Genomic DNA, 57,671 nt, shown 5'->3' on the forward strand with positions numbered 1-57,671 from the left:
AATTATTGGTTAGCGGAATTGTTAATATTATTATAGTTTTGAGCCGCCCTCTTTTGCAATGCGGCAATATTTTTATCGTTCATTTCTGAACCACCATTAGAAGCTTGTTTGAAGCTATCAACGTCACGAAGAAAAACTTTTTTTCCATTTTCTAGTGTGAAAATTGTTTCTCCATTATCAAAATCAACAGCGTTAACAACACCTGTCGACTTTGTTTCACCCTTAAATTTATTCATGTCCTTATCAAAGGCCCAAACCTCAAGAGTGTAATCACCTTTTGCAGCTCTGGTATTATCAAGTTGACGTCCATTCCAAGTAAGAGTGTGTTGTCCTCTTCCTAGGTTTTCAGCTTCAACCTTACCAATTAGTTGGCGATTTTTATCATAGATATTAACCATAACATTCTTAGCTTCTTTATCTAAGAAGAATGGAACATCTTTTCTGAAAGATTGACCATCATAAGTAACTGATGAACCTTTCGTTAAAATTTCTTTTCCTAAGAAACTTGCACCAAAAAACTTTAATTCTTGTGGGTCATTCTTCCCCATATTTTCAAGTTTTTGATTCATATTTGTCATCTGCTCTAATTGAGAAAATTGAGCTAGATCTGCAGAAAGTTGCTTTTGATCCATTGGCTTCATTGGATCTTGATGTGTAAGTTGGTGAGAAAGAAGTTTTAGGAAACCTTCTTGTCCCATTTTATTATGATCTTTAGCATCAACGAATTTTTGATCAGCGATATTATTACCAGCAATACGGTTTAGTTCTTCACCAACTGAACCTTTTCCATTCCCCTTCGTCTGGCGAGGGGCCATACCGATTTGTGAAAATGAATTTCTCTGTTGTGGTTTTCCGATTCCTGGCATTATGCACCTATGCGTTCGCTATATTCTTGCCATCTTCTTTGACGGCCCTCTCTTGCATCTTGAAAACTATCAAATGCAAAAGAATCTTCATTATCTAATTGTCTCGCATAATCAGAATCATTTCCAGTCATTTTTGAAGTGGAGATTTTGTCCGATTGTCTTTCACTATTACGCTTTTCATTTTTGAAGCTCTCAGACTGAGATGCCGTATCACTCATTTGACCAGATGTTGCCGTATGAATTTTAAAGTCAGCAACTCTAACACCTTTCATATCAAGGTTCTTTAATAACTTAACTTCGTTTTCTTTAAAGAACTCTTTTGCTTCAATCGTTGTCGCTTCGATATTTAGTGCGATCATACCATTAGCATCTTTATTGGCAGTAACATTAAAATGTCCTAGCTCATTATGCTTAACTAGTACTTGTAAAGACTTACCGTTTTCAATACGATTCATCTCAATATAGTTAGTTACTTCTTTGATCATTTGATCTGCATTAGATACATTTGAAAGATCGAGAACTTCTGGAGCTTTGCCTAAATTGATTTCTGCTTTGAAGTCATTTGTTGCATTAGTATTTCCAAGAGCACCAATTAAATTATTTTGAACTTGCGGAGCTCTTCTATCGCCTTTTGTCGCAATATCAGATGAGAAGTCCTCAACTTTTGGTTCACTCTTCATACGAATAATTGAGTTATTCTTATGAGATGCTTCCTTGGCAAACTTATTCATATGAAGACTATTTGAAGTTTTCATATCATTTGCAACTTGGTTATTTAAAACTTGGCGATTTGCCAAGAAGTCTGCACCACTTGCAAGATTTTTATTATTTGTAGCAACTGACTTCTTACCTTTAAACAGGTTTGTCGAGGCCATTCTTAAAAGATTATTATCCTTCGTCCCCTCAACAGTTTTTTCAGGTGTCGCCTGTGCTGAATCAATAATAGCTTGAGTATTCTTTCCTAAAAGAGCATTTGTCTTAACACCCTCTGCAGCAAGTTTTGGAGCTTGTTTACTCTCAAAAGTTGACTCAAGTTTAGAATTAGCAAGCGATGTCTTCGCTTTTTGTAATTCAACAATATTCTTAGTCCCAAGAATATTATCAATATCACTATGCTTACCTACTGGAGTTTTTTCTGCTGAACTTAGAGTTGATATTAAAGAAGTCGGCGCTGTGTGCTTGGCCATGGCCTTTGCCATCTTTGGACTATGTGATTCTTTAATAAGGGTATTTGTATTTGCTTTTCCCTCTTTAAGAAGATCTCTAACTTCTTGATGAGAGATCTTTTCGTTAACTGGGTTTTTAAGGTTTTGCTTATCTTGCTTAAGTAACTTTGAATTTGACTTTGACAATAATCCCTCGGCCACATTCGTAGTCTGAAGTGATTTTTGTCCTTTGGACTCCCCACCTAGAAGTAGTTTACTAAACTCTTCCTTTTGTCCTTTTGAAAGCTTCTTATTGGCATGACTTGTAAGTAGGTTATCAACAGAGCTAGCTTTGGCCTGCTCTTTTGTCCCCTTTGCTTTTAAGTTATGTCCAATTAAGTTTTTAAGCATTACTCTTTGTCCCTTTCTTTAACGCCTTGCAGTATCTTTACATAAATTTACAAAAAAATTAACCATGGAAAAGTTTACCTCTACTTCTTCATCGTCATATATTGCTTTTGTAAGCGTGCTGAGATCTCTTTATCCATCATATTAAAGATCTTTGAAACCTTTACTGGATCGAGCTCTCCAAGAATCTTAATCGAGATTGATGGGTCCTGTTGAGATAATAAGTTTGCTGCTGTTTGTGGCCTCATATTGGAAACGACGTCAACCATATGAATGACGCGTTTTTGTTCATCAGAGTCTTTCTTATCAAGACATGATAGAAAATTCGTTTGATAGGCCTTAAATTCTTTAATTCGCCCCTCAAGTTCCTGTTGGTTAACAACAACTTGTTCTTGTTGATTCTTTAAGGCCTTTTCACGAGTGGCCAGCTCCTCTTCTTTTTTAAGAAGTTCTTTTGAGAACTCAATCAACTTTGAGCGGCCTACTTTCTTCATCTTCTTTTCAAGGGCCACTTCAAGTGCCTTATCAAATTCTTCTTGCGAATAAATCTTCTTCTCTTCTGCTGTGGCAGTTAGTGAAGATGATAATATTAATACTAAAAGAAATAACCTTTTCATTTTAAGCTTCCCCGGCCAATTTTCGAGCATGCCTCTTTGCCATCATTAATTCATCAATAGCTTCCTGGCGCTTCTTTTCAATGACCCTATTTTGTTCTGTTTCAAATTCATTTTTTAAATTATCAATTACTTTCACTTCACCTTTAGCAACAGAAAGTTCTTTGACCTTCTCTTGATATTGTCTCTCAACTGCATGTAATTGATTTTCTAAGACCTTAATTTCGTCTCTTTTAGATTGAATAAACATTGGAAAGAATTGAGCATTTCTTCCTGACGTATATGTATCAAAGAAGGCTTCTTGTGCCTTATATGTTTCTTCAATATCTTGGTGACACTTGGCAATTGCTTCGTTCAAACGGCCTTTTTCGATATTAATCTGCCCGAGTTCAAGTTTCACTTTTTGTTCTTTGAACTCTCTTAACTTTAATAGGCCTTGTAGTTTAAACTTTTCTCTACGCAATTATATTACTCCTCATATGAGTTATATGCTTCTTCTGCATACTTTGCGAGGCCAACCATTGAATCATATAGTTCATCAATCGTTTGGTAATGGTCCTCACCTTGCATTTGCTTTAATAAGTCGTTTAGTTGATCGATAATGATCATGGCCTTATCAACCTTAGGGTTCGAACCTTTAGAGTAAGCACCGACATTAATAAGATCTTCGTTATCACGATAAGCAGACATAAGATCACGCATATGTCCTGCAACAACTCGATGTTCGCTAGAAACAACTTTATTCATTACCCTCGATAGTGATTGTAGAACATCAATCGCAGGGAATTGGTTCTTTGAAGCAAGAGCACGAGATAAAATAATGTGTCCATCACTAATCCCCCTTACGGCATCAGCAATCGGCTCATCCATATCTCCCCCTTCAACAAGAACAGTATAAATACCTGTAATGGAACCAGCGTCAGCCTTTGTTCCCGCGCGCTCCATTAATTTTGGAAGCTGTGCAAATACAGTTGGTGTATAACCTTTTTGGCCTGGAGGATCTCCAGCACTTAATGAGATCTCACGAGATGCCATGGCAAAACGTGTAATTGAATCCATCATTAAGAGTACATCATTATTCTGATCTCTAAAGTATTCAGCAAATGTTGTGGCCACATAAGCGGCCTTCATACGAATAAGGGCGGAAGTATCGGAAGTTGCAACCACAACTATTGATTTCTTTAAACCTTCCTCACCAAGGTCGTGTTCAATAAATTCACGAACCTCACGTCCACGCTCTCCAATTAGAGCAATAATATTAACGTCAGCAGATGACTTCTGTGCAACCATCCCAAGCGTTACAGACTTACCAACACCAGAACCGGCCATAATAGCAAGACGCTGTCCCTTTCCTGCTGTCATAAAGGCATTAATAGCATTAACACCAGTATCAAGCATTTCACAAATCGGTGGACGCTCTAGTGGGTTGATTGGTTCTCCAAAGATTGATCGAACTTCATTTGATCTTTTAATTGGCCCCTTGCCATCAATTGGATTTCCTTGGAAATCGATAACACGTCCAAGGTATTGCTCACCAACATTGACTTTTGTGACAAGCTCTTTTAGAAATACTTTTGTTTCTGAATTGATTCCCGCTATCTCTGAATAAGGCATTGTTAAACACTTTGGCCCATCAATAGCAACAACTTCACCTAGACAACGATCACCAAACTCCGTTAAGAATTCAACATTAGAACCAATAACTGCGCGAGAAAGGTTTACTTCATAAAGCATCCCTTTTGAGGCACATACCTTCCCTACTTTTTGGTAAGGAGTGGCGTATTCATATGCCTTATGAATTGCTTCTAGATCTAATGTAGAGAAATTATTGTGATTCATCCGAGTCGTCCTCTGAACTTGCTAATCCTACTGCTTCAAATAACTTATCAAGACTATCGAGTTGCGTCTTTAAGCTACCATTGACAATACCGTTTTGAGATTCAACGACAATACCTGGTGCTTCTATATCATAGTCAATTTCAACACGAGTGTTAGTAAGTTCCCCAAGTTTACCTTGAACAACTTCTAAGACTTCAGGCATTTGTTCAAAATGCTTCTCATTGACACGAATTAGAAGGTTTTCTTTTGTTTGCGCTTCCACAATAAGCTTTTCAAGAAGACGAATAATATATTCACCATCATCTTTAAGCTCTTTAAGAACAATCCATTTTGCAATTGTTCTAAGCAGTGTATATGTTTGCATTTTTTGAGCAGAAAGAAGTCCTACTTGAGTACTTAAAACTTCTGAAACCATATCGTTTAAAAGAAGTATCTTCTCTTCCGCAGCTCCAGCAAGCTCAACCTTTACTTCTTCTCTTCCCTGCTCGCGTCCTAACTCAAGTCCTTCACGGTATGCATCTTCTTTGATTGCTTCAATTTGACGTGCAACCTCTTCATGGACAGCTTGAGTAAAGTCGCTCTCTTCTTGTGCACGTACACCTCTGTGTTCGTGTACGATAGGGTTTAGATCAAAACCAGTATCTTTGGCCATTTCTCTTTCAACGCGAATAATCTTCTGCTTCTCTTCAATTTCACGAATCGACATACCTTCGAAATCTTGAAACTCAAATTCCTCAACACTAGAGTTAAGTGGTTTTTGAGAGAAAGAGTGAAATTCATATTCTTTTACATCACGAGTCATACTACGGCCATCAACCTATTATTAAATATTAAACAAGGGCATCGCCATCTCCACCACGAGAGATAAACGCCTTACCTTGTTGTTCAAGTTCTTTACACTTATGCACAATTTCAGCTTGAGCTTTTTCAACATCAGAAAGTTTTGTTGGCCCAAGAGCATCAAGGTCTTCCTGTAGAAGAGTTGCTGCACGATTTGACATATTTCTAAATAGCTTCGCTTTAATCTCTTCAGGTGCTGTCTTAAGAGCAATAACAAGCTTCTGTTGATCAACTTCCTTAAGAAGTGCCTGGATACCACGATCATCAACATAAACAAGGTCTTCGAAAACGAACATAAGCTTACGAATTTCTTCTGCAAGTTCAGGATCTTTTTCCTCAACTCGCCCCATAATATTCTTCTCAGAATTCTTATCCATAAGGTTAAGCATATCTGCGATTGGCTCAACACCACCAAGTTGGTTTGTATCGATAGTTCCAAGAGTTGAAAGCTCAGTCTTAAGAACATCATCAAGTTGCGCGATAAGCTCAGGAGATACGAAGTCAAGGTTTGCTACCCTTAGAACAACTTCGGCCTGAAGACCTTCCGGAAGACGTCTAAGAACATCAACCTTACGCTCTGCTGATAAGTGCGCAATGATAAGCGCGATTGTTTGAGGGTGCTCGTTAATTAGGAAGTTTGCAAGTGTTCTGGTATCAACTAGCTCCAGTGACTCTAGTGTCTGGTTGGCACCAACATCAATAATTTGACCAAGAAGTTGCTTAGCTCGATCTTCCCCTAGAGCGTTTACAATAAAGTCTCTTGATGAGTTATCAGAGAAAAGTAGATCATTTTCTTCGTTAAGTTCAGAATAGAATTCTTCAAGAACACGCTTGATCATCCAAATTGGCGCTTTCTTAACATTAGACATCGCATTGATAAGACGCTTTACGTCGTTATCGCGCATATGTGCGAATATAAGTTGTGTCGTACTCACACCAAGAGAACTAAGCAGAAGTGCTGCTTTGTCTTGTCCTGATAGTAGCGAGTATTCTACATCTGGGTCTAATGATTGATCGGCCACTTTTCTCTCCTCTTCCTTAAAGGGCTCTATTACTTATTATCATTACGCAATCTGCTTATCAGATTCCGTACTATGAATCATATCATGCACAATCTGTGCCGCTTTTGCAGGGTTTCCTTCAACCAGTGAGATGATCTTCTCACGTAGCATATTCCCTTCAATTTTCTCTGGATTAAGTTTCTCTTCAATCTGTGGAAGAGCATCCTCAAGTCCAGGTAGCTTTTGATTTGCTTGTACTTTTTCAAGTTCTTCAAGAGTTCTAGGTAAGAAGTCTTCTACTGTCTCTACCGCGTTGTCTGTTACCCATTGAATAAACGGACGAACAACAACGAAGAAGAATAGAGAAATCGTTAAACCAATTGCAAGATACTTAAAGATATTCTTGATCAGCTCTCTATTTTCACGCTCACGCATAAGAGCATCAATAGCTTCAAGATCTTCTTGTTGGAACTCCATATTCTTAATTGTGATAACATCACCACGACGGTTATCAATTCCAAGAGTTGAAGCAACGATCGCTTGAAAATTAGCGATATCAGCTTCTGACCATGGCTCATACTTAGTTACCGTCTTACCATCTACAGTCTGAGTCACATGCTTACCATCGACCATAACTGCTGCTGAAATCTTTCTCACTGATGCAGTCGGAGACTTTGAGCGAGTCACTTTCTTTGGTACGTTATAGTTTCGAGTTGCTAGCTCTTTCTTAACATCATTTCTTGTTTCAGGTACACCTGGTTGAGGTTGCTCTCCAGGTAAATTTGAACGTGCCCCAGGAATTCCTTGCGGAGAAGGACGTGATCCCTGTAGGTTTTGAGTATTTGTTACTTCAGAAAGAACAGCTTTGTTTTCAGAATCATAAGTTGTTTGAGTTGATACACTTTCAGTAAAGTCCATATCAACCGAAACCTTGGCGATAACTTTTCCTGCCCCAACTACTCTCGTTAAGATATCTTCGATTTGCTTTTCATACTTTCTATTAAGCTTTGACTCAAGAGCAAGACGATTTGCCGTATTGGCTGTCATTGCATCACCAATATTCTCAGAAAGTTTCTTCCCTCTGTGATCAAGGATAACAACACCCTCACCTCTCATTCCTTCAACAGATGAAGCAACAAGTGAAGAGATCCCTTTAATTTCTTGCTCAGTAAGAGTTACACCACGGTTAAGCTCAAGAACAACTGATGCTGTTGGTGGTTTCTTTTCAGAAACAAATGGTGAAGACTCAGGGATATTTAAGTGAACTCGAGCTCTTTTAACACCTCTTAGGTGCTTAATTGTTTTAATGAGCTCGCCTTCGAGTGCTCTTTGCTTATTTACCTTTTGAACAAAAGAAGTTGTTCCAAAAGATTGATTATCAAAAACTTCATAACCTACAGTTCCAGAAAATGAGAAACCTGAAGTCATCATTTTAAGACGTACAGTTTCAATCATATCCTCAGGGATACTAATTGTTTTCCCATCTGCAGAAGTTTTCTTCTCGACGTTATTCTGACTTAAGAAGACCTCAACCTTTGTCATATCTTCTTTATTAAGATCAGAATAAAGAACTTTATAATTAGTGTGAGTGGCCCAAAGGACAACACCTAGTAGGAAGACTAGAATAACCCCAGTAACAGCAAAGAGAGAAATCTTCTTTCCTGCATCAAGTTCTCCATAGAACTCTTTGAAGTTTCTAAGCATTTTATCGAAAAAATCTTTCACGTATCCTCCTGACACCTGAAACTCTTAATTCATCCTAAATTAAGAGATCATTAACAACTAGTTATTAACTAGACTTGCATTCTCATTACTTCTTTATAAGCGTCAATTACTTTGTTACGAACTTGGTTCATTGTCTTAAAAGCAATTTCAGCTCTTTCAACAGCTAACATAGTTTCGTGGATATTCTTACTCTCACCACTAACTAACTTCTCAATAGCTGTGTTAGCTTCTTTTTGTAAATTGTTAACATCCATAATCTGATTTGCTAAAAGTTCAGAAAACGACTGACTCTTCTCAGATGGTGCTACTTTAGAGAGCTCATCAAAGCCTTCTAACTTAAATTCTTCCGCGCCACCAGTTGGACTAGTCCACTCGCGCATTTTATGTGAGTTAAAGACGTCATTCATTGTAGTAATATTATTGATCGCCATGATTTAACCCCTTTCCTTTATTCTTAGTTTCCACTTCCAATTTCAAGCGCTTTCATCGCCATACTCTTAGTTGTATTCATTACGTTAATATTCGCTTCATAACTTCTTGAAGCTGAAATCATATCTGCCATCTCTTCCATTACATTGATATTTGGATAGGCAACATACCCTTGCTCATTTGCATCAGGGTGATTTGGTTCATACTTTAGGATTGGTGGTTTATCGCTTGATACAACTTCTGTTGCATGAACAGATTGAGCAACCTCACCCATCTCACCTTCTAAAATATCCGAAAAGCTTTCACGAGCAGGCTCGCTTCCAAAAGCAACTTCTTTCTTACGATATGGACCACCTTCGGCCGTTCTTGTCGTCTGAGCATTTGCAATATTTGAAGAAATCGCTGCCATGCGCTTCTTATTTGCTGCAACACCTGATGAACTAATTTTTAAACTCGTTAGTAAATCCATTATCTCCCCCTACTCTATTTTTCAGAGTTAATTGTATATTTAAGCATCCCTAGTTTCTTATTTAGTAACTTTACCGATGCATCATACAAAATTTTATTTTCTGCCATTTTGGCCATTTCAGCGTCTCTGTCGACAGTATTCCCATCTTCAGAGACGATGCCATTTGGATCATCATAAATTTCAGGTTGAAGATTTTCAAAACCACCATTGCCAACGTCAAAGTGTTTCTCTTCAGAGGTCAACATTTCAAGATTCCCATCGACGTCTAAAGCTCTTGCAAGTGCTTCTTCAAAGTCAACTCGCTTGGCCTTATAACCAGGTGTATCTGCATTAGCGATATTTGAAGTTAAGACCTCATGTCGGATCTGTCTTAAATTCAAAGATGCAGCTAGTGCTTTTAATGTCTTATCCTCAACCCTCATGATGAAACCTTATCTTAAGTTAACAAAGTATGAGTTTCCGTCTCCACGGTACTCATTGATTTTGTTTCTTAGTGTTCTAATTGATACACCAAGAATCTTTGCTGCTTGAGTTCTATTTTCAGAAGTATGGATAAGTGCCTTCTTGATAAGTAGCTTCTCAGCTTCTTTAAGAGACATTAATCTAATTCCTTCTGAATCATCTTCAGAGATAACATTTACTGCTTTCTTCTCACCGATCTCAAGGTGCTCAGCTGAAACTTCATTTCCTTCAAAGTTAGCTAGTGCATTTTCGATAACTGCCTTAAGTTCTTTTACATTGTGAGTCCAGTAGTGAGAAAGAATCTTATTCATTGCTTCTTCTTGAACAGAAACTTCAGCACCACCAAGAGTTGTCTTGATAATATTTTTTGCGATGTACTCTAGGTCACCAACTCTTTCTCTTAGTGGAGTTAGAGTGATTGAGTTAGATGAAATGAAAGTATATAGGCCACGGTAAAAACGACCAGCTCCAACAAGCTTAGAAAGGTTCTTAGTTGTTGTTGCAACCATTCTTACATCAATTTCATAGTCAGTTAGTTCACCAAGGATTTTGTGAAGCTTTTTTTGAAAAGTATCTTCTAGTCCATCTACGTTTACTAGAACAACAGTACCACCATTTGCGTTTTCGAATGCACCTTTAATGAAACGTCCTGTTTCTGGGTCTCTATAACCTAAGATCTCATTCTCAACTTGGTTTGCGTCTGCTGCACAGTCTACAGTTACAAATGGTTTTCCCTGTCTTGTTGAATTTTCATGGATAAAACCAGCTAGTGTCTTCTTACCAACACCTGCTTCACCAACAATAAGAACTGGTGCTTTTGTAACAGCAACGTTGTTTGCAACTTTAAGTGCCTTAACTATTTTAGGATCCTGTCCAAAAATTTCCGCTGTAAACGTATTCATCTGACCTCCTGTCTGTCGTTTGCCCGATCCGTGGGCTAAATTATAGTGTACGTTTTTTTAAGTTAACTAGTGTTAGCTCTGTCCTGGCCAACTCTTTCAGATAATCCTTTGCTTCGCTATCTGAAAGTATTTCATTTAATAACTTTTCACCTGTTGTGAAATCGTTTTGTCTTAGGCTTTCCTTTCCTAATAAAAACTTCACGCGGTTCTTATAAAGTGATTTTTCATAATCGTTTAAGAATGCTCTTGCTTCATCTGATGCAATTTTATTTGCTTTCTTAAATAAGATTTCAATTCTTTGGTAGTTAACTCTTTCTCTTAATCCTTCAACAACAGTATCAGCGATTTGGAATGAGCTTGCGTCTTTTAGAAGAGCTGTTGATACTTTTAAGTACTTATCAAATTTCTTACTCTCATAAATTGACTCAAGGTAAAATTGGATTGAATCAACAAGATCTTTAGCATCAATTGAGTTCGCATTTGCATCACTTGCATAGAATTTTTCGTACTCTTTTTCGGCCTTTGTAAACTCTCCTCTCTTATAGTGAGCAAGAGCTTTGTAAAATGTGATTTTTTCAAATCCTGGGTAGTCTTTTTTTGTACTCGCGATGATGCGATCTACTGAAGTGTAATTTTTTAGCTTTAGATTTCTTAGAATTTGTAGCTCGTTCTTATACAAGTCCAACTTCTTAACTTCCTTGCGAGAAACCCATAAAGGGAAAGTATGAGCAGTTTCCTTTTTGCTCGCTATCATTTTCTCATACATTTTCTGAAATCCGTCCCACAGTGTAAGATTTATATACGATTTCGCGATAATAAACTGAATTTCAGGATCAGCACCGATCTTTGCAAAATAAGTATCTTTGTAAATTTCCCAAGCGCGGATAGCACGGGCAAACTTACCTTCTTCAAAGTTTGTCTTGATAATTCCGTAAACAATTTCGGCTCCATCAGCTTCAAAAACCTTCTTTTCACTAATTTTCATGGCCGCAATTGGTAGTGCAGTCAAGAATGTTAGGGCCTCTTCATATTGCCCATCAACAATGAATGTTCTTAAACGAGTTTGCCACAGAAGCATTTCAAGATCTTTGTTTAGCTTCTTATCAGTTCCCTTATCAAGGAAAACTCTTGTTTCAATATCTTTTGTATCTGGCTTAATCTTTCTAATAGTACGAACACCAACATAACGGATACGTGCCTCTAGACTCACCTCTTGATTCTGAGCTCTGTTGATTGCATTCTTATAAAGCTCTAACACTTCATTCTTTGGACGATCCTGAAGATCAGCAATTAGCGCCATACGTAGTCTTGCCTGAGCAGATTCACTTACGTAAGAGTACTTAGAAATAAAAGTATCATAAATTCTGAATGCTTTCTCATATTGTGATGTTCTAAAGTATGCTTCTGCAGCATTGTAGTAGATCGATGGAAGGTACTCACCTTTAGTCGTTTTAGCGAATGCCTCGTAAGCACCGATCACTTTTTCTTCATCATTTTGTCTTAGATAAGTATACATTTCATAGGCCTTAAGCTTTTGCTTAGAAATGATCTTAACTAAAGTCTTATCTTTGATTAGGTTTTCAACCTTCTCTACTTGATTTAAGTTTGCAAGAGATGAAAGGATATACTCACCCATATACTCTAGTTCTTCGTAATCAAAATTCTCTTTTGCATCACTAAAAAATCTCTTGGCATATTTAAGGGCCTTAACAAAGTCTTTCTTTTCACGGTAGAACTGAACGAGGTATTTGTAGATACCTTTTCTTAGGTCATAAATATCAGTTCTCTCAAGGATATTCGTATACATTGAAACGGCCGTATCAACTGGCTTGATATCACCTTTTTCAAGAGTTTCTCTTAAAAGAGCATTGGCCTTCATGTAGTCATTGTAAGGATTGTAAGACTGTGAAAATTTCTTCTCATAAAGCTTAATCGACTTATACATAAGTCCCCACTTACCTTTTCTATAAAGATTAAGAGTAAGTTGCATATGAGCTTCTTTTTCATTCTTATTGTAATCAAAATTCTTAATTGGAAAGAAGTACTCTGCTGTCTTTCTATTCGTTAGAATTTGTGTTTTTAACTCTGGTGCAAGTGCTTGGTAGTCCCAGATAAAAGAGGCTCCATATCTAAAATCACGATATGGATTCGCTTTCTTAGCAGGAGCCTTTTTAACAACATTTTTTCTAACTATCTTTGGAGCTGGTTTAACAGCTTTAGACTTTTTTACAAACTTTGGTGTCGACTGTTGCGCTGATGCTTCATTCTTCTTTACCAGAGTTGAAATATCTTTGATCGCTGCTTGCTTATTTGTTACTGCACCATCTTTCCAGAAGTCGACAAAGTAAGCACGGTCACGATTCTTATAGAATGAGAAAACTTCTACATTCTTTTTAAGCATTAAAGAGATTGTGAAAACATTATTTCCAGACGTTGGCTCAGTATAAGAGATTCTCTTAATATACTTTGATGAAGAGAAATTCTTCAGCCCATCTTTTACCTTTGAGTAAATATCACCATCTAAAGTCGAGAATGATACCTCTGAGTTAGATTTTGTTACATTAACTAGTTTCTTATCAATAAAGAACTTAACACGTAAGAAGTCATTGTGAGCTTCGGGTGTAACAATTGATGCTGATGCAATATTTAGGAAGGCAGTACTAAAAATAAGTACGATAAAAGATAATAAATTTTTTGAATTAAAATCTATCTTCATTTGGTAGAAACTTCCTGTTTCAAATTTAATAACGTCAATTATTTGGCAATTTCTTCGTCCTAAAGCATGCCGTGAATCTATTTTACAATATTTTGAAATATTTCAAAGGAAAATTTTTCTCATGGGACGTTTTTTCCATGTCAAAGTTTTTACACAACAGGATATTAGGCATTTAAAAAGCCGACTGTGAAAGTCGGCTTAAGTATTGGTGTCATATTGGCTATGTTAAGAAGAAATTTATTGTTGAATATTAACGTCTAAATTTCTCTTCTTCATTTTTTCAATAAGCGTTGTACGATTCATCTGTAGCAGCTTTGAAGCTTGGTTCTTATTACCATTCGTTTTAATAAGGGCCTGCTTAATTAAAGACTCTTCTACTTCATTCATAAAATCTTTTAAATTGATACCATTATCTGGAAGACTGACAAGATCATCAGTATCAATTGTCGAGCGATTAGTAAGAGCTAAAATCTTTGGTGGCAGATCCTGAGGTCTAATTTTATTTCCACCTCTTAAGATAACAAGTCTTTCAATTAAATTTTCTAGTTCACGAACGTTACCAGGCCATTCATAAGACATAAGAATTTCAAAAGTCTCATCATCTAATTCAATATCATTTCTTCCATCGGCACTTACAAAGCGCGATAGGAAGTATGAAATTAAAAGTGGTATATCCTCTCTGCGATCTTTTAATGCAGGAATCTTTATCGGAATAACATTAAGTCTATAGTAAAGGTCTTCTCTGAAGTTACCTTGCTGAACAGAGTCTTCAAGATTTCTGTGTGTTGCTGTAATGATACGTACATCAACTGGAGTTGTTGTTGAAGAACCAACGCGCTCAATTTCTCTTTGTTGGAGAACTCTAAGAAGTTTAACTTGTAAAAGTAGTGGCATATCACCAATTTCATCTAAGAAGATTGATCCACCATCAGCAGCTTCAAAACGTCCCATTCGACTTGATACAGCGCCAGTAAAGGCTCCCTTCTCATGTCCAAAGAGTTCACTTTCTAGAAGCTCACCAGGGATGGCACCACAATTTACATTAACAATTTTATTATGATTACGATTTGAAGATAAGTGAATTGCCTTTGCTACAAGCTCCTTCCCCGTTCCAGAAGGGCCTCCAATTAAGATCGTTGAACTCGAAGCTGCAACTTTCTTTATGCGCTCAAAGATTTTTCTCATTGGCTTAGAGCGGCCGATCATCCCACAAAACATATCATCTTCAGTAGGCATCTCTAGCTTATACTTAGTTCCAAACGAGCGCTTATCACTGGCAGAACTTGTTCCAGCATTAATCTCAAGGCTTTCTCGATATTCAAGCTTATGAACAAGGGCCCTAACCACAAGGTCTTTAAGAGCTTCAAGTTCGAAAGGCTTAGTTAGATAGTGAAAAACACCTTTCTTAGTTGCCGCAATTGCTGTTTCAATAGAGGCAAAGCCTGTCATAGCAATAGAGCTAAAAGTTAGGCCACGCTCTTTTAATAAGTCGATTAGATAGAGTCCATCAGACGAGTTATCTTCAAAGCTAATGTCTGTAATTAAACAAAAGCGATCAACTTGATTCTTAGTAATATGCTCGATTGCAGGTGTTGGAGAAGAGAAACTAATAACTTCTAGATTTATCTTCTTACTTAGATACTTCGTTATCATTGCGGAAAGAGTTTGATCATCTTCCACGACAATAATCACTGGTTTTCTTCCTTGATCGATTTTTACTTCATTTTCTGATTCATCATTTGAGAATGTATCAGTTAGAAAATTAAAATCATTCTTCATGTGTTGTTGCCTCTCATCGTGTGAGGTTAAAAATTGTCCCACTAAAATGGTATCGAATAAATCGTGGACGTGTCAATTTTTTAACACCATGATAAAACTTCCGAAACTAGCATAAATAGCTAATATCACAGGTTTATATATAAATATTAGTGTCTAAAAGTTTCTTACAATATCTAAGAAATAATGAACAACTTTGTCTGGCCCACCGGCCATTATCCAAATAAAGAGGAAGAAGCTTGAGATAGCTGAGCAAAGAGCAAAGAAGATTGGAGGAAGAGTGTAGCCTCTTAACCAATAGTAGTACGCAAAGCGGCCACCAATGATCATAATTGGAATTGACCAGAATGGTGTGTAGCGTAATGTGAACATGAGGAATTCATTCATAGGATAAGTATAGTCGCATTTGAAAAAAAAGAAAGGCTCCTATTACTTTCAATGACTTTCCCATTGGCCTTGAAACAACAAAGCCGGGCTTGAACCCGGCTTGTTGAATATATTCTTTAATTTCATTGCGAAGTGGCCTAGCACCGCAAACAATAGCCCGCCTTAGGGCGGCCAATTTCGCGGATGCTTATAAGCAAAGAGCTTTTAACTTCTCTACGTAAGAAAGCTCTTCCCAAGGGAAGAAACCATCTTTAGTTCTACCAAAGTGCCCGTAAGCAGCAGTTGGAGAATAGATTGGTCTAAGTAGATCAAGTCTTTCGATGATAGCCGCTGGCTTCATATCAAAGATTTGGTTAACAGCATTGTTAATCTTAGCAACGTCTACTTTCTCTGTACCAAAAGTATCAACAAGAAGTGACATTGGCTCAGCAACACCAATTGCATATGCAACTTGTACTAGAGCTTTATCAGCAAGACCTGCAGCAACGATGTGCTTAGCAATTTGTCTTGTTGCATAAGCTGCTGAACGGTCTACCTTAGTTGGATCTTTACCAGAGAATGCTCCACCACCGTGAGCACCGTGACCACCGTAAGTATCAACGATAATCTTTCTACCAGTTAGACCACAGTCCCCCATTGGTCCACCGATAACAAATTTACCAGTTGGGTTAATGAAGTATTTCGTGTTGTTATCAACAAGTGATGCTGGAACAACTTTATTAACAACTTCTTCTCTCACTGCTTCTTGAACTTGTGAAAGAGTCATATTGTCAGAGTGTTGAGTAGAAACAACAATTGCATCGATACGAGATAGCTTACCATCTTCGTACTGTGCAGAAACTTGTGTTTTACCGTCAGCTCTAAGCTCACCTAGAGTTCCATTCTTTCTAACTTCTGAAAGTCTTTCAGCAAGTCTGTGTGAAAGATCAATTGTCATTGGCATGTAGTTATCAGTTTCGTTACAAGCGTAACCAAACATTAGACCCTGGTCACCAGCACCTAATTCTGTATATGTACCTTCACCAACGTTTACACCTTGAGCAATATCTGGTGATTGCTTATCAAGAGCAACCATCACACCACAAGTATTAGCATCAAAACCTTTATCAGAGTGATCGTATCCAATCTCTCTAATTTTATTTCTTACTGTTTCTTGGAAATCGATATTAGCTGTAGAAGTAATCTCACCTGCAAGAACAACTAGACCTGTTGTGATCATAGTTTCACAAGCAACACGAGATTTTGGATCTTGTTCTAACATCGCATCAAGTACCGCATCACTGATTTGATCCGCAATTTTATCAGGGTGCCCTTCTGTTACTGATTCAGAAGTGAATGTAAAATCTTTTAGCACTGCCTCATCTCCTAGCTATAAATAATTAATACACTAATAATTGTATGAATATACTGCTATTAGCGCGTTTTAACAACTAGTTTCAACTACTATTTTCAATAGCTTATACTCAATAAAAATTAGTAATCATCGTTCTTTACGAAGTATTTGAAATAATGAGGATTACGGTATTGATAGAACTTACCGCTTTTGGCCGAATGTACATAAACTTTATTTTTATAGCGATATACATCGTAATTATGTTCACCACTATCTTTAAAAGAATATAAGTAGTTCAAGTTCTTTCGAGTAAGCAATGTTTTTAATCGCTTCGTATTGTGAATCAAAGGCCCCGGACGCTCTTCCATACTAGAGTACTCATCCCACAAAGAAGACATATCCATTCTTCCAAGCATTGAAGCTCTTGAGAAGTAACGTGTTGCCTTGAAGTCTTTATCTGGATTATGTAATTCATCCAAAATCATTTTTAAGTTCTTACGCATTAACTTTCGTGCAGACTTTGATTGGTCAGGACAAAAGATTCCCTTCGAAGCAGGAATAAAAAAGTATGTAAATGAAAACTGGCCTCTTTTAAAGAGTACATTAAGCCACGGATACTTTTCAGTATTCTTTACACCTGCTTTAACAAGAGATTGATAGAATGGTTCATCACTTTCAATCGTATTATAGCCAGGATTTGTCACTCGATTAATTACAACCTTGGCCACATCTCTTCTTTCACTTCCATAGTTATCATCGAGGCGTCCAACTTCATGAATCAAAATCGTTTCAAGTGCATATAGCTTGCGATAAATCTCTTTTTGTCTTTTCCAAAATTTATAAACCAAGGCCTCTTTGTCATAGATATACTGGCTTAAGGCGTAGCGGGCCTGATTCTTATCTTCGAAGATTTTCTTTAAGATATCATCTTTTGTTTTACTCTTATTAAGTAGGTCAACGTAATAGTCTTCACGTTCAATGATCTTTTTTTGCCAGTACTTTGTTCTTGCATAAGTCTTCTTATGACCTTTCCTTAAGACCCCATCAAGACGAGAAATTAAATCAGAAATATCATAACGAAGATCTTCAGTTAAGAATGGTTGGTCAAAGCCAACAATACGTAAGTAGACAGAGTCAATCAGAGAGCGAAGACTTAAATCAGAGCGGCCTTTTTTTGGATCAACACTTCCGTCTTCAACAATTTTTCTCAGTAAGTATGCAGAGTTTGACTTCTGTTTTCCTTCTGCTGTTTCTAGGTCCTTAACCTTGTCGTACTCACTTCTTAAATGTAGGTGATCAACAGGGAAGTTAAAAGACTGTAAGAAAAAAAGGCTATTTAGATATCTTTCAAGATCTTTGAGAAATTGTTTGATCTCTTTTTTTGATTCAAGGGCCACGTGAGACTTAGCCTTTAGATCCTTGATATAGCGATACTTATAATTGTGACGCATGGCCTTTTCAAATTGACTTTGGATCTGACGATTGCGGGCCAGGACATTTCTAAAAGAGCGCATTTTAGAAAGGCGTTCATTAACACCTTTAATCCACTCTCTCTTCTTTTTCATTAAAGGAACGTATTCTTTGATTGTTCCTTCATCGAGATCTCCACTTAATTGAAAAGGAATAAAGATTCCATTCCCTAAGAAATTCTTATAAAGCTTTTGAGACTCGTTATAAATTTTCATCGAGCACGTCGTTTTATACTGCTTGCGATGAAGCTTCATATACTCATTGATCACTTGTGCATCTGATAAGTTCTTTGCGTGAGCAAACTGCCCAGAGAAACTTGTAAAAGCGATGAAGAATGGAAGAGTTGTCTTAAAGTGTTTTAACAAACTCGCTACTCCATAAACCTAGACAAGAACTATTACTCATAACAAGCTGAACACTCTGCTCACTGCTATTTTCTTTTATTAACGTAATCAAAGGTTCTAACTCTGTTACAATATTAGTTCTTATTCCACTTTTTTCTAAGTCAGACTTTAGTTTATCAACATCAAGATCACCTTGGCCCTTTGCCGTTGTAGGACGTGATGGTTTGATAATTGTTGCACTGGCCGCGCCTTTTAAAGAGTCCGCAAATCTTTCTTGGAAAAGATCACTTCGTGCAGTTGCTGAGCCTGGTTCAAGATAAGCATGTATTTTCTTTCCTGGATATTTCAAAGAAATTGCATGCAAAGTTTCTTGGACGGCAGTTGGATGGTGAGCAAAGTCATCAATAATAGGCGAAGAATTGAACTCACCTTTTACTTCCTGCCTTCTTTGCACCATTCTAAGATCTAAGATGCCGGCCTGAATTTCTTCTGGAGTCTTTCCAGCTTTTAAAGCGACAATAATAACTGACGCTAAATTAAGAATATTATGATGGCCCATTAGGTTTGTTTTAAACTCATGCTCACCAACTGAACATTTCATTGAAAACGAAGTCAGGCCATTATCGACATTAATGATTTTTACATTTTCACGATCATACTCTGACCAAGACTTATCCGTGACCTTTAGATCATTGATACTTTGCCACTCTGAGCAAGCTATCACTTCGTCGACACTTGGAAGAATTGCTTTAAACTCATTTTTAATATCTTCAATTGACTCAAAAATATCAGCATGGTCAAACTCAAGTGATGTGATAATTAATTTATTGATATAGTAAGAGCGAAACTTTGAGAATTTTTCAAAGTATGCAGAATCGTATTCGTCAGATTCAATAAAGAAGTAATCACCTTTTCCCACTCTAGCAGGTGGACGCTCATCCATTACCCCACCAATTAGATAACCAGGTTCCATTCCTAGTTTTTCAAAAAGTTGAACACCAAAGTATGTTGTTGTTGTCTTTCCATGAGTTCCAGAAATACCAACAACGGTTTTATCTTTTAAAACTAAGGCTCCTATTGCCGCCGGAAATGAACAAAATGGAAGGCCACTTTCTTCAATAAATTTTGCATCATCAGAATTTCTTGCGACGACATTTCCTACAACGATTAAATCGTAGTCTTTAATAATCTCTTCAATATTGTGTTCTTCAAATTTATAAACATCAATACCCGAGTTATCTAGATAGGTACTCATTGGTGGATAGAACATGCGATCCGCACCAGCGACCTCAAACCCAGCTTCCTTAAGAAGGCATGCAGCCGCTCCCATTCCCGTCCCGCAAATACGGTAAAAGAACACCTTTTTAAATTTATTTGATTCTTTCAATGCAGATAGTGCATTTATATCTTTGTAATTTTCTAAATTCATAACTTACCCTTTATCCGTCAATTTTAACCGTTTTTCGGACAAAGGGTAAGGGTAAATATTATGATCAACTAATTACTGTTGAGATAAGAACATCTTAATTACATCCTTACAAGTCTTGGTAGAATTTGTTGGCGTGATACCGGTTGGATCAATTTGTTTCCACCACTCAAGCGTTGCTCTAACTTTGTAATCACTATCGGCCTGCACCGCTGATCTTTCAAGCTCTGTTTCTTTAAGAAGACGTCCTATTTTTTCTTCTACTGAATCCTGAATTGCTTCAATATCTCCTGCTGGTTCAATTGAAATAATCTCATCAGGGAAGACGATCAGTGGGATCATTTCTTCTAGTTCATTATAATTTGAAACAAGATTTAATAAGCTTCTATTTTGAGACATCTTTAATGCCGCTATTTTTTGGCCGTGGTATTCACTAGCAAAATTATCCGCAACAGAAAGAACTGATCCCGATAAATAAGGAGAACCTAATGGCTCAACACTATGCCCTTTGAAAACACCAGCAAGAGACTGAAACTCAACTGGCATATGTACACCTGCTTTCTTGCTAATTTTCTTATCAAAGTAGGTTTTTAACGAACGCAGTCTTCTCGTGTAACTCCCCTGGTTCTTTGTTAGAAGCTTGGCCATTAAGAAGTGGCCACCATCATTGGACTCACGAACAAGGTCATCTCCTAAGCCTCTAAAGCTCACAAAGAAGTCATCACTAGGATTTTCAATTTCCTTTACCCATCTTTGCCATGCTGCAATCTCAGTTGGCTCCATTTGTTCCCATGGCATATACGCTTCAATTAACTCGGCCACTTTTTTGCGATTATTAGAAGCAATATAATCATCTAGTTTGAGATCTTGCGCCTCAAGCGCCTTATGAAGAGCTTTCCATTGTTTAGCTAAACCATTACGAATCGTTTTTTCAGCACGTACCTTCTTCTTAAGATTATTTGCAATCTTTGCTGCATGTGCCTTTCTAATTTCTGCATATTGTTCAATTTTACTAAGTGCTGCATCTGCATTTCCGGCAAATTTACTTCTCATTAGATTAGATAATTTATCCATTGCATCCACTTCTGCTCGTGCTAAGAACTCACGAGAACGCATTGATCCATGTTTTGCATTTAAAGCGGCTTCGGCCCAAAAAACGGGATGCTTTAAAAAGTCATCTCCACGTGTAATTTGATTCACGTGAATGGCCTCTTCTAAGAGGACAAGTGGATTATTATACCCTTCTTCCGTAAGGCGCACCTTTACAAGAAGTCCCTTCTCAGGATCAATATCTGGAACAATTTCAGCAAGCTTTCCATCTTCAAGAGTCGCATTCTTTTCAACAACAACTTCAAAGCTATAATTTGTTTGTGTAATTTGATTTGCCCTTTTAATCATTTCATTGAACATCTCAACTGGATCTTTATTAAATTGTGCTTTGAATTTTGTGTGTGAGTCAAAATCAACTAATAAGTCTTTTGTCGCCTGATCCGGTTTAAAGAATGAAAGATGGCAGAATTTTTCATCAACACAAACATCTGAGTTATTAACAGTTGGTAAGAAATTAAATTTTAAATTACCGTTATAAGTAACTTGGGCATCAAGACCAGCTTGTTTAAATGCTGATTGTGAATAAAGATTTACAAGGAAGTCACTATCAAGACCTACGTATTTTGGAATTGTAACATATTCCTCAGAAGGAGGTCCTCTTATGAAATTGATTTCACAAAATTTAGAAACCTTTGCAATTTCATTTTCAAAATCTTTAGCAGCTTCTTTATACTGATCCACTAATTCTTGTGTGTCAGCATGAATATTAATAATAATCTTATCAGTTTTTGGGTGCCACTTTCCGTCGACAAATTCTTTATCAACAGAAATCTTAGGCATATGCCCAAATTCTTCTAATTTCCTTAGAACATAACTCGAGACCTCAGAAGACTCTGTAATTCTCTTTGTAAAATAGTTGTCGCTAAAATTATCAACAGAATCTACTGCCGCTTGAATCTCCGCCTCAGAGACATTCTTACTATCCTTTAGCATAGAGAAAATATAGTATTTTAGAGTGTTGGCCTTATTTCCAAGTACTTTATCGATTGTACTTCTTAGAATTCCAATATGGTTATCAGCAGTATTTACACCTTGTGGAATCCCAACCTTATCTCTATCAAGCATTGCATAGAGAAGTTTATTAAGAGAGTTTCTTCTTTTAGCTCCAGTTGCAGAAGCAAGAGTCTCACCTTCAGACTTAAGAACATCTGATATTAGTAGATAGGCTTGAAGATCGTCATCTTGGCCATTTAATATTTTTCTTAAGTGACTTACTTCAACTTCGACAAAATCAGAATGACTTGAACTTTCTTCTAACCACTCATTTGTTTCAATAAATGGAGAATATACATGATCAACAGTACCACCAACTTTGGCACCATCAATATCCATAATTGTTCCACGAAGCTTCTTACTCTCACCATCTAAACGCGTATGTGAAGGGATAACAAGATCACCTACACTATACCCTTTCTCTGGGAATGCTCCAGCTGTTCCAATATATGTAATATTCTTATGACCTGTATTTTTCAGTGCCTTTGCAAGTGGCGAAATTTCATCTCCCCAACTATTTGCAACAACACGCCATACAACGTCTTCTCCTTCAGAGTTTTTAAAGACAATGTCTGACATCGAAATAACATAATTATCATAGTCATATTTCTTAAACTCAAAGGGCTCAATTCCTTTGCCCTTGATTGTCTTTTCTAGCTTCGTAAAGGCCGTTTCAATATCTTTTTTATTTTTGAAAATATCGTATTTCTTGATATCTCCATCGGCCATGAGATCTTTAAAAGAATCTTTTAACTTATCTGAGATGTGAGATAGAACCAAGTCTGGCTCGTCATCGTATAGGTTTTTAAGAGCACGAACTTTCCACAGCGTTTCAAAAGTTCTCTCAATAGCACCTTTCTGTCCGATAATGACTCTTTCAGACTTTGGTAGGTGTCTAAAAATTCCAGAGAGCTCATCTTCCATCATCTTATGAGTGTCATCAAGATCACCAAAGATACGAACCTTATTTGTTACTGTATGTCCTCTCTTAGATAGACCAAATTGTAGCATTAGGTGATTTAGTCGATCTTTTCCACCGATTGCTGTAATCGCATAACGATAAGTAGACTCACCAGGGTATTGAACGGCATAGATTTTATTGTAATTATTTGCAAATGGACGAATTTCTTTAAGTATCTGACCACCATTGGCCTGTAGATTCTTTAAGAACTCTCTAGAGTTTTCAAGGTGAAATTCAACATCACGATTACTTTCAACTGCTTCCCAGAAAACAGCACGTGTCGTACGATTTGAAATATAGTGATCAGCATCTAATGTCAGCTCACCATTTTTAATTCCTTGATCAGGAAGAGTAAACTCAGACCTTGGTTCTACTTTAGTAATAGCAGAGTCATCTTTTGGTTTTATTTTAGAATCAAGAAGAGTAAAACCTTCATTTAATTTATTTTTAAAGAAGTTATAACCCCACTCATAACTAGCCTTTGTCCCAGAAGGCTTCTTACCTAGACGATCTTTTAAGATATCATAAATAATTGCATCGTATTTCTTTGCATCAAAAATTCGAGAGTCAGTTGAGTACTTATCAATAATATAATCAAGCTCAACTTTCTTAAGTTCTCCTAGTGCTTCATCATCAATCTTCTTACCAAAATTATTGATATATTCACCGATATAGTAATCGAGTTTATCAACAGCTAGTAACGTCTCTAAACGTTCCATATCAGCAACGGAAGCAGGTGCTCGAGTGCTGAAGTATGAATACTCAGAACGATCTACTTGCGAATACTGTGTAAGAACAGTAAGTGTTAGAAGTAAGACGGAAAGTAAACCAAATGCTTTCTTATGCATGAATTCCTCTTTTATTGCCTCTTTTACTGTAAGAAGCTCTTAATAGCGTATAAACAATTATTAATTTTAGGCATTTCATCGATCACTTTAACTTTCCCCTTACTAGAAGAAGAAAACTTATTCTTTAAATTACTAAAGAAGTTACTAATCTTCTTTGCAATTCCGACATTCTCATTAGTTGCCCCAGTTAAGTTTGTTTTTAATTTTGGAACAAGATATGCCTTTTCATAATCATTAAATTCACTTGAACGAGAAAGGATTTCATCAGCGATTCCCGGACCTTGTGCATCTCCATAAATCCTAACCATTTCTTTCTTAAGGCCATCATGAAGTGCATCTTTGATTGCTGAACGATTAACCTTTTCCATATAGTCTTCATCATAGAAGCCGACCATTTCATCAGGAAACGTAATTAATGGTGCTAAGTATTCCATCTCAGATTTAAACCCAGACATTTGATTAAACATCAGAAGTTCTGGATCAATTAAGAATGCCCCCATGGCCCCTTTAGCGTCGGCAACTGTTTTGTCATCCGCTATTGAAAATCCAAAGGTATAACCTGTATCAAAGTTTGAAGTGAACGAAAGGAATGGACTTCCCTGCGCTTCAATAGAGTGTTGCCTAAGCATTGTTGTTAGGCGTGCAGTTTCAACAAATTTAGAATCTGTATTACTTGGATTAGAAGCAATTTTCTTTCCATACATTGTTTGAAGAGAGCGAAGTCTACGATTATAAGTTCCTTGATTTCGAGTTAAGATAGTAGACATCGAACCAAGGTTTGCTTTCTTTACAGCATCTTCATACTCAAGCTCTTGGCCATCAACAATCTGAGGAAATAAGCGGTCACCGTATGTTCCACGGTAAACCAGAACCTTATCTTTTGCAGGAATTGGGTTTCTCATGCGCTTAAGAATATGATTCCAATATGAATCTTCAATTGGAGTCATCTGTTCCCAAGGAAGATATTTCTCTAAAAGATCTGCAACACCTTTGCGATCATTATTTTGAATTAATACCTTTAACTGATGATTCTCAGCAGCTTTATCAAGTGTGGCCATTGCACTCTTACGAGCTGTTTCTTTGGCCTTCATTTCTTTTTTTACAACCTTAAAATCGCTTTCTAGTTCAGAGATACCTTCTTCAATAATTTTGCGATCTTCATCATAAATTGCAGAATCACCTAATGCCTTCATCTTTAAATTTTCTAAGGCAATCTTTGCACGAAGATCACCTGCTTTAGCATTGTGAGCAATTTCAAAGAATGAATAGATATTTACAATATTCTTCCTTTCATTAATTTCAGAAAGAAAGTTGAAGAGTAAACTTTTAGATGACTTAGTCATGGCCTCATCATTTGTCGAACGAATAACTTTTAAGACATGAACACCATTACCTTCAATTGTTGTATCAATTGCAAAAGCCTGTCCCTCTGGAAGCTCCATTGACTCTAGCGAGATCATAACTGCCCTCGTTTCACTCGAGTCATAAGCTCGTTTTTGAAGATTAACATTATAATGTGCAACTAACTCTTCGAGATTTCGGTCAAATAGATCAGGTGCTTCTGTAATCGTATTCAAATAAAGCGCCGGTTGATTATCAACCTGGTCTTCGATACTAGAAATTGATCTTTTCGTTTGCTGGCAAGAAACCAGTAAGAACGAAAGTACTAAAAATAATAATTGAAATCGCTTAAGGACGAGTCCCATTTTTCATCTCCGATAAAATACTTGATATTTATCGGCAATTATTAACAATTTCTTAATTTAAGGTGTAAGACAAAGAGTAAAATCAATCACTTACAAAAGAAAGTATTTGCAATTTCCTTTCGTATTTCGCTCAATTTCTTTCGATCATACCAATATTTAATGACCTCATTTGCTAGAATCACGACACCTTTTTGTGAATGGGGCTCGATCCAAATTGATGTCCCAGTAAAACCAAGATGACCAAAAGTATCTTTATTGGAACACTTACCAGCAAGAGAAGTTTCAGGGTTTGTCACGCTATCCCAACCATTAATAAATCGCTGATCGCTTTCACGCTTCGTTTTACTAATTAACTGGTATTCACCATTTGCTTTTAAGAGTGTTTTACAAACACCATCAATTGTTCCAAAAAGTCCTGCATGAGAAACTTTCTCAGCGATAACAAAGGCGTTATCATCGTGCACTTCTCCATCGATGATCTCTCTATTTCTACGGCCAGTAGGAACACAAACCTCATCTTCAATATCTAGCCAGTGCTTAATCTCTTCATCCCACATTGGTGAGACAAGATCATAGAGCCCATGCTTCTTTTCAATTTCAAGCTGAAGCCTTAGAGCACTGAAGTCAGAATAAAGAGTCTCACTTTCTTTAACTGGATAAGAAAGAATTTGTTCTCGCCAATTATCGAAAGAAAGCCTTCCCCAAGAGTTTAATCCACCTCGATGATTTAAAAGAAGCTTCATCTCTTCAGAAAATATTTCAGGTTTATTTAAATAGGCAAAACCAAGTGTTAACGGCTTTGTCAGAGAAGCAAGATCAAAGTAAACTCTTTGACCTTTTAAAAAAGGATTTTCAAAAAATGAAAATGATTCATAAGATTCATTTTTAAAATCAATATAGGCAAAAGCAAGGCAGTTAAAATTATAACTGCCAAACTCTGCTTTTATTTTTTTTGTTAATTCTTCTATCGACATTACTTGTTACGAATTACGGCCTGAGCAGCTGCCAGACGAGCGATAGGCACTCGATAAGGCGAACAAGATACATAGTCTAATCCAATTCGATGACAGAAGTCGATTGACTGAGGCTCACCTCCGTGCTCACCACAAATTCCAACGTGAATTTCTTTGTTAGCACTTCGTCCTTGCTCAGTTGCAAACTTAACAAGATAACCAACACCTTCTTGATCAAGTGAAACAAATGGATCATTTGGAAGAACTGATTTTGAAATATACTCAGTTAAGAAACGTCCAGCATCATCACGAGAAAGACCAAAAGTTGTCTGAGTTAAGTCATTTGTTCCAAACGAGAAGAAGTCTGCATGATCAGCAATCTCTGCAGCAGTAATCGCTGCACGTGGAAGCTCAATCATTGTTCCTAGCTTGTACTTAAATTCCTTATCACCTTTTGTCTTATCAATTGTTGCCTCTAAGATTTCTCTAAGAATTGATAATTCTTTAGCTGTTGCTACAAGAGGAACCATAATCTCAGGTCTCACATCAATGCCTTCGGCAAGAGATTCTAGAGCAGCTTGAGTAATAGCAGTAACCTGCATTGTATAGATCTCAGGATAAGTGATACCTAAACGACAACCACGGTGACCAAGCATTGGATTGAACTCGTGAAGTCTTTCACATCCATCTTCAATAGTTTTTACTTCTACATCAATATACTCAGCAAGTTCTTTTTTCTCTTCATCAGAATGAGGTAAGAACTCGTGTAAAGGCGGATCAAGAAGTCTGATATTAACAGGCATACCATCAAGGGCCTTAAAGATTCCCTTAAAGTCTTCTTTCTGATACGGAAGAAGTTTTGCAAGTGCCTTTTCTCTTTGAATCGTTGAATCAGCAAAGATCATCTCACGAACAGCAAGGATTCTTTCTGGCTCAAAGAACATATGTTCTGTACGACAAAGACCAATACCTTCTGCACCAAACTTTACGGCCGTTTCACTATCTTCAGGGTTATCAGCATTAGTACGAACTTTTAGCGTTCTAATCTCATCTGCCCAAGACATGAACTCAGCAAAGTCAGCATTGATTTCAGCATCAAGAGTTGGTACTTCACCTTCAATAACTTCACCTGTTCCACCATCAAGTGTAATGAAGTCACCTTCAACATATTTTTTATCGCCAACAATCATTGTACGATTTTTACTATCAACTAAAATTTCAGAACATCCTGCAACACATGGTTTCCCCATTCCACGAGCAACAACGGCCGCGTGAGAGGTCATCCCACCACGTGCAGTTAGAATCGCTTGAGCTGCTGCCATTCCCGCAATATCTTCAGGAGAAGTTTCCTGGCGAACAAGAATAACTTTCACCCCATTTTCATGCATACTAGTTGCATCGTCTGAGTGGAAAACAATTTTCCCAGCACCTGCACCAGGAGAAGCTGGAAGACCTTTAGCGATAATATTCTTCGTTGCATCTGGATCAAGTCTTGGGTGAAGAAGTTGATTTAGTGCTTCAGGATCGATTTGCATAATTGCTTCTTCCTTCGTCACAATCCCTTCTTTCTCAAGATCAACAGCAATCTTTAAAGCGGCAGCTGCTGTTCTCTTTCCATTACGAGTTTGTAGTAGATAAAGCTTATCTGCTTCAATCGTAAACTCGATATCTTGCATATCTTTGTAATGTTTCTCTAGTTGCTGATAAAGATCTGTAAGTTCAGCAAATGCCTTAGGCATATATTCTTCAAGAGTTTTTTCATTTCTATTTGAATCATTCTTTGAACATTCATTAATTGGTGCCGGTGTTCTAATCCCTGCAACAACGTCTTCACCTTGAGCATTAACAAGATACTCACCAAAGAATTTCTTATCTCCAGTCGATGGATCACGAGTGAAACAAACACCTGTTGCACAGTCATCACCCATATTACCAAAAACCATGGCCTGTACATTTACTGCAGTTCCCCAGTCTCCAGGAATATTATTCAGCTGACGATATTTAATTGCTCGTGGGTTATTCCAAGAACCAAAGACGGCCTCAATTGCTAGCCATAATTGTTCCATTGGATCAGTAGGAAATTGCTTTCCAGTTTCTTGAGCAATAATTTGCTTATAAACCTTAACTAAGTTTTTAAAGTCTTTTGCATCTAATTTTGTATCAGAATCAACGCCCTTTGCTTCTTTTAAGTCTTCTAGAGTTGACTCAAGAAGAGAGTGGCTCATTCCCATAACAACATTGGCATACATCTGAATGAATCTTCTATATGAATCCCAAGCAAATCTTTCATTATCAGATTTCTTTGCAAGGGCCTCTACTGTTTCATCATTTAAACCTAAGTTAAGAACAGTATCCATCATCCCAGGCATTGAGACTCTTGCTCCAGAACGAACAGAGAAAAGAAGTGGATTCTCTCCACCACCAAATGTTTTCTCAGTTGATGACTCGACTAGTTTTAAGGCCTCAACAACTTGTGACTTAATTTCTTCATTTATAGTGTTTGCTTTTTGATAATCGATACAGGCTTCAGTTGTTACTGTAAAACCTGGAGGGACTGGTAATCCAAGAGCAGACATTTCAGCTAGGTTGGCACCTTTACCACCTAGAAGATTTTTCATGCTTCTATTACCTTCAGTTTTTTCTTTTGAAAACGAGTAAACCCATTTACTCATAACTGCGCTCCTTGCTTAGTATAGAAAAAAGGCCACGAATCTGTGGCCTTTCAAAAAAATATTTTAAATGTAGATTCTATCTCTTAAATAGTTTTTAACTTGATCGAGGGCGATACGCTCTTGATTCATGGAATCTCTGTCACGAATTGTAACAGCGTTATCATCTAATGAATCGAAGTCAAAAGTGATACAGAACGGAGTTCCAATCTCATCTTGACGACGGTAGCGCTTACCAATTGATCCTGCTACATCGTATTCAGCAGCAAATTCTTGCTGAAGTTCATTAAATAGTTTTGTTGCTGGCTCATTTAACTTCTTTGTTAATGGAAGAACAGCAACTTTAACAGGAGCAAGAGATGGGTGGAACTTCATTACCACTCTTTCATTCTCTTTATCACCTTCGTTTTCAATTCTAAAAGCATCACACATAATTGCTAGAAGTGAACGATCACAACCAACAGATGTTTCTAGAACGTATGGAAGGAATTTTTTATTCCCATCCTGTAGATCAGTATACTTTAAGTTCTTCCCTGAGAACTCTTCGTGTTGACGTAGATCGAAGTCTGTTCTTGAGTGGATCCCTTCCATCTCATCCCAACCATGTGGAAATTTATACTCAATATCTTCCGCAGCATCAGCGTAGTGAGCAAGCTCATCTCCTAAGTGTGGATGCCATCTTAAGTTTTCAGGACGTAGTCCATTTGATAAGTGCCAATTCCAACGAATCTCTTTCCACTGCTCCATGGCCTCCATTTGAGTACCTGGCTTAATGAAATATTGCATTTCCATTTGTTCAAATTCACGAGTTCTAAAAATAAAGTTACCTGGAGTAATTTCATTTCTAAACGCTTTACCAATTTGAGCAATACCAAATGGTAGCTTCTTTCTCATTGTTGATTGTACATTTAGGAAGTTTACGAAGATCCCCTGAGCTGTTTCAGGTCTTAGGTAAACTTTAGCTGATGAGTCTTCTACTGGACCCATTTGCGTATTAAACATTAGGTTAAAGTCACGTGGTTCAGTGAACTCACCTACTGCTCCACAGTTTTGACATGGAGCTGATGTATCAATTTTATCTTCGCGGAAACGTGACTTACATTGCTTACAATCAACCATAGGATCATTGAAGCCATCAACGTGACCTGAAGCTTTCCAAACTTGTGGGTGCATGAAGATCGAAGCATCAACACCAACGATATCTGAACGTAAAGTCATGGCCTTCCACCACTTATTCTTTAAGTTTCTTTTTAACTCAATTCCGTATGGGCCGTAATCCCAACAAGAAGATAGACCGCCATAAATTTCCGAACTTTGGAAAATAAATCCACGGCGTTTAGCTAGACTAACAATTTGCTGCATGTCCTTAATATTACTTTCTGACACAATGCCCCCTACTATGGTAAATAATTGCACAAAGTATACCTTTTGAAATGCCGAACGGCTAATTATTTTCCCATTAAGGTACGCGCCACCTTTTTGTAATATTACTAACTTATGCGTCAATTTTTATTGAAATTAATAGAAATTCGACTAGTTTATAAGTACTGCCTAATAACGAAACTCGACTTGGATAAGTAGTCTTTATAATTGCGAAGAATTTGCATGAATTTACTTATTTTCTATATATAAATTACTGAAATCACGATTTGGTATCGCGTACCTTTTGCTCTCGTGCTAAAAGCAGGTCATGAAAAAATCAGAAATTCTCGCCCCTGTGGGCAATATGCAAATGTGCCTAGCGGCAATTCACGGTGGTGCGGATGCCATCTATGTTGGAATGCCAGGATTCAATGCTCGTGGGAGAACTCACGATCACTCCGTTAATGAATTAAAAGAGATTATCGACATGTGCCATCTCTATGGAGTTAAGGTGCACGTCGCATTTAATATTCTCATCTTTGAAGAAGAAATTTCTGATGCTATTGAAAGATTAAACGAAGTTGTGGCCCTAGGCCCTGATGCCCTAATCATTCAAGATATCGGACTAGCAAATATCGTCCGACAATTATATCCAGAGCAAGTTATTCACGGCTCGACTCAAATGACAGTGACCAATCACGATCATATTACATTTCTTGAAGACCTTGATATCAAGCGATTTGTACTAGGACGTGAAAACTCAATTCCAGAAATTAAAGAGATCAGATCAAATACGCAGCGTGAGCTTGAAGTCTTCACTCACGGAGCTTTATGTGTCGCCTACTCTGGCCAATGCTTTACTTCAGAAAGTATTGGAGGGCGTTCTGCGAATCGTGGTCAATGTGCCCAAAGTTGTCGCTTCTCTTACGAGATGTTTGTGGATGGAGAAAAACAAGACCTCACAAAACACGGACGAAAGATGAGCTACCTAGTTTCGCCACAAGACCTTTGCGGAATCGAAGAAGTCAATGAGCTTCAAGACATGGGAATTGATTCTTTTAAAATTGAAGGACGTCTTAAAGGGCCGGCCTATGTTTCGACTGCGGCAAGTGCATTTAAAGCAAAACTTGAAGGAAAGAAAGTTGGCCAAAAAGAGCTCGACAATATGGCCCTTACATATTCACGAGGACTCTTTTCAGGATGGCTTCACGGTGTTGACCACCAACAACTTGTTAAAGGTCACTACGGCGCTCACCGAGGAATAGAACTTGGAAAAGTAAAAAAAGTTTCTCCTCCATTTTTAGAAATCGACACTGATCGTGAATTAGAGAATGGAATGGGTGTTGCAATATGCGACGACAATAAGGGCCTTGAGGTTGGATCTTCAATCTTTGGTGTAAAAAGAAAAGGAAAGCGCGTAAGCCTTTCACTTGCTCACGATTTTAAGTGGAAGCAAGTTCGCCCAGGTATGGATATCTATTTGAACTCGGATCCAAAAGTTGCAAAAGAGAGCGAGTCCTTAATTAGTGATATCAACAAACAAAAGCGTATTCCAATCCAAGTAACACTTATTGCAAATGTTGGAGAGAAGCTCACATATAAAATTAGCGATGGTTTTAACCAAGTTATAATTGAAAGCGAAGACTTAGTTGAAGAAGCAAGAAAGCCAGCAGATTTAGAAAAAGTTGAAAAAGATGCATGTGCCCTATCTCGTACAATCTATGCTGTTTCAAATTTTGAATTGATAACAAATGAGAAGTCTCCCTTCATTCACTCGAAATCATTAAAGAAGTTGAGACAAGAAGCCGTCGAAGAATTAAATAACAAGCGAGTCTTTGTTAAGGCCCCTCAGACCCAATCTTTTAATCTTTCAAAGAAAGAAGTTTCTGAAAACGATATTACTCTAAACTTCCTACTTAGAGATATAGATCAAGTAAAAGAAGCATTTGAAGTTTTAAAAAGCTGTGAATACGAAAGACTATTAATTACATTAGACTTTGAATTTGGTAAGGACTACAAGCCTTCACTAGAGCTTTTAAAACAACTTCCAAAGTGCCAAGTTGGTATTGCTACGAATAGAATTTTGAAACCAAAAGAATATCATCACTTAAATGTTCTAACTCGATTAGAGCCTGATTTTATTCTTTGTCGTAACCTTGGTTCTTACCAATACTTAAGGTCTAAATGTGACATTCCACTTAAAGGTGACTTTTCTTTAAACGTCGCAAATTCACAAACGGCCAATTACTTACTAGATAAAGGTTTTGAAACCTTAACATCATCATATGATTTAAATGCAAAGCAATTGGAAAACCTTCTTGCAAGTACTGATGCTGGGAGAATTGAAGTAAATATCCACCAATATATGCCAAGCTTTCATATGGAGCATTGTGTGTATGCTGCCTTCTTATCGGAAGGATCATCATTTAAAGACTGTGGGAAGCCATGTGAAAAGCATCATGTGGAACTTAAAGACCAATTTGGAAATATGCACTTTATTAAGGCCGATCAAGAATGTCGAAATACAATGTTTAATGCTATTGCACAGAGTTCGACAGACTTAATTGACGAATTAATTGCAAAAGGTGTTTCTCAGTTTAGAGTCGAACTTTTAAACGAACACGGAGAGAAGCTCAAGAGTAAACTTGAAAGTTACCTTAACTTCTTTAATGGAAAGATTTCCACGAATGAGTTAAAGTCTATGTTAGGCACTCAAGAGAAGTACGGAATTGGTACAGGAATGCTTATGAAAGAAGACACATATCAAGCGAGAAAGAATTAATGGCAAAGGCCGACAAGTGGTTTGTCTACATTATCGAAACAAAGAATGGGAAGCTCTACACAGGAATTACAACTGATGTAGAGCGAAGATTTGAAGAACATAAGAATGATCCTAAAGGTGCAAAGTTCACCAAGGCCAATCCACCTAAAAAAATTCGTTTTACAGAAGAGCATCCAGATCGCTCAAGCGCAAGTAAGCGAGAAGCTCAAATAAAGAAGCTTACTCGTCCTCAAAAGCTGACTTTAATCAAGGAGTCGTAAAAATTAATACCTACTAGGGTATTGATTTCTTGTGCTTCAATTAGAGATTTTATAAATAACACCTATGAAATTACTAATTGCACTCCTCATCACAAGCGCAACGTTTGGGGCATTTACTGAAATACGCTACGATTTATCAACTCATCAAGAGAAACAAATTTCTGTTACTAAAAAGAAGAAAGTTCTTATTTTCCTTTCGCCTAGTTGTCCTTGTTCACAAAAACAATTCGACTATATTAACTCTCTTGCAAAGAAGTTTAGCAATATTGAATTCATTGGTTTTAGCTCGAACAAACATATCAGCAAGAAGAAGGCTCTTGAGTACTTTGACCAATTCAAAATCAACTTTCCTATCTTCATTGATAAAGACTTAAAGTACGCAAATAAAATGAATGCCCTAAAGACTCCTCATGTCTTCTTATTAAATGATAAAGAGGAAGTTATTTACCAAGGGGCCGTAACAAATAAGAGAAGCCCTGAGCTATCTTCAAAATTCTATTTAAATGACGTGCTTACAGCACTACAAAATAATAAAGAACTGCCATATAAAGAATCAAAGGCACTTGGGTGCTATATCGCGAGGTAAATATGTTAAATACATTTAAAACATTAATTGTACTAGTTATCACTGCTTCTGTAATGGCGTGTCCATTTCAAATCGAATCACAAAATCTATGCGTTGATATGGAGTGGACTAACGGGCCATTTGATGGAAAGCCTTCAACATTTGAAGCAATTGTTTATGACAAAGACTCAGGAGAAAGAGTCTCTCCGAAAGAGCTTAAAGTTTATGTATGGATGATGATGGCAAACGGTCACCAACACGGTGGACCAGCTATTTCTTGGTCATATGATGAAGATCAGATCATCAATGGGAATGCAAAATTCTTTATGGGACATATGAAAGGTTACTGGCAAGTTCGTTTTGAACTAGATGGTGACATTGCTGCAATTGATGTGGAGCTTAAGAAGTAATGAAGTTATTATCACTGACACTTTTATTCTTATTATTCACAAGTTGTGGAAAATCTCCATTCTCTGGCGACCTAAAAGAATTAGTTGGTGGACGTGATAATATAACAAATCAATTAGAATTTAATACAGAGGCCCTGACAATTTCTCGTCAATGGGAAAAAGGGCCACTGCTCTACGATAGCTCAACGATCACGATCACATTTAAAGATTCAGCAGATAACCTAAAAGATCCAATTGGTGATTTTTCGGCCTATATCTGGATGCCAGATATGGGGCATGGTTCCTATCCAATTACTGTCACGAAGGTTGCGACGGGAATCTATGAACTAACTGATATCTACTTCACAATGGGTGGTCTTTGGGACTTTCACTTACAATTAAAAGATAACGGAAACTTATACGACACTGTCTCATGGCCACTTACGCTCTAATTTTACTTACATTCTTCTTTTCACTAACGACTCAAGCATCTTCATGCTGCGGTGGTGGCGCAAATATTCCTAATATTATTTTAGGCGACCACCAGTGGGAAGCAAAAATCAACTATGCAAACTCTGCAGTAACAAGTGAAGCGGGGGTTGACGGCAAGATTCATAATATTAATTCTAAGAATGAAGTAACTGAGACTATCGCGTTTCAAGGTAGCTACCTCATTGACAGTTATTTTCAAATCGCCTTTGATATTCCAGTTAAAAAAAGAACAGTTGAGTCTTCAATAAAAGAAACAAGTACCACTGAAGTTGTCGATCCAAGCTTCCAACTGACATGGGAGTTTCTACCTGAGCTGACTTATAATCTTTTAAAGCCTCGTGGCTTTCTATTCTTTAAGCAACTAATCCCAAATGGTAATTCTATTTACAGCTATGACGATCCCCTCTTATCAGACTCACTAAGCCGAGGAGTCTACGAATCAACTCTAGGACTTGCTCTATTTAAGGTTGTTTACGACTATGACTACTCTGTGACATTAGAAGGACACTACGGTTTTAAAAGAACGATTGATAATAAAGAAGTTGAACCAGGATTTGGATATTCGTCTTCTTTAGGCCTTGGTTATAATCCCAATGCGAAGATGCGCTTTGGTACTTCACTAACCTATTGGCAAGATAGTGCCGTTAAGATCGATGGTATTGAAGGTGAAAATAAGTACTATCTTTCAACAAGCTTTAACTACTCGTATATGTTTACTAGAAGTTCTCTCGTTTTAAATTATTCAGATGAGACCATCCTAAACGTAGCAAAGAATACAAATCTAGCTAAGGCCATCTCACTTACTTACAAAGTATTTGAAGACCTATAAGAGTAAGCTTAAGGACTTGTAGTGCTCACGTTGAACGTGCTGATGATAACAAATATAATTAACAAGTTGGTTTAGCTCAGATTTTTGAATCTGTGTTCCTACTTGATATTCTGAATACTTGCTTGCTGCAACCTTTAGCATTTCACTTCTAAGGTCCTTACCTTCTTGTCCATTAACTAATCTTTGCTCTTCTAAGCTTAGATGAGAGAAGTGAATATACCCACCTTGCTCAATTGATAATGAAACAAAATCATTATCACCAATTTCAACCCCTGAGACAGCACAGGTTTCTGTTCGAGGAAAAATCCCAAGCTCAACCATTGCCTTCACAAGAAAAATGAAGAGTTCATGATTAGCATTAAAGTCACTCGCTAGAACTCGGCTTTCTAAGCGAAAGATAGCATTTGAAAGAAGGCGAAAAATTCCTTCATGACTTTTCTCACTTAAATCAAGATCGTCTTTATGTGTAATTTGTGGAGCAAACGACTGACAAAGTTCACAGAAGAAACAAAGTAAGTAGAAGGCCATTGGACTGTGGGAAATATTCTTATGGCACCATTTTTCGACATGGTCCTTACTCGTTAGAATTTCAAAACTATTTTTAACTCGACCGAAACCGACTTTAAAAAGGTAACCAACTTGTAAGATAGAAGAAACTTTCTTCTTTCCTCCTCCTTGTCCACCATAGAACATCACAGAAATTTTATTTCCGTTTCTAAGGAGTAAGTTTCCAATCAAGTGCTTGTCTTGATATGGAATCTTGTTAATGAGAATGCCTTCTAATTCAACCATAATAATAAGTCCTGACTCATTATAAAGAGATAATTACATATCTTGTAGTGAATTCTTTCCCACCACTTCCTCCCTTTCTCTAAGACCCCAATATATTGAAATTCTTCTCCAAAGCGACCACCACGACCGATCATTTGAAAATTTGTGGACTCACTAGGTTTATAACTAATATAAATATTTTCAATTCCATGTAAATTAACTCCATGGCTCAAAGCACTAGTAGCAATGATCAGATTTGCAGGATTTAGATTCTCTCTGGCCACAAAGTCTTTAACTTGTCCTCCTACACAGTAATCACATGAAATGCCTAATCTTAGAAAGAACTTATGCCAGAAAAAGACTTCTTTTCGTGACGAACAAAAAAGAATGGTTCTTCCCCTTTCAAAGAGTAATTGTTCAAAGATAAGCTTTAGTAGAAGAAGTGGGCGAATCAACATACGCTTCTTCTTATACATATTCTTCTTTTGAAAGTTTCCAATATTAAGAAAACAGAAATGCCTAAAGTTATTTTCGACATCCCTTTCGATCACACGATATAGCTCATCTGTAATAGTTGCACTCAGTCCTATCACTTTGGTACTTTTAGAAGATGAGATTTGATAAAGGAAATCAAGTAATCTAGGACGAAAGGACTCTCCCCATTCATAAAAGAGATGAAATTCATCTAACACAAAAAGAGAGTTGGATTTTAAAGCAAAATCGAGATCATCTTTAGAAAGTGACTCCACAGTTGTTAAAAAGATTCCCTTGTCAGTAATATTATCCACAACACATTCCCTCTCCTTCAAATCTTCCAGAATTGAACGCAACGGAGAGACAATAATAATCCTTTCAAAGTCTTCTAATAATTGCCAAATAAGTCTTGTTTTCCCCCAGCCCATTGGTGCCATAAATAATGTGAATGAATGCTCTCTATTGACGATCTGTGACAAAGTTGCTTTAAAATCCATACCCAAGAGGTGCAAGAAGTGGTAAAAGAATTAAAGCTATAACTCATTAAAATTAAAGAAGATGAACTCTGTCATAATTAGAAAAGATCAAATTCGCGACTCAAAAGTTGTTCTCACGCAAGAGCAATCGAGACATTTACGTGAAGTTGTAAAGGTAAAGGTTGGTGATGAACTCAAGGGAACGATTCTTGAGCAAGGGCTAACGACTCTTAAGGTAAGCAGTATTATCGACGCAATTGTCGAAGTGGAAGTTGGCCTAACTCGCCCGGGACTTCACTACCCTATCGAGCTAATTATTGCGGCATCAAGGCCACCTACGATGAAGAAAGTTTTCGAGCATTGTAGTGCAATGGGAGCGGACAGCTTTCATATCTTTAAGGCCATTCTAAGTGATAAGAGTTACCTCACTTCTAAAGTTTACGAGCGTTTTCAAGAACTATCTGAATTGGGTGTAAGCCAGTCAGCTGTTTTCTACAAGGCACCTAAGCTTAAGAAGACTTATCAATACGAAGACATGCAACCACAAGGTGTTCAAAGATTTATTCTCTCACCTTATGCCACAACCAAGTTAAAAGATGTTAAAATAGATATCGAAAGACCATTACAATTGGCCATTGGACCAGAACGAGGATGGACTAACCAAGAGATTAACGAATTTAAGAATCTTGGTTTTAAAGAGATAAGCATTGGCCCTTCAATCATGAGAGTGGAGAATGCTTCAATCGCAATCCTTGGCCATTTAAACCAATTAATGGATAGGAATTAATATGCTTAGAAAAATTGAAAAACTTTTTGATGAACAAGTAAGGCCAGCACTAGCTGCCCACGGTGGGAATATCGAATTAATTGATTACGATAATGATAAGCTCTACGTAAAGATGACTGGTGGTTGCCAAGGCTGTTCTGCTTCACAAGCAACTCTTACGGATGGTGTTGCAAGACTTGTAAAACAAAATTTTCCAGACATTGTTGAAGTTGTTGATGTAACAGATCACTCAAAGGGTGATAATCCATTTATGTAATTAGTGCTGTTTAAAGTACTCTATTACGATTTCAGCAACTTCATCTGGTTGCTCACTAGTTAGAGCATGCCCAGCATGCTCGACTTCTTTATAAGTTACCTGATCCTCAAGCTCTTTAGCTAATACCTTTCCGGCCAACTCGGGAGGAGCAATAAAATCTTCACTGGCCTGAACAATCAAAAATTTCTTTCCTGCTGCCATCTTGTATTTATTTGCATCAATGGTAGAGGTCGCATGAATTTGAGCGGCCGCAAGTTGTGGGAACCATCCATTTAACCAAATGGAAGCATCATTACCTTTTGCAAAGAATGCACAACTAATCATTTCTAATCGCTTATCTTTTTCTAGTCGCATATTAAAAGAATTCTTCAAACAATTCTGTGCTTCATTAGTCATTTGAAAATTGCCGCCAGCTGCAAGAAGAGCAAGCCCCTTAACATACTTAGGGTAATATGTTGTAAAGCTTCGTGCTAACCTATTTCCAAAAGCATGGCCCACAAGCCAAATCTCTTTAATTCCTAACTGATCAAGAGTATCTCTTATGTCATCGACAAGCTCTAGCATCGTCGTACTCTTTCCACTTAGTTTGCCAGTGCTTCTTCCGATACCACGTGGCTGAATTAAAACAACTTGATAACCTGCCTCGACAAAACGATTTGTCAGAGTCGATTTATATTTCTCAGTGTAATCTTCAACCCCTCTGCCAAGCGAAGGTAGGATAACGAGATACTCGCCAACTGATGCCTTTTCACTGAAAATTCTTACGTGATTTGAAGAATACTTATGTTTAATGATCGTTTCTTTTTGAAGGTATTTAACTGTTGGTTCTTGTGTCGTACTACTACAAGAAAATAGAACGAAATGAAGTAAGATAAAAACTAAACGCATTGAAACTCCTCGATAAGCTTTTTACTACTTATCGAGAAGTCTACTTATACAAGAACTTAATTAAGTTTAAATTATGCAACTTTAGTGTGTTCTTCTAGTTCTGACTCGCGCATACCATAGTCTTCATTGGCATGAGAAATTGACCTTCTTACCCTATCTTCAGTCTCCCAATAACTTAGTCCTGAAAGAATAATATTTCCGCTGGTGGCAAATGCCATGACTGTAGTCACGAGTATAATTTCTAGTAATTCCATATTTGCCTCCTAAATCTAATCATAAAGACTTATCGGCAGGTAATTATGAAATACCTCCAAATTCTACTCAATTTTCAATAAATTTAAACAGTTAGACTATAGGATAACTCGTGAACGTGTGTTAGAAATTTGCTCTTTATTGAGTCTTACAATCGAAATTCCCTCAGCATTCTTTTGATCAGAAAGAACTTCTCCCCATGGATTAATAACTAATGAGTGTCCATAAGTATGAATTCCTGGATTATTTTCTCCACACTGTGCACTGGCCACAACAAAGCACTGTCCTTCAATTGAACGTGCTCGTAATAAAGTATGCCAATGGGCCTGTCCTGTTGGAACAGTGAATGCCGAAGCAAAGGTGATCAGATCAACTTTATTATCGTAGTAATATTGGAGGAAGCTTGGGTAACGAAGATCAAAGCAAATTGCGATACCAATCTTCCAGCCAAGTACATCAATAATTAAAGGATCTTTTCCTGCGGTATAGATATCGGCTTCGTTAATTTTTTTTCGTTTTCTTTGCCCTTGTTCATCTACAGTTGTGATGTCACAAGAAAATAGATGGCACTTGTCGTAGCTACCAATAACACGACCTTGAGGATCCAAGTTAATGGCCTTATTAAGAATACCTGTATCAGTTTTAAAAGCAACAGAGCCCCCAATAAGGAAGAGCCCAGAATCAACGGCCAATTGCCTGATGTTATCAAAGTGTTCATTGTCCCACTCCATAAGGTACGGGCTTGGCTCGCGGCCATTAGAGATTGAATAAAAACATTCAGGCAAGAAGGCCACTTGGGCCCCCTCTCTTTTTGCCTGAGATAAGTATGTTTTAATTTTTTCTAGATTTGATTTGTAATCAAGAGATGAAGAAATCTGAATATTGGCGATAACCAATTCATTCATTAAATTTTCTTCCCAATCGCGTAGTAAGTGAAACCTTCACCTAAAACTTTTTCAGTCTTAAATAGGTTTCTCGCATCAAAGATTACCTTTTCATTTAAACGTGTAGCGATTTCTGCAAAGTCAGGAGTTGAAAACTCTCTCCACTCAGTTACAGTAACCATTGCATCACAACCACTTAAGCAATCGTACTTATTTGATACTTCTTCTAAAGATGTGTGATATTTTTCACCTACCGCTTTCATGAAGTTTGGCCCACCTTCAGGGTCAAAGAAACGAATTTTTGCACCAGCATCAATTAGATCTTTTGCCATATAGATCGCTGGAGACTCACGTACATCATCAGTATTAGCTTTAAATGCGACTCCCCAGAATGCAAAAGTTTTTCCACTTAAGTCTTCTCCGAAGTGCTTTTTTATTTTTGTTGCCATGTAAAGCTTTTGCTCATCATTCACATCTTCAGTTGCTTCAACAATTCTTAAAGAATGACCGTGCTCTTTGGCCGTATAAATTAAGGCCTTCACATCCTTTGGAAAGCAAGAACCACCATAGCCTGGCCCAGAATATAAGAAGTGAGAACCGATTCTTCTATCACTAGCGATCCCTTTACGTACTTCATTAATATCAGCACCTAAAGTGTCACACAGTCTTGCAATATCATTGATGAAAGAAATTTTTGTAGCAAGGAAACAATTTGATGCATACTTTGTCATCTCCGCTGACAAATTCGACATCATAAAGATAGGGTTCCCTTGTTTTAGTAATGGCTCATAAAGTTCTTCCATGGCCTGAGCAGCTTTTTCATTATTGTGTCCAATAACAACACGGTCTGGTCTCATGAAGTCTTCAATCGCCGAACCTTCTTTTAAAAACTCTGGGTTGTTAACGATATGAAATTTCTTATCAGTATTCTTAGCAACAATCTCTCTTACTTTTTCACAAGTTCCAATTGGTACAGTTGATTTAATAACGATGATTGCATCATCAGAGATATTCTTTGCCACATCTTCGGCAGCTTGAAATAAGTATGTAAGGTTAGCACTACCATCATCACCAGAAGGAGTTCCAACTGCTAGAAAAATTGACTTGGAATCTTTAACTGATTCAAGCCCCGTCGAAAAAGCTAGTCTTTCGGCCTTAATATTTCTTTTTAAGAGGTCATTAAGTCCTGGTTCGAAAATTGGTGATTCACCACGTCTCATCATGGCCACCTTATTCTCGTCAATATCAACACAAGTTACCTTGTGACCAATTTCTGCAAAACAAGTTCCGCTCACTAAACCAACGTATCCCGTTCCAATTACTGTAATTTTCAAGCTTTTATCCTTTTTAAAAATTGGTACTAGATTAGCACCTTTTATGCTAAGTTTTAAGCCTAAATAAGGAATTTAACTATATGCACAAAGCGTCAATTCAGACAATTCTCAAGGTTATTTTTGCGGCTGCAATTCTCACATGGCTTGCAAAATCAGATAAACTTGACCTTAGTCTGATCGGACAGGTACTTGAGAATGGTCCTTGGGCCTTAATCTCACTTGCACTTTTAATATGCAGTTCATTTATTGCAGCATTTCGTTGGTCACTACTTCTGAAAACAAAGAGTGATAAAATTCATATTAAGAAAATCTACCCAATTAATTTAATAGGACAATTCTTTTCAACGTTTCTCCCAGGTATTGTCACGGGAGACTTTTTAAAACTTCTCTACGTTAGAGATTGTGACAAAAACTTAAAGAGATCTTTTCTCTTAAGTACCGCACTAATTGATCGTATTATTGGCCTTATCGGCCTTCTCATTGTTGGTGGGCTATCTTCAATCTATTTTTATTCAGAGTTAACTGTTTTATCACCAAAGGTTAAGCCGCTTATCTCATTTAATATTATGTTATTACTTGGTGCACTTGGATTCGTTCTTGTGCTTTTTATGCCAGTAAGAATTAAGATACATGTGATAGAGCTAATTAAAATTCTTCCATTTGTTGGAGATAAGATTGCTAGCATCACTGAGACTTTTTGGAAAATTGGAGAAAGCAGAGCTGTTATCCTAAAGTCCATTGGCCTTTCAGTTATTGTCCACATCTTTGCCATTACGGCTTTTTGGAGTCTAGTTCACTCATTTCTTCATGCTAATATTGGTATCAAGCAGCTCTTTAGCATTATCCCTGTGGGGCTTATCTCAATAGCTATTCCTATCTCACCTGCTGGAGCAGGAGTTGGTCACCTTGTTTTTGAAGAGCTTTTTAAAGCGCTAGGCCAAGATAAGGGTGCTTCATTTTTTAATCTCTACTTCTTAGTAGCAATCTCAGTGAATCTTCTAGGTGTGATTCCATACGTTCTTTGGAAAAAGAAGCACACATTCAAAGAAGCTGAAGCACTGGAAGAAGTTCAGTAGTATTATTTAATTAAAAACAAAAATCTTTTTCGGATCGATATGACCGTATTGGCGCCACTTTGTTTTAAGGGCCTCAATTCTTAAAAGAAATTGCATATCTCTTTTGCGATCATTTAGTTTTCTGACTTTCTTTGATTCCTTAACAAGTGGCCCTCTTGCATCATATGGAAGAACAGAGATGTCATCGAGTAACATTGTCTTTCCTTCGTGGCTAATTGTGCGGGCAATGAATAAGTCATCCTTTACAAGTTGTAATGTAAACTCATTCTTAGGAATGTAGAATTTTGTATTGTGAAGAATGTCTTTAAAGACATGCTTTTTAAAAAGGTTTTGTCCACGGTACTCAAAAAGAGAATGGTTAATACTTAACATTGAATCTTTTTGATTTTCTTCAATTGAGATTTCATTAACAAATTTCTTAATTAACGGGCCATTATCATCGAAGTCACGTTGAGTGATATACCAATAGACGAAACCATTCATACGAGATTCGTAATCATCATCTTCTTCAGATAATTTTCCAGCAAGCTTGAAATACTCTTCTTTTGCTGACCTTAATTTGTCATAGTATTCATTTGATGAAAACTTCGTTACAGCATCATCTAAAATACTTCTCAATTCTTCCATGTTTATTTTTTCCCACCACTACTGTCTTCATCTACAGCAAGTACGGCCAAGAATGCTTCCTGTGGAACCTCAACAGATCCAACCATCTTCATTCTCTTCTTACCTTCTTTTTGTTTTTCAAGAAGCTTTCTCTTCCTTGAAACGTCACCACCATAACACTTGGCAAGTACGTTCTTACGAAGTGCCTTAACAGTTTCACGAGCAACAATTTTAGCACCAATTGCGGCCTGGATGGCAATATCAAATTGTTGACGGTCAATAATCTTTCTTAATCGTCCAACAAGATCACGTCCCTTATAATATGCATTATCAGTGTGACAAATAATTGATAGAGCATCAACTTTTTCACCGTTAAGTAAAACATCAACCTTAACTAACTTCGAAGGCTCGTAACCTTTAAAGTCATAGTCCATTGATGCATATCCTTTAGTGTAACTCTTTAACTTATCGTAGAAGTCAAAAACCATTTCACTAAGTGGAAGATCGTAAGTTACTTGTACACGCTCTTCCGTAATATATTTCATATCAGTTTGAATACCGCGTTTCTCTTCACAAAGACGAATGATCTTACCAACGTACTCATTTGGTACGTGAATAGAAATTGAAACGATTGGCTCAGTAATCTCTTCAAACTTACCAGGCTCTGGCATCGTAGAAGGGTTATCAACTTCAACAATCTCACCATCATTCATCTTAACTTTATAAGACACAGAAGGCGCTGTTGAAATTAAATTTAAACTAAATTCACGCTCAAGTCTTTCTTGAATAATATTCATGTGAAGAAGGCCAAGGAAACCACAACGGAAACCAAAACCTAGGGCCTGAGAAGTTTCAGGCTCATATGTAAATGAAGAATCGTTAAGAGCTAGTTTTTCTAGTGCATCTTTTAAAACTTCATAGTCGTTAGACTCAACAGGGAAGATACCACAGAAAACCATTGGCTTTACTTCTTCGTATCCACCTAAACTCGGTGTATCTTTCTTTTTGGCATTAATAACTGTATCCCCAACTTTTACGTCACGGATATTCTTAATCCCACAAATTACCATCCCTACTTCACCGGCACCTAGCTCTTTCACTTCAGTAAAGAACGGAGTATTAACCGCAAGCTTAAGAACTTCATACTCTTGATCAGAGTTCTTAAGATAGATCATATCTTTCTTTTTAATTGTACCTTCAACAACTCTCAGTAAGAAGATAACACCTTGATACGGGTCAAACCACGAGTCAAAGATTAGACCTTGAAGGTCCTTATTAGGATCACCTTTTGGGTGAGGAATTTTTTCGATAATTGATTCTAGAAGATCTTCAACTCCTAGACCTGACTTTGCAGAAACTTCATCAGCATCTAGTGCTTCAATCCCTACAACATCTTCAATCTCTTGCTTAACACGATCTGCGTCCGCATGAGGAAGATCGATCTTGTTCAGAACAGGCATAATCTCAAGATCATTTTCAATGGCCATATAAACGTTAGCAAGAGTCTGGGCCTCAACACCTTGAGAGGCATCAACTACAAGTAGTGCACCATCACAAGAAGCAAGAGATCTTGATACTTCATATGAGAAGTCAACGTGACCTGGAGTATCGATGATATTTAGGTAGTAAGTCTGTCCATCACGGGCCTTGTAATTCAAGCGTACAGTTTGGGCCTTAATTGTAATCCCACGCTCTTTTTCAAGTTCCATATTATCGAGAATACGATCAGATTTCTCACGATCAGTAATTGAACCTGTTTTTTCAATTAATCGATCCGCAAGTGTCGACTTCCCGTGGTCAATATGGGCAATAATGGAAAAATTTCGAATTAGTTTCCTATCAATCATTGTATCTATAACTCCGCTAAATTCCACGAATCATAGCACAGAAATCAATGGATAACTATAAGCTTCGACTGGTTCCAGCAGACTTTTACGTAAGCGATGCATCATTTCACAACGCTGCGCTTACGTAAAAGTCTGCTGGAACCTACTAAAAATCATTAAGATGCCTGAACTTCTTTTGACATTACCATCAAGTAATAATCGAGTGACGAATCGCGTCCACGAATTGGAATAACTGACGCGTAGCCTTCATAAATATATTCAACAACTTCTTCGGCCTCTTCATGCCCCTCGGCACCCTCATCACCTTCAATATCAACCTTTACAGAAATCTTATCTCCAACCTCTTTATCTGATTTAGTTGAGTCATCGCGCTTAGCGATTTTGATTTCCTGGTTTTCAATCTTTGAACGACGCTTAATGGCAAGTTCATATGTTTCAATGATGCACTGAGGAATAATTGAGTCTGTCATCACCTTACCAATCGTATCCTCAGACTGAACCTGAAGAAGTTGGTAAATCTGATTATTCATATACATCAGTTCACCCTTAGCATTCGTTAAGAGAACTGGCCTCTTAACCATATTGGCGAGTACATCAAATTTTCTATTTTCAACTACGATCTTATCCGCGCGCAGCTCTTCGAATTTCTTAAATGAGTGAATCATCTTATTCATCTCTTGAGCAATTTCACCAATCTCGTCATCTTGGGAGTAGTAGATGGAAACGTCGAAGTTACAATCTTGAAGCTCGCGAATCGCATCCTTAATTTTTTTAAACGGCAGGGCAATCTTTCCAGGGATAACTAAACCTAAGATTATTGTCCATAGAAAAGCGATAATAAGAGTGATCATCATCTTACGTTTTGTTTCGTTGATAATTCCCTTAATCTTCTCTTCTCTTTCAACATTTTGATAATACTGAATATCTTGAAACTCGGAGAAAGCATCAAGAATCTTATCCGCAAGTTCCCCAATGGAAGTCATTCCAATATTATTTCGATGAAATAAAGATGCCTTACTTAGGATAACTTTTAGAGAGTCGGTATAGGAGAGCATCTGCCCGATAATCTTTTTTACTTCCGGCTCATCGTAGTGAGTGTCGAGTCTTTGAAGTTGCGATGTGAATGATTCACAAAGATTTAGGATCCTTTCAACCATCTCAGGAGTAGGCTTCTTCGTTAAAATTCTTCTTTGGTTTTTAAGAATTGCAACCGCTGAAATCCTAACCTCATCTGTAATGAGAGTTACTTTATTAGAACGATCTGTAATCGACTCGATCTCTTTATTGAGATTATTTAAATGATAAAAAACGATGAACGCAAGTAGGATTACCACAGCTGCGGCAAACGAAAAACTCCATGCGACTCGGTTTCTTAGTGATAAATTCAAAGTTATTCCCCTTTATGCGACGTTAAAGACTTATGCATCCTCAAGATCAGCAAAAAGTTTATTAAAGTTTTTCTCACTTCCTACAAGAACAACGATGTCATCTGACTCGATAATATCCATCGGCATCGGACAATCATTAATCTCCATACGATAAGCGGACTTACCGTCTTCAGTGATATATGGAACCTTCTTTTGAAGGGCAACAATATTAAGTGAATAGTTTTGACGAATTTTACTCTCGACAAGAGTTTTACCTTCAAACTTCTTCCCAAGCTTTAGCTCGACAATTGAATAACCTGCTGCAAAGTTGTAGCGCTGGAGAACGTGTGGAGCGATGATCTTAGAAGCAACAATCTCCCCCATCTCCTCTTCAACTTTAATAATTTCAGAAGCACCAATTTCATGTAAAACGTGCTCGTGAAGCTTAGAAGTAGCACGGGCAATGACTCGACCAACCCCAAGCTTTCGAAGCATTGTTACGGCCATAATCGACATTTGGATATTATCCCCGATGGCCACAACTGCTGTATCAACGTCAGAAATATTTACTGATCGAAGTGATCTCTCATCTGTTACATCAAGAGCAACAGCGTGAGTTGTACGGTCTTTAATTTTATCAACGAGCTCATCATTCTTATCAATAGCAATTACCTCGGCACCTTTTTCGAAAAGTCCTACCGCAGTTTTTGCTCCAAATGTCCCTAGCCCGATAACAGCAACTAGCATATAAAATCCTTTATTTAATTTTAACCAATCATTATTCGTCCGTCAGGATAGTCTAATTTACCTGAGTATTTCTGTCTCTCTCCAATAGCTAAGATTAGTGTGAGAGGCCCAATACGTCCAATAAGCATTAGCATCGAAATTGCGATCTTTCCTGCGACAGTTAAAAATGGAGTAACTCCAAGTGTAAGCCCAACAGTCCCCCCGGCACTCAGCACTTCAAAGAAGAGAGGCAGGAAGTTTTGGTTTGGCTCTATTTTCATCATGACAAAAATAAATGATGTTGAAACAACAATAGAAATGAACATTAGGGCCGTTGCCTTAACAACTACAGGGCCTGCGATCTTGCGATCAAACATCATAACGTTCTTATCACCTTTAAGAGTTGAAATAATAGATTGAACTAAAATTGCCAGAGTTGTTGTCTTTACCCCACCGGCCGTCGAACCTGGAGACCCACCAATGAACATAAACATGGCCATCATATAAATCGTATATGAGTGGAGGTTTGTCAGAGGAATCGTATTAAACCCGGCCGTTCTTAAAGTAATGGACTGGAAGACAGATATTTGAATTTTCTCCCAAAGGTTATAGCCATCAAGAGCACCTAAGAACTCTCCAAAGAAGATGAAAATTGCTCCACCAACAGTTAGTGCAAGTGAAGTAATAAGAACAACTTTAGTGTGCATTCCAAGTCGTACGATAGTCTTTTCTCTTGTGACAACTTCCTTTAATTCCTTAAGGGCAATAAATCCAATCCCACCAAGAGAGATTAGAATGGCAATCGTTCCGTGAATTAGTGGATTGGTTGCATAGTTTTCAAGAGAGTTATCAAAGAGAGCAAAACCTGCGTTACAAAAAGCAGAAACACTATGAAAGAATCCGTAGTACATTGCCTGACCAAATTCAAAGCCTTCAAAAGTAAAACCAATCGTTAGAATGATTGCACCCCAAAGTTCAATAATGAAAGTGTACTTAACAATATTGATAATCATGGCAAAGAGTTCTTCAAGTGATGAAACATCGAGAAGGTCTTGCATGATGATACGATCTTTCATCTTCATCGATCGACCAAGAACGATGGCCATCGAAGAGTATAAAGTCATGATGGAAAGCCCACCAATTTGAATCAGTCCTAAAATAACAAGTTGGCCGACAATACTAAAACTTGTATTTGTTCCAAGTGTGGAAAGGCCGGTTACACATGTTGCGGAGGTTGCGGTAAAGAGAGCGTCCACAAAGCTAATACTAACTCCATCCGCAGCAGATAGAGGAAGCATAAGTAATAATGTTCCAGCTAAGATAACCCCACCGAATGTGAAGAGTACAAGCTGAGCAGAAGTTAATTTTATTTTACTAAAGAGCGTATCAAATCGATTCTTATATTCCCGATTTGTTGTCTCTCCCCCATCATCATATAAAGACAAGATTGTTGAGAGTAAGTGAGCACTCGCTAGTAGATAAGTAAATTTTAAGTCACCCCAAGTAATAAGTGTCGGGATAAAGACTAATAACGAAAATGAATAGCGACGGAAAAAGTCTTCACCATTCTTTGCTTCAATCATGTTCTTAATAACCGTTAAAGCAATGGCAATTGGGACTACCCAAACCATTAAGTCTAGGGTATTCACGATAAACTTTTGATTCCAAGTGGCAGGTATCTTCTTATTATCAAAGAGAGTGAATAAGAGGATAAAACTACCGTTGAAAAAAAGTTCAAACAGGAATGACAATTTTTGTAATAATGATGCCATATTATTTAATAATATTACTAATTTAGCTAAGTTGATACTTATAGCAGATTGAGACATATTTTCCTATGACTAAAAAGAAGAAACCAAACAAACAGATCAAGTTTCCCCTAGATTTCCCAGTGGACTTCAAAGTCGAACACCTCGACTCTCTTGGTCAAGGCGTTTCAAAACTAAATGGAATTACCTTTATCCAAAAAACTCTCCCAGGAGAAGAAGGCAAGGCCCTTGTCTACAAGTCTAAGAAGAGCATTCAATTTGCAAGCTTAACTGAGTTAACTAAGAAGTCCCAATTACGTACCGATTCGAAATGCCCTTACTATAGTGAATGTGGTGGCTGCCATTTCCTGCATACTAGTTATGAGAATGAAATTGAATTTAAGAAGAAAGCTTATCTCGACAATTTCAATCGACAATTTAAAATTGATTTAAGTGATTCACTTATTATTCATAAAGCAAGTGATCGCTATCATTATCGAAATCGTATTCAGCTTCATTATAATAAGAAGGATAATTCACTTGGCTTCTTTAATGACTCTAATTCAAAAATCACTTCAATTAAAAATTGTTTAATGGCCAACGATGATATCAATAATGAATTAGCTAAGTTGCATGACAATTGGCAAGGTGAAGCAAAGAAGACAAAGGGACATGTTGAGTTATTCCAGCGTGATGCAACGATCTTAAAAACTTTTGACTCTTATTATTCCGCGGAGGGATTTCTACAAGTAAACCCACCAATGAATGAGCTTTTATTAAATCTAGTTAATGAAAAAATGAAAAGTGTCACAAATGACTCTTCAACAACAGTCGACCTTTTTGGAGGAAATGGGAATATCACAAAGGCCCTTTCTCATCGAACAATTGTTATGGATGCAACTCCGACAAAATATATCAAGTTACAAAATAAAGAGTATCAAGAATATAGTGAACTCGATATTTATGACCAATCGGCCATTAATAAACTTGAGGCCTTCAATATAAAAGATATCGACCTACTCGTTATTGATCCTCCTCGCAGCGGCCTGAAAAATATTGATGAATTTACTAAAGTACTTAATCCAAAATATATCGTCTATGTAAGCTGTAACAACCAAACACTGGCCCGAGATACTCATAAGATTCTTGAAGATTATCTCATTGAAGAAGCGCACATGTTCGACTTCTTCCCAGGTACCCGACATTTTGAATCGGTTATCTTCTTTAAACATAGGTAACGATTGTAAGCTCTTAGATTAACATTGTAATGGGCGCTGAAAGCCATTACAATTAAAGAGTATATTCTCTTTTTAATCTAACGTTTTTGGTGAAATGATGAAACGAACTACAGTTACTTTTCTATTTGCAACATTAATTGGAATCATGACAACTTCTTGTTCTTCAAGTCAGAAAACGGAGCAGTTGAGAAAAGCAGAACTCTTCTATACATATGGAACTCAAAAGATGATTGATAAGGATTACTCTCAAGCACTTGAGGCCTTAGAGAATGCCAATCAATTAAAGCCGAATGATACAAAGACGCTAAACAATCTTGGACTTGCTTATTATTTCAAAAACAGACCTGAAAAAGCTAAGTTCTATTTCAAGCAAGCAATCAAAGTTGATAATAAGAACTCTGATGCCAGAAATAATCTCGCTTCAATTTACTTCAAGGAAGGTGACTACAATAAGGCCGAAGAACAGTACAAAGTTGTTCTTAAAGATCTTATCTATCGCTACAACTACCGAGTAAAGTACAACCTATCTCTAATTGAACTGAAGAGAGGAAATAAAGATGCGGCCATCAAATATCTTCAACAAGTAACAGGCTACACTTTAGACTATTGCCCGGCCCCGTATCAACTGGCCATGATTTATAAGAAAGATGGAAATATTAAAGATGCCATTAAAAACTTAAATATTGCAACAAGTGGTGAGTGTAAAAAAGAAATTGCACCAAAATTTGAACTTGCTGAAATTTATCGCTCTCTTGGAGAAAGTAAAAAGGCACTACCTCTTTATAATCAGATCATTGAGCAGTTCCCAAGAACTGATTATGCAAAAAGAAGTTTAGTAATAAAAAATAACCTAATGAAGAACGTATATTATTCGAACAAGTTTGAAACTGATAATTTATAATTAATTAAAAAGGCGTAATAATGGAACAGGAAGTTGCAAAAGAAGCCCCAAACCTATCTCTAGGTCAGTACCTACAAAAGGCCAGAGATAAAAAAGATTTAAGTATCGAAGCAGTAAGCAGACATACAAGAATCAATCTTACCAACCTATCAGCACTTGAAGCAGATGATGTTGAAAGGCTTCCCAATATTGCATATGTCAGAGGGTTTGTTAAAACTCTTGCAAAGACTTACGATATCGATGCAGAGGAAGCGACAAGAAAGCTTGAAGAACTTTATGGTGCAGTCGCCCCTGAGAAGTCGCAACCTCTTGAAGCAGATGACTTCCCTCAGGCAAATGTTGAAAAGAAACAAGATCTTGTAAAACAAGAAGTTCAGATTTCTGATTCATTAAAATACAAATTACTTGGCGTTGTAGCGGCTTTTTCAATAGGTATCTTTATTTACATAAATCTTGATAAATCAAAAGAAGTAGATACTGGAGAAGATACTAAAGAAGTTGTTGTTGAGGCCCAGGTGCTAGATGAAAGCACTCCGATGCAAGACACGACCGAAGAAGAAACGACAAAAGAAGTTGTGGCCGAAGAAACTCCTGCCCCAGTGGTTGAGGAAAAGAAGCCTGAAGTAGTCGTTGAGACAAAAAAAGAAGAAGAAAAACCTGTTGAGGAAAAAAAAGAAGAAGAGGAGGAAAAAGAACTTAACTTCTACAACCTACCTTCTCCTCTCTTTGCTTTCAAAGATATCTCTGAAGAAGAAAAGAATGAAATCATTCCTGCAAATATCAGGGCCGCTTTTGAAGAGGGAAAACAAAATATCTTCCTTAAGGCAATGACTGGTGACTCTTGGATCGTTTATCAAAGTGATAATGACCCAATTAAGAAGTTCACACTAAAAGAAGGACGCTACCTACTAATTAAAGGTGACCAAGTTCTTCTTCGTCTTGGAAATATTGATGCCTTAAATGTTTTCTATAATGGGGAATTACTTGGAATGTCTTCACGCTCTGGCGTTAAAAGCTTAGTCTTCCCTGTTGAGATCGCAAAAGATCACAAACTTCCACTTTTCATTTTTGATAAAAATGGTGGCGTCCAAACTTCTAAGCAGTACTTAGAAGAAAAAGAAAATTCTCAAAACTAAGAATTCCAATCTAATTTTTTATAATAACTAATTCCGATAGCTCCTGTGATTACTGCTGGTAAGAACAGGACTAGAGGGATTGGGATATTATTCTTCTTTGCCAAAGACACCCCTGAGAAATAGAGTGCGTAGTAGATAATCGTCACAAGAAGCGCCAGAGCACTTGTATTTCGAGTCGCACCACGTCCCTTCTTAACACCAAAGACAAAACCTAGAAGGGCAAAAATAACACATTGAATAGGAATCGTATAACGTCCCCAATACTCAATGCTCCCCTTTCTTATATCATCTTCAAGATTATCTTTAATTCTTTTTGTCTTAGCTTTCTTAAGTTGCCCTTTTAATTTTCTAATATGCCTTCTAAGTTCATTAGATGACATCATGCTGGCCTTATTAACAGTTGAAAAACTTTGACTGGTAACAATTGGATACTCATATGTTTCAAAAAGAATCTTTTCTATCTCATGGCCTTCTTTATCAATTGAAATAATACTGCCATTAAAGAAGTCAAAACGAATATTGAGGCCGATGGAGTCTCCGTCTACTTTCGGTTTATTTAAAACTCCTCTTTTTGCCATAATCACTTTATCAACATTATCTTTTGATGAAATCCTTAAGAATACATTTTCTAGAACTTTCCCTTCATCTTTTACATCTTCAGCAAATAGAATAACTCCTGGAATTTCAGTAAAGAATTGCTCCTTTTTAATGTCTGTAAGGATTCCCTTTGAACCAAGCTGCTTAAAAGTATTTCTAAAAATCTTCTTAGATGTCGGAATCATATTCGTATTCAAAGAGACAACCGAAGCTGCAATTAGAATTGAAATAATGAAAAATGGAGAAAAGATACGATGCTTATTGATCCCCATGGCCCTTAGGGCAACAATCTCAGAGTCTTCACTTAATTTATTTAGTGTATAAATCATGGCAAAGAGAATTGATAAGGGAGTCGCCATTGGGATGAAACTAATTGAAATATGGCCTAGTATTTCTAGGAATTGTAAAATTCCTACACCTTTTTTCGTCACAAGCCTCATGAATCTGAACAATTGTGTCGTTAAGAGGAAAGCAACAAAGAAAGTAAGACTCATCGTAAAGGGTACGATAAAATTTGACGCAAGGTATCTTTGAAATATCTTCGTTGGGATTAAATCTTTGATCTTTTTGACTGCGTCCATGAAAACCCTTGCCGACTTTTGTCATACTTTGTCTTTTTGTGTACTTACTGTTAGTTTATACCCTCTTAAATCACTTTGAAACCCCCTTTTAAGGAGCAAATATGAAATTCACTTTGAATTTAAATTCTAAAGAAAGTTCAAGTGCTGATTGCTATGTAATTGGTGCTTACTCGACAATGACAAAAAAAGGTAAAAAAGAAGTTGCAACTGTAGCACTTACAGGTTGGCCAAAAGAGCTTAAAGCTACTTTTGAATCAATGAGCAGCTCAGAAGACTACACTGGTGCGAAAGGAACAACTTACTCTTTCAACCACTACGGTAGCGATGTTCTAGTTGTTGGTCTTGGTGATAAGACTAAAGTAACAACTGAAGATATTAGAAAAGAGTTAGCAAAAGCTTACAAAACTGTTTCTAAGTACAAGAAAGTAGCAGTAGCTTTTGATACTTTCACTTACAAGTCAAAGAAAGAAGAGTCTCTAGCTGTTCTAGTTGAAGCTTTCGAAATGACTGCATACAAGTTTGATAAGTATCTTTCAGACTCAAAGCCAGCAAAGCTTAAAGAAGTAATCATCGATACTGCTGAAAAAGCAGCTAAGAAGAAAGATTTTGATAAAGCGATCAAGAACGCACAAATCGTTGCTGAGTCAGTAAACGTTGCACGTGACTTCGTAAACGAGCCACCAAACGTTCTACGTTCAACTGAATACGCTAAGCGTGTTAAGAAAGATGTTGAAGGTATGGCCGGTGTTAAGTGTAAGATCATGGGTAGAAAAGAACTTAAGAAAGAAAAAATGGATCTTTTCCTATCTGTTAACGACGGTTCTGCATTTGATGCTCAACTAGTTCACCTAACTTACACTCCTTCAAAAGCAACTAAGAATACTAAGCACATCGCTTTCGTAGGAAAGGGACTTGTTTTTGATACTGGTGGATACTCACTGAAGCCAGGTGGATCAATGATGAATATGAAGTTTGATATGGCCGGTTCTGCAACTGTTTACGCTGCATTTAGAGCCGCTGCTAAAATGAAACTTCCAGTTAAAATCACTTGTATCCTAGGTATGACTGATAACGCTGTTAACTCTAAAGCAACAATGCCAGATTCAATTGTTAAAGCTAGAAATGGTAAAACAGTTGAAATTCTAAACACTGATGCTGAAGGACGTTTAGTTCTTGCTGACTGTCTAGACTATGCTTGTGACCAAAAACCAGATGCAATCATCGACGCTGCAACTCTTACAGGAGCATGTCTAATGGCACTTGGTACTGAAGTTTGTGGTCTAATGTCAAATGACAAGAAACTTGCTTCTAGCCTACTAAAAGCTGCAGACTCTGCAGATGAGTATATGTGGGAACTTCCAATTATCCCTGAGTGGCAAAAAGATATGAAAGGTACTATTTCAGACCTTAAGAATATCGGTGGTTCACGTTGGGGTGGAACAGCTAAAGCAGCTGCATTCCTACAAGAATTCATTAAGAATGACATTGCTTGGGCCCACCTTGATATCGCAGGTGTTGGTGATTCTCAATCTCACCTTCCATACTGTCCACCAAAAGGTGCTTCAGGAACTGTGATTAGATCTCTTGTTGAGTACTTAAAGCAAAACTAAGAAGTCATCCCAGTGAGTAGTAACGCAATTTTTAACATTGTTCTATATGCGCCAGATATTCCCGGAAATACCGGGAGTATTGGGCGTACTTGCATCGCTCTAGGTGCAAGACTTGTCCTTATTAAACCTTATGGCTTTGATCTTTCAGAGAAAGCCGTAAGACGAGCAGGTCTTGATTACTGGAAACACGTTGAAGTTGCCGAATATGAAAACTGGGAAGAGTTTCTTGAAAATGAAAGGCCACAAGAAGAAGATCTATTCTTCTACACTAAGACAGCTAAAGAAAATCACTTCTATGGACGTGGTTACACAAAGGGTTGTTACTTAGTCTTTGGCTCGGAAACGAAAGGGCTACCAAAGCATATCTTTGATAGCTACCCTAATCGTTTATTTTGTCTTCCGATGTTTTCAGAACATGTGAGATCGTTAAATCTCTCAAATGTGGCCACGGCCGTGGCCTACGAAGCATTAAGAGTAATTCAATACTAGAATTGGTACCCCATTCCTAAAGTTACGCGATACTGATCAAGCTTAATATCTTGATTTGCAATCTCTAGATTTCCGTCTGCAAGATAATCGAATGCTAGTGTAATATCCATTCCTGCTTCACGATAACCAAAATCAACAGACGTATAAATTTGCTCAGATGAAGAGTTGTTAATCTCAAGATTTCTATATTCAATCCCAGGAGTTACGTATAGGTATTTTGTATAAAGAACTTCAAGATCAAAGTTAAACTTCATTCTCTTATAATCTCCAGTCTCGTAACCATTGTCTCCTGACTCATATTCAAAATCAGTATCAAATTCTAAGTTACTATACTTTCTCGTTCCGCCAATAAAGAATTCCTTGCGAGTTCCACGATTAAGCTCTTGGCTCTTCGTCTTAACACTTAACCCAGCTTCAGCAGAAAGAACCTCATCTAAGTATCCACCAGCAAGAGTTAAGTCTGCATAGTAACCATGTCTTTGTGAGTTTGGTTTTACATACTTATAGGCACCACCAAAGCTTACGCGATTAATATTAAACATTGTTGAAGCTTCAACTTCAAAAGTATTAATATTCTTATTTTGCATATCTCTTTCAATATTGCGGTAACCGAAACCAAAAGAAACTAAATCAACAGGTCTAAACCCCATTAAAAGAACGACCTCTCTATTATGACTAACTTCAGTAATGATTGGCCTAGTCTGTGCGAAACCAACATTGTCGTTATAAGAAAATTCCGCTGAAAAGACACGATTTCCAAAAGCACCATTGATATCAAAATCAGAGCTATCTAGAGTATCGATATCTTGAATCTCGGCACTCCCACCTTCGAATTGAGTATTAAAAAATTGTCTGCGGTCATTTGCCACGGCCATTGAAGAGCTGTGTCTCGTTTTACCATCTTTAGAAATTTCAGGCATAACTCGGTTTGCAAATGCAGTTGATGATAATAATAGTGATAGTGCAAAAATTTGTTTTTTCATAATCCCTCTTAAATAATTTGATTTTATTCTAGAGGATATAAAAAGGGAGGTCAAAGCCTCCCTTCTTACAAATTATCAATTTCTATATATCAATTAGAAATTGTAACCAACGTTTAGATTGAATCCCACACCATCAGCGTCGATGCCCTGTATCTCACCAGTCGAGTAACTTAGACCAAAAGTTGTATCTAGCCCATTTGCTCTGTAACCAAAATCTGACTTTACACTGAGAATCGAAGAATCTGAATCAGCAGCCTTAGGTAGAGTTGTATTCAAGAGATAAACACCTGGAGTGATATAGAAAGTTGGACCTACTAAGAATTCTGCATCAAGTGAAATTTCGAGTTCAGAGTAATCATTATCTGTTGGGCGATTCTGTAAGTAATCACCATACTCATAAGTAAGTGATCCATCTAATTCAACATCATTTACAACCATTGTCCCATTAGCAAATACACCTAGACGAGTATCTGTTAGAACAGCGTCGTTCCCTTTAGTTGTATATTGAATTCCTGTCTCCCAAGAAACAGATTTATCTTGCTTACCAAAAGCAAGAGTAAGAACAGTGTAATC

The 57,671-nt window shown here is 37.2% G+C and carries 51 protein-coding genes (1 of these 51 cut by a window edge); 14 read left to right on the plus strand and 37 right to left on the minus strand.

The window, feature by feature from the left end; all coding sequences use genetic code 11:
- Positions 1–2 precede the first annotated feature (2 nt).
- From ABMA72_RS07000 to ABMA72_RS07110, 23 genes are all read right to left on the minus strand, one after another.
- Positions 3–866 carry a flagellar hook assembly protein FlgD gene (locus ABMA72_RS07000; protein WP_392857405.1) on the minus strand — a complete coding sequence of 288 codons (864 nt, stop codon included), beginning with the start codon at positions 864–866 and terminating at the stop codon, positions 3–5.
- Positions 866–2,422: a hypothetical protein gene (locus tag ABMA72_RS07005; RefSeq protein WP_392857407.1), complete on the minus strand. Its 1,557-nt coding sequence runs from the start codon at positions 2,420–2,422 to the stop codon at positions 866–868. The genes ABMA72_RS07000 and ABMA72_RS07005 overlap by 1 nt, the downstream gene beginning before the upstream one ends.
- Positions 2,423–2,502: 80 nt before the next feature.
- Entirely contained in the window at positions 2,503–3,036 is a 534-nt protein-coding gene (locus tag ABMA72_RS07010) for a hypothetical protein (protein ID WP_392857410.1), read from the minus strand.
- Position 3,037: 1 nt separating this feature from the next.
- Positions 3,038–3,496, minus strand: a complete 459-nt coding sequence (locus ABMA72_RS07015; protein WP_392857411.1) for a flagellar FliJ family protein — start codon at positions 3,494–3,496, stop codon at positions 3,038–3,040.
- 5 nt (positions 3,497–3,501) lie between these two features.
- Entirely contained in the window at positions 3,502–4,872 is a 1,371-nt protein-coding gene (locus ABMA72_RS07020; RefSeq protein WP_392857413.1) for a FliI/YscN family ATPase, read from the minus strand.
- Positions 4,859–5,674, minus strand: coding sequence for a FliH/SctL family protein (locus ABMA72_RS07025; protein WP_392857414.1), 816 nt, complete (start codon positions 5,672–5,674; stop codon positions 4,859–4,861). The genes ABMA72_RS07020 and ABMA72_RS07025 overlap by 14 nt, the downstream gene beginning before the upstream one ends.
- Before the next feature lie 28 nt (positions 5,675–5,702).
- Positions 5,703–6,734 carry a flagellar motor switch protein FliG gene (gene fliG, locus ABMA72_RS07030; protein ID WP_021266524.1) on the minus strand — a complete coding sequence of 344 codons (1,032 nt, stop codon included), beginning with the start codon at positions 6,732–6,734 and terminating at the stop codon, positions 5,703–5,705.
- A 42-nt stretch (positions 6,735–6,776) separates the two neighbouring features.
- On the minus strand, positions 6,777–8,438 hold the full coding sequence (gene fliF, locus ABMA72_RS07035; RefSeq protein ID WP_392857416.1) for a flagellar basal-body MS-ring/collar protein FliF: 1,662 nt from the start codon (positions 8,436–8,438) through the stop codon (positions 6,777–6,779).
- Between the two features lie 68 nt (positions 8,439–8,506).
- Positions 8,507–8,869 (minus strand): flagellar hook-basal body complex protein FliE, encoded by a 363-nt coding sequence (fliE, locus tag ABMA72_RS07040; protein WP_392857418.1) that lies wholly within the window; start codon positions 8,867–8,869, stop codon positions 8,507–8,509.
- A 23-nt stretch (positions 8,870–8,892) separates the two neighbouring features.
- A complete protein-coding gene (gene flgC / locus ABMA72_RS07045; RefSeq protein ID WP_021265925.1) occupies positions 8,893–9,336 on the minus strand; it encodes a flagellar basal body rod protein FlgC in 444 nt (147 codons plus the stop codon).
- Between the two features lie 14 nt (positions 9,337–9,350).
- Positions 9,351–9,758, minus strand: a complete 408-nt coding sequence (gene flgB, locus ABMA72_RS07050; protein ID WP_021266076.1) for a flagellar basal body rod protein FlgB — start codon at positions 9,756–9,758, stop codon at positions 9,351–9,353.
- Positions 9,759–9,767: 9 nt separating this feature from the next.
- Positions 9,768–10,700 carry a sigma-54-dependent transcriptional regulator gene (locus tag ABMA72_RS07055; RefSeq protein ID WP_392857420.1) on the minus strand — a complete coding sequence of 311 codons (933 nt, stop codon included), beginning with the start codon at positions 10,698–10,700 and terminating at the stop codon, positions 9,768–9,770.
- Between the two features lie 40 nt (positions 10,701–10,740).
- Positions 10,741–13,416: a tol-pal system YbgF family protein gene (locus ABMA72_RS07060; RefSeq protein WP_392857423.1), complete on the minus strand. Its 2,676-nt coding sequence runs from the start codon at positions 13,414–13,416 to the stop codon at positions 10,741–10,743.
- Positions 13,417–13,653: 237 nt separating this feature from the next.
- Positions 13,654–15,195, minus strand: a complete 1,542-nt coding sequence (locus ABMA72_RS07065; RefSeq protein WP_392857426.1) for a sigma-54-dependent transcriptional regulator — start codon at positions 15,193–15,195, stop codon at positions 13,654–13,656.
- A 153-nt stretch (positions 15,196–15,348) separates the two neighbouring features.
- On the minus strand, positions 15,349–15,579 hold the full coding sequence (locus ABMA72_RS07070) for a hypothetical protein (RefSeq protein WP_392857429.1): 231 nt from the start codon (positions 15,577–15,579) through the stop codon (positions 15,349–15,351).
- 187 nt (positions 15,580–15,766) lie between these two features.
- Complete coding sequence (metK, locus tag ABMA72_RS07075; RefSeq protein WP_392857430.1) at positions 15,767–16,933, minus strand: methionine adenosyltransferase; 1,167 nt, start codon at positions 16,931–16,933, stop codon at positions 15,767–15,769.
- Positions 16,934–17,052: 119 nt separating this feature from the next.
- On the minus strand, positions 17,053–18,747 hold the full coding sequence (locus tag ABMA72_RS07080; RefSeq protein ID WP_393056631.1) for a hypothetical protein: 1,695 nt from the start codon (positions 18,745–18,747) through the stop codon (positions 17,053–17,055).
- The gene (gene murC / locus ABMA72_RS07085) at positions 18,731–20,155 is read right to left on the minus strand and encodes a UDP-N-acetylmuramate--L-alanine ligase (RefSeq protein WP_392857434.1); all 1,425 of its coding nucleotides are present in this window, start codon (positions 20,153–20,155) and stop codon (positions 18,731–18,733) included. Before murC ends, ABMA72_RS07080 begins: the two co-directional genes overlap by 17 nt.
- A gap of 72 nt (positions 20,156–20,227) precedes the next feature.
- Positions 20,228–24,064: a hypothetical protein gene (locus ABMA72_RS07090; protein WP_392857435.1), complete on the minus strand. Its 3,837-nt coding sequence runs from the start codon at positions 24,062–24,064 to the stop codon at positions 20,228–20,230.
- Between the two features lie 23 nt (positions 24,065–24,087).
- Positions 24,088–25,770, minus strand: coding sequence for a hypothetical protein (locus ABMA72_RS07095; protein WP_392857436.1), 1,683 nt, complete (start codon positions 25,768–25,770; stop codon positions 24,088–24,090).
- A gap of 86 nt (positions 25,771–25,856) precedes the next feature.
- Positions 25,857–26,744, minus strand: coding sequence for a hypothetical protein (locus ABMA72_RS07100; protein ID WP_392857437.1), 888 nt, complete (start codon positions 26,742–26,744; stop codon positions 25,857–25,859).
- A complete protein-coding gene (ppdK, locus tag ABMA72_RS07105; RefSeq protein ID WP_392857440.1) occupies positions 26,744–29,395 on the minus strand; it encodes a pyruvate, phosphate dikinase in 2,652 nt (883 codons plus the stop codon). The genes ABMA72_RS07100 and ppdK overlap by 1 nt, the downstream gene beginning before the upstream one ends.
- 63 nt (positions 29,396–29,458) lie before the next feature.
- Entirely contained in the window at positions 29,459–30,778 is a 1,320-nt protein-coding gene (locus ABMA72_RS07110) for a glycine--tRNA ligase (RefSeq protein ID WP_392857442.1), read from the minus strand.
- 304 nt (positions 30,779–31,082) lie between these two features.
- Between ABMA72_RS07110 and ABMA72_RS07115 the strand changes: the two genes are divergently transcribed.
- From ABMA72_RS07115 to ABMA72_RS07140, 6 genes are all read left to right on the plus strand, one after another.
- Complete coding sequence (locus tag ABMA72_RS07115) at positions 31,083–33,536, plus strand: DUF3656 domain-containing protein (RefSeq protein WP_392857444.1); 2,454 nt, start codon at positions 31,083–31,085, stop codon at positions 33,534–33,536.
- Entirely contained in the window at positions 33,536–33,796 is a 261-nt protein-coding gene (locus ABMA72_RS07120; RefSeq protein WP_392857446.1) for a GIY-YIG nuclease family protein, read from the plus strand. The genes ABMA72_RS07115 and ABMA72_RS07120 overlap by 1 nt, the downstream gene beginning before the upstream one ends.
- 64 nt (positions 33,797–33,860) lie before the next feature.
- On the plus strand, positions 33,861–34,382 hold the full coding sequence (locus ABMA72_RS07125) for a redoxin family protein (RefSeq protein ID WP_392857447.1): 522 nt from the start codon (positions 33,861–33,863) through the stop codon (positions 34,380–34,382).
- A 2-nt stretch (positions 34,383–34,384) separates the two neighbouring features.
- The gene (locus ABMA72_RS07130; RefSeq protein WP_392857449.1) at positions 34,385–34,771 is read left to right on the plus strand and encodes a hypothetical protein; all 387 of its coding nucleotides are present in this window, start codon (positions 34,385–34,387) and stop codon (positions 34,769–34,771) included.
- Positions 34,771–35,202, plus strand: coding sequence for a FixH family protein (locus ABMA72_RS07135; protein WP_392857451.1), 432 nt, complete (start codon positions 34,771–34,773; stop codon positions 35,200–35,202). The genes ABMA72_RS07130 and ABMA72_RS07135 overlap by 1 nt, the downstream gene beginning before the upstream one ends.
- Positions 35,184–36,071, plus strand: coding sequence for a hypothetical protein (locus tag ABMA72_RS07140; protein ID WP_393056633.1), 888 nt, complete (start codon positions 35,184–35,186; stop codon positions 36,069–36,071). The genes ABMA72_RS07135 and ABMA72_RS07140 overlap by 19 nt, the downstream gene beginning before the upstream one ends.
- Here the strand turns inward: ABMA72_RS07140 and ABMA72_RS07145 are convergent.
- Together ABMA72_RS07145 and ABMA72_RS07150 are read right to left on the minus strand one after the other, a co-directional pair.
- Positions 36,066–36,863 carry a DNA repair protein RecO gene (locus ABMA72_RS07145; RefSeq protein WP_393056635.1) on the minus strand — a complete coding sequence of 266 codons (798 nt, stop codon included), beginning with the start codon at positions 36,861–36,863 and terminating at the stop codon, positions 36,066–36,068. The genes ABMA72_RS07140 and ABMA72_RS07145 overlap by 6 nt on opposite strands.
- Complete coding sequence (locus ABMA72_RS07150) at positions 36,851–37,795, minus strand: DEAD/DEAH box helicase (RefSeq protein WP_392857457.1); 945 nt, start codon at positions 37,793–37,795, stop codon at positions 36,851–36,853. Before ABMA72_RS07150 ends, ABMA72_RS07145 begins: the two co-directional genes overlap by 13 nt.
- A 79-nt stretch (positions 37,796–37,874) precedes the next feature.
- Here ABMA72_RS07150 and ABMA72_RS07155 point away from each other — a divergent pair, with 79 nt between their 5' ends.
- Both ABMA72_RS07155 and ABMA72_RS07160 read left to right on the plus strand, forming a co-directional pair.
- Entirely contained in the window at positions 37,875–38,579 is a 705-nt protein-coding gene (locus ABMA72_RS07155) for an RsmE family RNA methyltransferase (RefSeq protein WP_392857458.1), read from the plus strand.
- A 1-nt stretch (position 38,580) separates the two neighbouring features.
- Positions 38,581–38,835, plus strand: coding sequence for a NifU family protein (locus tag ABMA72_RS07160; RefSeq protein WP_021266260.1), 255 nt, complete (start codon positions 38,581–38,583; stop codon positions 38,833–38,835).
- Here the strand turns inward: ABMA72_RS07160 and ABMA72_RS07165 are convergent, their stop codons facing one another.
- The 4 genes from ABMA72_RS07165 to ABMA72_RS07180 form a co-directional block, all read right to left on the minus strand.
- The gene (locus ABMA72_RS07165; protein ID WP_393056637.1) at positions 38,836–39,723 is read right to left on the minus strand and encodes an alpha/beta fold hydrolase; all 888 of its coding nucleotides are present in this window, start codon (positions 39,721–39,723) and stop codon (positions 38,836–38,838) included. It abuts the gene before it with no gap.
- 71 nt (positions 39,724–39,794) lie between these two features.
- Entirely contained in the window at positions 39,795–39,977 is a 183-nt protein-coding gene (locus ABMA72_RS07170; protein ID WP_392857462.1) for a hypothetical protein, read from the minus strand.
- Positions 39,978–40,073: 96 nt separating this feature from the next.
- The gene (locus ABMA72_RS07175) at positions 40,074–40,880 is read right to left on the minus strand and encodes a nitrilase-related carbon-nitrogen hydrolase (protein ID WP_393056639.1); all 807 of its coding nucleotides are present in this window, start codon (positions 40,878–40,880) and stop codon (positions 40,074–40,076) included.
- The gene (locus ABMA72_RS07180; RefSeq protein WP_393056641.1) at positions 40,880–42,193 is read right to left on the minus strand and encodes a UDP-glucose dehydrogenase family protein; all 1,314 of its coding nucleotides are present in this window, start codon (positions 42,191–42,193) and stop codon (positions 40,880–40,882) included. Before ABMA72_RS07180 ends, ABMA72_RS07175 begins: the two co-directional genes overlap by 1 nt.
- 80 nt (positions 42,194–42,273) lie before the next feature.
- Here ABMA72_RS07180 and ABMA72_RS07185 point away from each other — a divergent pair, with 80 nt between their 5' ends.
- On the plus strand, positions 42,274–43,269 hold the full coding sequence (locus ABMA72_RS07185) for a lysylphosphatidylglycerol synthase transmembrane domain-containing protein (RefSeq protein WP_393056643.1): 996 nt from the start codon (positions 42,274–42,276) through the stop codon (positions 43,267–43,269).
- Positions 43,270–43,275: 6 nt separating this feature from the next.
- On the opposite strand, the gene ABMA72_RS07190 is transcribed toward ABMA72_RS07185, so the two are convergent.
- The 5 genes from ABMA72_RS07190 to ABMA72_RS07210 form a co-directional block, all read right to left on the minus strand.
- Entirely contained in the window at positions 43,276–43,896 is a 621-nt protein-coding gene (locus ABMA72_RS07190) for a hypothetical protein (protein ID WP_392857471.1), read from the minus strand.
- A 2-nt stretch (positions 43,897–43,898) separates the two neighbouring features.
- Positions 43,899–45,722 (minus strand): translation elongation factor 4, encoded by a 1,824-nt coding sequence (lepA, locus tag ABMA72_RS07195; RefSeq protein WP_392857473.1) that lies wholly within the window; start codon positions 45,720–45,722, stop codon positions 43,899–43,901.
- Between the two features lie 155 nt (positions 45,723–45,877).
- Positions 45,878–47,110 (minus strand): HAMP domain-containing protein, encoded by a 1,233-nt coding sequence (locus ABMA72_RS07200; RefSeq protein ID WP_392857475.1) that lies wholly within the window; start codon positions 47,108–47,110, stop codon positions 45,878–45,880.
- Between the two features lie 30 nt (positions 47,111–47,140).
- Entirely contained in the window at positions 47,141–47,836 is a 696-nt protein-coding gene (locus ABMA72_RS07205; protein ID WP_021266154.1) for a TrkA family potassium uptake protein, read from the minus strand.
- A 20-nt stretch (positions 47,837–47,856) separates the two neighbouring features.
- A complete protein-coding gene (locus ABMA72_RS07210; protein WP_392857476.1) occupies positions 47,857–49,587 on the minus strand; it encodes a TrkH family potassium uptake protein in 1,731 nt (576 codons plus the stop codon).
- A 65-nt stretch (positions 49,588–49,652) separates the two neighbouring features.
- Here ABMA72_RS07210 and ABMA72_RS07215 point away from each other — a divergent pair, with 65 nt between their 5' ends.
- The 3 genes from ABMA72_RS07215 to ABMA72_RS07225 all read left to right on the plus strand — a co-directional run bounded on the left by ABMA72_RS07215 (position 49,653) and on the right by ABMA72_RS07225 (position 52,838).
- Positions 49,653–50,801: a class I SAM-dependent RNA methyltransferase gene (locus ABMA72_RS07215; RefSeq protein ID WP_392857479.1), complete on the plus strand. Its 1,149-nt coding sequence runs from the start codon at positions 49,653–49,655 to the stop codon at positions 50,799–50,801.
- A 97-nt stretch (positions 50,802–50,898) separates the two neighbouring features.
- Positions 50,899–51,702: a tetratricopeptide repeat protein gene (locus tag ABMA72_RS07220; RefSeq protein ID WP_392857481.1), complete on the plus strand. Its 804-nt coding sequence runs from the start codon at positions 50,899–50,901 to the stop codon at positions 51,700–51,702.
- A gap of 20 nt (positions 51,703–51,722) precedes the next feature.
- Positions 51,723–52,838, plus strand: a complete 1,116-nt coding sequence (locus ABMA72_RS07225; RefSeq protein WP_393056645.1) for a helix-turn-helix domain-containing protein — start codon at positions 51,723–51,725, stop codon at positions 52,836–52,838.
- Here ABMA72_RS07225 and ABMA72_RS07230 read toward each other — a convergent pair.
- Positions 52,835–54,016, minus strand: coding sequence for an LptF/LptG family permease (locus tag ABMA72_RS07230; RefSeq protein ID WP_393056647.1), 1,182 nt, complete (start codon positions 54,014–54,016; stop codon positions 52,835–52,837). The two genes, ABMA72_RS07225 and ABMA72_RS07230, sit on opposite strands and share 4 nt — an antisense overlap.
- Positions 54,017–54,117: 101 nt before the next feature.
- Here ABMA72_RS07230 and ABMA72_RS07235 point away from each other — a divergent pair, with 101 nt between their 5' ends.
- A complete protein-coding gene (locus ABMA72_RS07235; RefSeq protein ID WP_392857486.1) occupies positions 54,118–55,626 on the plus strand; it encodes a leucyl aminopeptidase in 1,509 nt (502 codons plus the stop codon).
- A 12-nt stretch (positions 55,627–55,638) separates the two neighbouring features.
- Positions 55,639–56,115, plus strand: coding sequence for a tRNA (cytidine(34)-2'-O)-methyltransferase (locus ABMA72_RS07240; protein WP_393056649.1), 477 nt, complete (start codon positions 55,639–55,641; stop codon positions 56,113–56,115).
- Here ABMA72_RS07240 and ABMA72_RS07245 read toward each other — a convergent pair.
- Both ABMA72_RS07245 and ABMA72_RS07250 read right to left on the minus strand, forming a co-directional pair.
- Positions 56,112–57,098, minus strand: coding sequence for a hypothetical protein (locus ABMA72_RS07245; protein WP_393056651.1), 987 nt, complete (start codon positions 57,096–57,098; stop codon positions 56,112–56,114). The two genes, ABMA72_RS07240 and ABMA72_RS07245, sit on opposite strands and share 4 nt — an antisense overlap.
- 93 nt (positions 57,099–57,191) lie before the next feature.
- Positions 57,192–57,671, minus strand: the final stretch of a protein-coding gene (locus tag ABMA72_RS07250) for a hypothetical protein (protein ID WP_393056652.1). 501 nt of this gene lie beyond the right edge of the window; 480 of the gene's 981 nt are visible here — the last part of the coding sequence; the start codon falls outside the window, past its right edge; its stop codon occupies positions 57,192–57,194.

The sequence above is a fragment of the Halobacteriovorax sp. CON-3 genome (assembly GCF_043196995.1).
Taxonomy (GTDB): Bacteria; Bdellovibrionota; Bacteriovoracia; order Bacteriovoracales; family Bacteriovoracaceae; genus Halobacteriovorax_A.

Excerpts from the sequence above, each read along its gene's own strand:
- ABMA72_RS07130 (WP_392857449.1), top strand. The coding sequence starts at position 34,385 with ATGTTAAATACATTTAAAACATTAATTGTACTAGTTATCACTGCTTCT.
- ABMA72_RS07190 (WP_392857471.1), bottom strand. The coding sequence starts at position 43,896 with ATGGAAGAATTGAGAAGTATTTTAGATGATGCTGTAACGAAGTTTTCA.
- fliE (WP_392857418.1), bottom strand. The coding sequence starts at position 8,869 with ATGGCGATCAATAATATTACTACAATGAATGACGTCTTTAACTCACAT.
- ABMA72_RS07000 (WP_392857405.1), bottom strand. The coding sequence starts at position 866 with ATGCCAGGAATCGGAAAACCACAACAGAGAAATTCATTTTCACAAATC.
- ABMA72_RS07230 (WP_393056647.1), bottom strand. The coding sequence starts at position 54,016 with ATGGACGCAGTCAAAAAGATCAAAGATTTAATCCCAACGAAGATATTT.
- ABMA72_RS07070 (WP_392857429.1), bottom strand. The coding sequence starts at position 15,579 with ATGAATGAATTCCTCATGTTCACATTACGCTACACACCATTCTGGTCA.
- flgB (WP_021266076.1), bottom strand. The coding sequence starts at position 9,758 with ATGAGGGTTGAGGATAAGACATTAAAAGCACTAGCTGCATCTTTGAAT.
- lepA (WP_392857473.1), bottom strand. The coding sequence starts at position 45,722 with ATGATTGATAGGAAACTAATTCGAAATTTTTCCATTATTGCCCATATT.
- ABMA72_RS07215 (WP_392857479.1), top strand. The coding sequence starts at position 49,653 with ATGACTAAAAAGAAGAAACCAAACAAACAGATCAAGTTTCCCCTAGAT.
- ABMA72_RS07145 (WP_393056635.1), bottom strand. The coding sequence starts at position 36,863 with ATGGTTGAATTAGAAGGCATTCTCATTAACAAGATTCCATATCAAGAC.
- ABMA72_RS07100 (WP_392857437.1), bottom strand. The coding sequence starts at position 26,744 with ATGTCGATAGAAGAATTAACAAAAAAAATAAAAGCAGAGTTTGGCAGT.
- ABMA72_RS07025 (WP_392857414.1), bottom strand. The coding sequence starts at position 5,674 with ATGACTCGTGATGTAAAAGAATATGAATTTCACTCTTTCTCTCAAAAA.
- ABMA72_RS07245 (WP_393056651.1), bottom strand. The coding sequence starts at position 57,098 with ATGAAAAAACAAATTTTTGCACTATCACTATTATTATCATCAACTGCA.
- ABMA72_RS07165 (WP_393056637.1), bottom strand. The coding sequence starts at position 39,723 with ATGCGTTTAGTTTTTATCTTACTTCATTTCGTTCTATTTTCTTGTAGT.
- ABMA72_RS07125 (WP_392857447.1), top strand. The coding sequence starts at position 33,861 with ATGAAATTACTAATTGCACTCCTCATCACAAGCGCAACGTTTGGGGCA.
- ABMA72_RS07060 (WP_392857423.1), bottom strand. The coding sequence starts at position 13,416 with ATGAAGATAGATTTTAATTCAAAAAATTTATTATCTTTTATCGTACTT.
- flgC (WP_021265925.1), bottom strand. The coding sequence starts at position 9,336 with ATGGATTTACTAACGAGTTTAAAAATTAGTTCATCAGGTGTTGCAGCA.
- ABMA72_RS07155 (WP_392857458.1), top strand. The coding sequence starts at position 37,875 with ATGAACTCTGTCATAATTAGAAAAGATCAAATTCGCGACTCAAAAGTT.
- ABMA72_RS07185 (WP_393056643.1), top strand. The coding sequence starts at position 42,274 with ATGCACAAAGCGTCAATTCAGACAATTCTCAAGGTTATTTTTGCGGCT.
- ABMA72_RS07205 (WP_021266154.1), bottom strand. The coding sequence starts at position 47,836 with ATGCTAGTTGCTGTTATCGGGCTAGGGACATTTGGAGCAAAAACTGCG.
- ABMA72_RS07225 (WP_393056645.1), top strand. The coding sequence starts at position 51,723 with ATGGAACAGGAAGTTGCAAAAGAAGCCCCAAACCTATCTCTAGGTCAG.
- ABMA72_RS07210 (WP_392857476.1), bottom strand. The coding sequence starts at position 49,587 with ATGGCATCATTATTACAAAAATTGTCATTCCTGTTTGAACTTTTTTTC.
- ppdK (WP_392857440.1), bottom strand. The coding sequence starts at position 29,395 with ATGAGTAAATGGGTTTACTCGTTTTCAAAAGAAAAAACTGAAGGTAAT.
- ABMA72_RS07140 (WP_393056633.1), top strand. The coding sequence starts at position 35,184 with ATGGCCACTTACGCTCTAATTTTACTTACATTCTTCTTTTCACTAACG.
- murC (WP_392857434.1), bottom strand. The coding sequence starts at position 20,155 with ATGAATTTAGAAAATTACAAAGATATAAATGCACTATCTGCATTGAAA.
- ABMA72_RS07090 (WP_392857435.1), bottom strand. The coding sequence starts at position 24,064 with ATGCATAAGAAAGCATTTGGTTTACTTTCCGTCTTACTTCTAACACTT.
- ABMA72_RS07005 (WP_392857407.1), bottom strand. The coding sequence starts at position 2,422 with ATGCTTAAAAACTTAATTGGACATAACTTAAAAGCAAAGGGGACAAAA.
- ABMA72_RS07170 (WP_392857462.1), bottom strand. The coding sequence starts at position 39,977 with ATGGAATTACTAGAAATTATACTCGTGACTACAGTCATGGCATTTGCC.
- ABMA72_RS07220 (WP_392857481.1), top strand. The coding sequence starts at position 50,899 with ATGAAACGAACTACAGTTACTTTTCTATTTGCAACATTAATTGGAATC.
- ABMA72_RS07135 (WP_392857451.1), top strand. The coding sequence starts at position 34,771 with ATGAAGTTATTATCACTGACACTTTTATTCTTATTATTCACAAGTTGT.
- ABMA72_RS07065 (WP_392857426.1), bottom strand. The coding sequence starts at position 15,195 with ATGAAGAATGATTTTAATTTTCTAACTGATACATTCTCAAATGATGAA.
- ABMA72_RS07115 (WP_392857444.1), top strand. The coding sequence starts at position 31,083 with ATGAAAAAATCAGAAATTCTCGCCCCTGTGGGCAATATGCAAATGTGC.
- ABMA72_RS07235 (WP_392857486.1), top strand. The coding sequence starts at position 54,118 with ATGAAATTCACTTTGAATTTAAATTCTAAAGAAAGTTCAAGTGCTGAT.
- ABMA72_RS07175 (WP_393056639.1), bottom strand. The coding sequence starts at position 40,880 with ATGAATGAATTGGTTATCGCCAATATTCAGATTTCTTCATCTCTTGAT.
- ABMA72_RS07010 (WP_392857410.1), bottom strand. The coding sequence starts at position 3,036 with ATGAAAAGGTTATTTCTTTTAGTATTAATATTATCATCTTCACTAACT.
- ABMA72_RS07055 (WP_392857420.1), bottom strand. The coding sequence starts at position 10,700 with ATGAATACGTTTACAGCGGAAATTTTTGGACAGGATCCTAAAATAGTT.
- ABMA72_RS07020 (WP_392857413.1), bottom strand. The coding sequence starts at position 4,872 with ATGAATCACAATAATTTCTCTACATTAGATCTAGAAGCAATTCATAAG.
- ABMA72_RS07160 (WP_021266260.1), top strand. The coding sequence starts at position 38,581 with ATGCTTAGAAAAATTGAAAAACTTTTTGATGAACAAGTAAGGCCAGCA.
- ABMA72_RS07120 (WP_392857446.1), top strand. The coding sequence starts at position 33,536 with ATGGCAAAGGCCGACAAGTGGTTTGTCTACATTATCGAAACAAAGAAT.
- ABMA72_RS07095 (WP_392857436.1), bottom strand. The coding sequence starts at position 25,770 with ATGGGACTCGTCCTTAAGCGATTTCAATTATTATTTTTAGTACTTTCG.